This window comes from Micromonospora parva (assembly GCF_040649675.1).
GTDB lineage: Bacteria > Actinomycetota > Actinomycetes > Mycobacteriales > Micromonosporaceae > Micromonospora > Micromonospora parva.
In genome coordinates this window covers 400680-456712 of the sequence record NZ_JBEZFX010000001.1, presented here as the reverse complement: position 1 = coordinate 456712, position 56033 = coordinate 400680, and the positions used below count along the sequence as shown (strand labels likewise).

Sequence of the window (56033 nt, the reverse complement as noted above, 5' to 3'; positions counted from 1 at the left end):
CCCGTGCTCGTTCTCGCTCGTGCTCGTGCCCGTGCCGTGCTCGTTCGGCGAGCGTTCGGCGGGCCGGCCCGCTGAGGCCGATCGGCTACACCTCGGCCTCGACAGCAGCCGGCGGGCCGTCCTCGGACTCGGCGGCCAGTCGGGCCGCCCGCATGGTCAGGTAGAGCTGTTCGGGGCGGCTGCTCGTGCGGGCGGCGGCGGTCCGGTAGTCGGCGATCGCCCGGGCCCGGTCACCGGCCATCTCGTGCAGGTGGGCGCGGGCGGCGGCCAGCCGGTGGTGTCCGGCCAACTGCGGGTCGTGGGTCAGCGCGTCGAGGGCGACCAGGCCGGCGGCGGGACCGTGCACCATGGCCGTCGCCACGGCCCGGTTGAGCGCCACCACGGGGCTGCCGGCGAGGCGTTCCAGCACCTCGTAGAGCGCCAGGATCTGCGGCCAGTCGGTCTGCTCCGTGCTCGGCGCCTCGTCGTGCACGGCGGCGATGGCGGCCTGCACCTGGTACGGGCCGACCGGCCCACGTGGCAGGGCCCGGGTGACCAGTGTGATGCCCTCGGCGATCGCCGCGGCGTCCCAGCGGCTGCGGTCCTGATCGGCCAGTGAGATCAGCTCACCCGAGGGGCCGGTCCGTGCCGGCCCGCGAGCCTCGGTGAGCAGCATCAACGCCAGCAGCCCGGCCGATTCGCTGTCGTTGGGCAGCAGCGTGTGCAGTGCGCGGGTCAGCCGGATCGCCTCCGCCGCGAGGTCGATCCGGCGCAGGTGCGGGCCGCTGGTGCTGGTGTGGCCCTCGGTGAAGATCAGGTAGAGCACCTGCCGGACGGCCACCAACCGGTCCGCCCGTTCCGCCGGCTCGGGCATCCGGAACGGCAGCCCGGATGCCCGGATGCGCTGCTTGGCCCGGCTGATCCGCTGCGCCATCGTCGCCTCGGGCACCAGGAACGCGCGGGCGATCTCGGCGGTGCTCAACCCACCGACAGCGCGCAGGGTCAGCGCCACCGCCGACGTCGGCGCGAGCGCCGGGTGGCAGCAGAGGAAGAGCAGGACCAACGTGTCGTCCCGCTCGGCGGCCAACTCCTCGTCCGGTGCCGGCGCGTACTGCCGGTCGTCCGGGGCCTGCCGGGCGACCAGGTCCTCCCGGCGGCGTCGGGCCTGCTCACCGCGGACCAGCTCGATCATCCGGCGGTAACCGACCTGGATCAGCCAGCCACGGGGGTTCACCGGTAGGCCCTCGGACGGCCACTGGGTGGCGGCGGCCAGCAGCGCCTCCTGCACCGCGTCCTCGGCGGTGGCGAAGTCACCGAAGCGGCGGCTGAGCACGCCGAGGACCTGCGGCGCCAACTCGCGCAGCAGGTCCTCGACGCGGGGCTCGGTGTTCAGCCCTCACAGCTCCGCTGGCGGAGCGGACATCACCGGGTGCACCTCGATCGGCATGTTCAGCGGCCGACCGCCGGGGCCGGGTGCGGTGGAGATGTACGCGGCCACCTCCACGGCCCGCTGCGGGCTCTCGCAGTCGACGATCCAGAAGCCGGCCAGGAACTCCTTCGTCTCGGCGAACGGCCCCTCGGTGACGACCGGCGTCCCGCCCTGACCAGCCCGGACGATCCGGGCCTGCTGCGGGCCACCGAGGCCCTGGCCGTCGACCCACTCCCCGGCGGCGGTGAGCTTGTCGTTGACCTCGCCCATGAAGGCGATGTGCGCCCGCACCTCGTCCTGGGTCCAGGTGTCGATGCTCGGGAAGTCGGCCCCGGCGGCGCTGAACTGCATCAGCAGCATGTACTTCATGGTTGGCTCCTCACGCCCGCGCACCCTCGTCGGTGCTCTCACCCTGAGGTAGAAGCAGGCTCTGCCGTTCTCGACACCCCGGCCACAACTTTTTCCAGAGAATCCTGTCAGCCGATCGCGTCGACCTCCAGCACCAGGCTCTGCTCCGGGTGCAGGGCGGGCAGCTGCACACCCACCCGGGTCAGCGCCGCCCCGCTGAGGGTCACACCCGCCGCCAACCACGCGGGCGCGGACAGGTCGAAGGTCGCCGGGGCTGGTACGTCCGACACCTGCCGCACCCGGTACCGCCGGCCAGGGTCGAGGCCGGGTAGCCGTACCGCGCCGGGAACCTGCGCCACCGAGGTGGTCAGCCGGGCCACCGCGTACACCGCTCGGGTCTGCTCGTGATCGACCACGCCGTGCGCCCAGACGGCCGGGTCCTGGTGGTCGACCCGGACCACCCGGCCGGAGTGCAGCAGCGGGCGCAGCCGCTTGTGCAGTGCCACCCAGGCGGCCAGCTCGGCCTGCTCGGCGATGCTGATCGACGCGATGTCCCACTCGATGCCGTGGTGGCCGAAGAGCGCGGTCGCTGCCCGGAAGCCCAGGTCGTGGACGCGGCGGGTGGTGTGCGAGCGTTCCGGGCCGATGTGGGTGCCGATCAGCTCCGGTGGCAGCAGCAACCCCGTCCAGCGCTGGATGCTGAGCCGCTCCAGGGCGTCGTTGCAGTCGCTGGCCCAGACCCGGTCGGTGCGCGCGAGGATGGCCAGGTCCACCCGGGCCCCACCGGACGAGCAGCTTTCGATCTCCACGCCCGGGTGGCGACCACGCAACTCGTCGAGGAGCCGGTAGACCGCCAGGGTCTGCCCGTGCACCCCGGGGCGGCCGTGGTGCCCGGCCTCGGTGAGGTCCCGGTTCTGATCCCACTTGAGGTACCGGATGCCGGGGTGGTCGGTGAGCAGCGCGTCGAGGCGCTCCCGCACGTAGTCGTACGCCTCGGGGCGGCCCAGGTCGAGCACCTGCTGGTGACGCCAGGCCGGCGGCAGCCGCCCCGGCACGGCGAGCAACCAGTCGGGGTGCGCGCGGAACAGGTCCGAGTCGGGGTTGACCATCTCGGGCTCGACCCAGAGGCCGAACTGGAGACCCTGGCCGGTGACGTGGTCGATCAGCGGTTGCAGGCCGTCCGGCCAGACACCCTCGTCGACGTACCAGTCGCCGAGCCCGGCGGTGTCGTCGCGCCGGCCCCGGAACCAGCCGTCGTCGAGCACGAACCGCTCCACGCCGATCTGCGCGGCCCGGTCGGCGAGTGCCCGCAGGCGGTCCAGGTCGTGGTCGAAGTAGACCGCCTCCCAGACGTTGAGGGTCACCGGGCGGGGGGAACGCGGGTGCCCGGGGCGGGCCCGCAGGTGGGTGTGCAGCACGTCGCTGAGCCCGTCCAGCCCGGCGTCGGACCAGACCGCGTAGAGCAGGGGAGTCTCGTACGACTCGCCGGGGCCGAGCCGGATCTCCCCGGGAGCCAGCAGCTCACCGCCGCCGATCGTCGACTCGCCGGTGGGCCGACGCTCGGCGAACGTGACGTGGTCGCCGCTCCATGCGGTGTGCACCGCCCAGACCTCGCCGTGGCCGAAGTCGAAGCCGCTGGTGCCGGCCACCAGCAGCAGTGTGGCGTCATGCCCGGTACGACCACGCCGGCTCTCGCGGACCCAGGCGCCGTGCTGCCACGGGTGCCGCTGGGGGGACCGTTCCCGGCACCACCGGCCGGTCAGGTCGAGCAGTTCGGTGGCGACCGCCGGCACCGGCAGCACCGGTGTCAGCTCCCGCAGTTCGTACCCGCTGTCGCCGTCGTTGCGCAGCCGGTGCCGGACGGTCAGCAGGCCGTACGGGTCGAGCGTGATCTCGATGGTCACGGTCAGCCCGGCGGCCGGGTCCGAGGCCCGCACTGTCACCCGCGCCGCGCCGGGCCCGCCGTCGCGCACGTCCAACCCGTCGAGGCGGAAGCAGGTGGACCAGTCCCGCCCGTCGCGGTGCCCGGCCAGCCCCGGGCGGCCACTCCAACCCGCGCTGGCCTCCGGCAGCACTGACAGCACCGTCGGTTCGTCGAAGCTGCTCGGCACCACCGGCGGTGCTGTCGCGTCGGTGAGCTGGCGCAGGCCGTCGTCGTCGAGGTCGCCGACGTCGCCGCCCCAGTGCACGACCCGGGGCAGTCCCGGGCCGCGCGCGTCGAGCACCAGGCTGGTCCGCGCGCGGCGCAGGTGCAGGATCGTCATCCTTTGGAGGCTCCCAAGGTCAGGCCCCGGACGAAGTGCCGCTGGAGCATAAAGAAGATCACCAGGGTGGGGATCGCGACGAGCACGCTGCCCGCCGAGACCAGGTTGTTGTCGGTGAAGAACTCGCCGCGCAGGTTGTTCAGCGAGCTGGTCACCGGGAACTTGTCGCCGGTGCGCATGAGGACGGTGGCCCAGAAGAACTCGTTGTAGATCCAGGTCACCTCCAGCGTCGCCAGCGCGGCCAGGGCCGGCCGACACAGCGGCATGGTGACCTGCCAGTACTGCCGCCAGATGCTCGCCCCATCGACCATCGCGGCCTCGTACAGGTCACGGGGCAGCGCCTTCATGTAGTTGCTGAGCACGAAGACGCAGAAACCGCACTGGAAGGCCACGTTGATCAGGATGAGGCCCCAGTAGCTGTCGTAGAGCAGCTCGGAGTCGCTCATGAACTCCGGCAGCGGCACCTCGGTGAACAGCCGGAACAGTGGGATGAGCAGCGCCTGCTGGGGCAGCAGGTTGGCCGCGGTGAAGACCCCCAGCAGGACGAGGTTGAGCTTCCAACTGAACCGGGCGATGACGAACGCCACGCAGGAGGCGAGGAAGAGGGTCAGCAGCACCGCCGGCACGGTGATGTACACCGAGTTGAGGAAGTGCTGCCCGAACTCCGCCGTCCGCCAGGCGGTGACGTAGTTGTCGAAGGTCCAGCCGCCGAACGAGACGTAGCCGTTGCGGGCGGTGTAGTCGTACGAGCGCAGCGAGGTCAGCACCGCCCAGGCGATCGGGAAGAGCCAGGCCAACGAGACGACGATGAGGAAGCCGTGCAGCAGCATCCGCATCGGGGTCAGCGCGCGGCGGCGCGGCGGTGCGTCGGGCTCACTCTCGGTACGCCGGGTGACGGTCGCGGTGCTCATTCCCGGTTCTCCCTCATCACGGTCGCCAGGTAGATGGTGATGAAGACCAGCGAGACGACCAGCATGATCGTCGCCAGGGCCGAGCCGAAACCGATCCGGCTCGCCTCACCCACCACGTTCTGGGTGACCAGCGCGGAGATCAGCTCCAGTCCGTTGCGGCCCTTGTTGACCACCCAGACCAGGTCGAACGCGCGCAGCGACTCGATCACGGTCACCACCAGCACGATGATGTTGATCGGCCGCAGCACCGGGAACACGACCCGGAAGAACGTCCGGCTCTCCGAGGCGCCGTCGACGGCTGCGGCCTCCCGCAGCGACGGATCGACACCCTTCAGGCCGGCCAGGTAGAGCAGCATGATGTACCCGACGTGCCGCCACCCGGAGGCGACCATGACCGCCCAGATGTTGACGTTCGAGTCGCCGTACCAGTCGATGCTGCTACCGAAGGCGGCGTTGATCAGGCCCTGGTCCCGGGAGTAGAGCAGCTGCCAGACGAAGCCGATGAGCGCCAGTGAGAGCACCACCGGCAGGTAGAGCGCGGTCTGGTAGAAGCGGCTGCCGCGCAGTTCCTTGTCCAACAGCACGGCCAGGAACATGCCGAACGGGGTGGCGACCACGAACAGCGTCGCCAGCCAGAGCAGGTTGTTCTGGATCGCCGGCACGAACGGCGGGTAGATGTTCACCACGTCGCTGTAGTTGCGCGCGCCGACGAACTCGATCTCGTTGAGCGGGCCGATGCCGTCCCAGTTGGTGCCGGAGAGCAGCACGGTGGCCGCCGCCGGCAGCCAGACGAACCCGGTGACGAGCAGCAGCGGGACGAGCACCATCAGCGTGATGACCACGCGGTCGGTGCGGGACAGGAGCCGTAGCCGCCGGCGACGGCCACCCGTGGAGGTGGTCGTGGCCGGCGGCGGCACGGCGCGATCCGCTTGGATCAGGGGCAGGTCGGACACGATGTCCTTCCCCTTCCGCCGTCAGTCAGTGAAGATCGACTTTTTCTGGTTCTCGATGGACGAGGTGAGCCCGTCGATGTCCTTGGGGTTCTTGATGAACTGCTGGATCGCCGGGATCATCACCGTGGAGGCGAAGTCCGGCCGGGTGTCCCGGTCGAGGAACTGGGCGATCTCGGTGGCCGACCCGACCAGTTCGGCGGCCTTCTTCTGCAACGCCGTGTAGCCGCCGACGTCCGCGCCACTGTTGGCGACCAGGACGGCGGGGTCGTTCTTGAGGTTGATGTCCGCGGCGGCCTTGCCACCGAAGTACTCCAGCAGCTTGCGCGCGTTGTCCTCGTTCTTGGGCTTGCGGGCCATCATGTAGCCGTCGATCGGGGCGTCCAGCGCCTTGGCGCCGATGGCCGGGTCGATCTCGGGGAAGGTGAAGAAGTCGAGGTCGTCCTGCTCGTCGTTGCTGAACTGCTGACCGACGAAGAGGCCGAGCAGGTACATGCCGCTCTTCTTCTGCTGCAACGACTGCGCGGCCTCCTGCCAGGTGCGGCCGAGGCTGTCGGGCTGGTGCAGGGGGAGCAGGCCGGCCCAGGTGTCGAAGACCTTCTTGACCTTGTCGGAGGTCCAGGCCTCCTTGCCGGCCATCAGGTCGATGTGGAACTGGTAACCGTTGATGCGCAGGTTGAGGATGTCGAAGGTGCCCATCGCCGGCCAGCCGTCCTTGTCGGCGAAGGCGATGGGGATGAGGCCGTCCCGCTTCATCTGCGCGCCGAGCGCGGTGAACTGGTCCAGCGTGGTGGGCACCTGGTAGCCGTGCTGCTGCCACACGGACTTGCGGTAGAACACCGCCCACGGGTAATACGTCGCCGGTACGAAGTACTGTTTGCCGTCGTCGCCGGTCGATGCCTTCTTGAAGGCGTCGGAGAAGCCGGAAAGCTTGCCCCACACGTCGCTGATGTCGCTGGCCAGGCCCTTCTGGGCGAAGAAGCGCATCCGGTAGCCGGCGAACCAGGTGAAGACGTCGTCCGGTTTGCCCTGCAGGTAATTGTTGATGTTTTCCTGGAACGTGTTGTGGTCGACGGTGTTCACCGCGACCTGCACCCCGGACGAGGTCTTGAAGCCGTCGGTGACCTTGACGAGGACCTCTTTCGGCTTCGGATCCGACTGGTTCGAGCCGAGCGACACATCAGTGCTGGACCCGCCGGAGCCGGAGTCGTCGCCGCAGCCGGCGAGCAGTCCGGTGCCGAGCAGCGCGCCCGTGCCGGCCGCCGCGGCCAGCAACGACCGCCGGTTGATGCCGGCGACTGAGGGCGGTACGAGCCGAGCCAGGTACTCGGCTTGGGTTTGGGGACGGGACATCTGTGCCTCCTGCGGATGAAGAGGTGCTACGCCCAAGGGTCATCAGGGTGGTGAAGGCAGGTCCGGCGTCGTGATCACACATTGAGATCCACCGAGAATCCACATTGGCGAACACGAACGGCCATTGGGGCCTCAAGCTACCCTGCGGTCGTGTGCTGTCAAGAGGGCTGTTCGCCTCTGATAACCCAGTCGTGACACGGCCGTTACCTGGTAAACGTTGGAAAGAATCTCGATGTTGGAACCTGTTGACTTCCGTGGACCGGCGGGTGCACCCTCAGCTGTCATGCGGCGATGGCAGGGTGACAGCATCTATTTCGGTGGCGACTACAACCCCGAGCAGTGGCCCGAGGAAACGTGGTCGGAGGACATCGACCTGATGCGCCGGGCCGGGGTCAACCTGGTCTCCGTCGGCATCTTCTCCTGGGCCCTGCTGGAGCCCAGCGCGGGGCGCTTCGAGTTCGGCTGGCTGGACCGGGTGCTGGACCTGCTGCACGACGGCGGCATTCAGGTCGACCTGGCCACCGCCACGGCCAGCCCACCGCCGTGGTTGGCGCGCGCGCACCCGGAGACGCTGCCCCGCCGGGCCGACGGCGCGATCCTCTGGCCCGGTGGACGACAGGCGTACTGCCCCAGCTCCCCGGTGTTCCGTGAGCGCTCCCTGGAGCTGGTGCGCGCTGTCGCCGGCCGGTACGCCGAGCATCCCGCGGTGGTGATGTGGCACGTCTCCAACGAACTGGGCTGCCACAACGTGCACTGCTACTGCGACGTCAGCGCCGAGGCGTTCCGCGGCTGGCTGCGCGAACGCTACGGCGACCTGGACCGGCTCAACGACGCCTGGGGCACCGCGTTCTGGAGCCAGCGCTACGGCGACTGGGCCGAGATCAACCCACCGCGCACCGCGCCGACCTTCGCCAACCCCACCCAGCAGTTGGACTTCCTGCGGTTCTCGTCCGACGAGCAGCGCGCCCAACTCCGCGCCGAGCGCGAGGTGCTGCAGGCGTTGGTCCGGCAGCCGATCACCACCAACTTCATGATCGGCCTGGGCGACAGGCACATGGACTACCACTCCTGGGCGTCCGACGTGGACCTCGTCTCCAACGACCACTACCTGACCGCCGCCGACCCGCAGGCGCACCTCGGGCTGGCGTTCGCCGCCGACCACACCCGGGGTGTTGCCGGCGGCGACCCGTGGTTGTTGATGGAGCACTCCACCAGCGCTGTCAACTGGCAGCCGCGCAACGTCGCCAAGCTGCCCGGGCAGCTGCGCCGCAACAGCCTCGCGCACGTCGCCCGCGGCGCCGACGGGGTGCTCTTCTTCCAGTGGCGCGCCTCCCGGGCCGGCGCGGAGAAGTTTCACTCCGCGCTGGTGCCGCACGCCGGGCCGGACACGAAGGTGTTCCGCGAGGTCTGCCGGCTCGGCGCGGACCTCAAGGCCCTCGCGGAGGTACGCGGCAGTCGGGTGGACGCGGACGTGGCGATCCTGTTCGACTGGGAGGCGTGGTGGGGAGTCGAGTTGGACTCACACCCCAGCGTCGACGTCACCTACACCGACCGGCTGAACGCCCTGTACGGCTCGCTCTGGCGTGCCGGCGTGACCGCCGACGTCGTCCACCCGTCGGCCGACCTCAGTGGCTACCGGCTGGTCCTGGTGCCGACCCTCTACCTGGTCAGCGACGCCGACGCCGACGCGCTGCACCGGTACGTCGAGGCCGGCGGCACCGCCGCGGTCACCTACTTCAGCGGCATCGTGGACGCCAACGACCACATCCGGCTGGGCGGCTACCCGGGCGCGTTCCGCGAGCTGCTCGGCATCCGGACCGAGGAGTTCTTCCCGCTGCGCGAGGGTGAGCGGGTCCGACTCGACGACGGCAGCACCGCCGACGTGTGGACCGAGTGGCTGCACGTCGAGGGCGCGGAGGTGCTCGCCTCGTACACCGATGGGCCGTTGCCCGGCGTGCCGGCGCTGACCCGGCACCAGGTGGGCGACGGCGCCGCCTGGTACGTCGGCACCCGGCTGGACGAGCCGGCCACGGACCGCCTGGTGGCCCGGCTGCTCACCGAGGCCGGCGTCCGCCCGGCGGTGTCGGCGCCGCCCGGGGTGGAGGTGGTCCGCCGCCGCGACGGCGACCGGAGCTGGCTCTTCGCGATCAACCACACCGACACGGAGGTGCGCCTGCCGGCGCACGGCGTCGAGCTGCTCAGTGGCACACCGTGTGCCGGTGAGCTGACGGTGCCGGCCGGTGAGGTGGCTGTCATCCGTGAGGATCGGCAGTGATCCGTACGACCGGCACGGCGCGAAGGAGGTTCCCCACATGCTCGCCCAGCAGCGGCAGACCGCCATCCTCGATCTGATCCGCCAACGTGGCGGGGTGCGGGTGAGTCAGCTGGTCAGCCGGTTCGGTGTGTCCGACATGACGATCCGCCGTGACCTGGAGGTGTTGGCCGAGCGCGGCCTGGTCGACAAGGTGCACGGCGGGGCGACCCTGGCCGGGCCGGGCTCCGCCGAGGAACCCGGCTTCGCCGCGAAGTCGATCCGCCAGCAGGCGGAGAAGCGGGCCATCGCCGAGCGGGCCGCGACAATGGTGGAGCCGGGGATGGCCATCGCGCTCTCCGCCGGCACCACCACCGCCGCGCTGGCCACGCTCCTGTCCGACGTACGCGGGCTGACCGTGGTGACCAACTCGATCCCGGTGGCCGACGCGCTGTACCAGAACCCGCGCGCCGACCAGACCGTCGTGTTGACCGGCGGCATCCGTACCCCGTCGGACGCGTTGACCGGGCCGGTGGCCGAGGCGGCGATCAGCGCGCTCAACGTCGACCTGCTGTTCCTCGGGGTGCACGGCCTGAGCCCACGCACCGGCTTCACCACGCCCAACCTGCTGGAGGCCGGGGTCAACCGGTGCCTCATCGGCGCGGCCCGCCGGCTCGTGGTGCTCGCCGACCACACCAAGTGGGAGACGATCGGCATCGCCACCATCGCTCCCCTGGAAGCCGCCGACGTACTGATCACCGACGCCGGGCTGCCCGCCGAGGCCCGCACCACGATCGGCGAACAGGTCGGCGAGCTGGTCATCGTCAACGCGGCCTGAAGCCCTCGCGCCGCTCTCGCCCCACGCCGTCGATCTTGCGCTTTCGGACGTCGATATGCCTGTATTGCCCTTTAAGTCGCCACAGAAAACGCAAGATCGCGGAAAGCGGGGTGGGGCCCGAGCGCCTCGCTGGCTGTCGTTGGGCAGGCAGGCTCCAGCGTGGTCGGCCTGCCGCGCGCAGCGGCGGCGATCGGGCATGAGCCGGTCGCAGAAGACCCAATGTCGTACGTGCTGCGCGTCCTCGGCCGACACCGTGATGCCGCCGACGTCGACCTGCGGCGTGGAGGCCAGCGACCGGGCGATGGTCCGCGCCAGGTCCGCTGCCTCGGCCAGGTCGGTGACCGCCACCGGCAGGTGGATCACATGCCGAGGCTCCTCCGTGTACGCCTCGAGAGCGAACCGCGGCAACGGCGTGAAGAGCCCGCTGTACTGATGCTCCCATCCCGGGCTCACGGCTGACGCCGCTCGGACCAGGTGCTCTGCCAGTCGCGCAGCGCTCGCTTCACCCGGGCGTTCTCCTCGCTGAGTCGAGCCACATCATGGTGCAGCGTCGCCAGGTCGAGCGCGACGCGGTGCAGGAACCGTCGTACCTCTGCGGGGTCCACGCCTCGTCGGCCGAAACCGACGACGGTGAACTGCCGGTCGCGGACCTGGCTCGGGTGCAGCCGAGCCAGCCGAGCGCCGCCGTGGGGCGTGCCGTCGTAGAGCGTCCCTCGGGTCATTCATCACCTCGCGCGTCGTCGACCGATGGGCGGGTCAGGGTCGCGAAGGCGCCCTGGGCCGTGGTAGTTATTCGTTCAAGTCGGTTCGGAGCCGGGATTCGCACATCCCGACGCTCTAGTTGAGACCCGACGAGAGCCGGTATGCGCCTGCCACTCGCGAAGCCGTCTCTCGTCACCTTCTCGGCTGTTGGCACAGCCGCGGTTGCCGTGTTTGCACCGGGCGTCCCCGGGGGCCGGCGATCACCCTCACCCGAAGGCCACGTTTCCCGTGGCGCCGGAATTGGTGCAACGACACCAACAAAATTCGTCTTGAGGGTCCGCGAGGAGAGGTGCACCATGCCCGCCAGGCGTGAATCGTTCGTGCAGACGCTGCGTGCTCAGTGGCTCGGTCAGCAGATGCGGCAGCTGAGGGAGCAGCGCGGCATCACGCTCAAGCAGGCCGCGGAGTTCCTGGAGCGCGACTTTTCGTCCATTGCCCGCTGGGAGCGCGCCGAGTGGCCGTTCCGGCGTGGAGTCGTCGTGTCGCTGCTCGACCTCTACGGCGAGCACGACGGGCGCGAGCGGAATCGCTTCATCCAGCTTGCCGAGGATGCGTGGCGAACGGATCGATGGGACGACGACTATGACGAGCTGGTCGATGCCTCATTCATCGATTTCCCGTGGCTGGAGAGTAGGGCCGAGCGCATCTACTCGTGGGATGCCTTTCTCGTGCCGGGCCTCATGCAGACGCCGGCTTACGCGGAGGCAGTGATCCGCAACGCGGAAGGGGAAGGCGCGACAGAATTCTCGGTCGGCAAGTGGCTACAGCTCCGGATCGACCGTCAACGTGTGCTGACGCGAGACCCGGCTGTCCGGGTGGCGGCGATCATCGATGAAGCCGTACTGCGCCGCCCCGTCGGTGGCACTGCCGTGATGCGCGGCCAACTCCACCACCTGGGCGACCTGATTGGAAAACCGAACATTGACATTCGCGTGCTGCCATCACGGGTGGGGCTGCACGCCGGTCTCGATGGCTCGTTCGTACTCTTCGGGATGCCCAAGCCATACCCGGAGGTCGCCTATGCCGAGACGCTGGGCGGGCGCCGCTTCATGGAATCTCCCACGTCGAAGCGCTACGCGCTTGCGTACGATCGGCTTCGTGGTGTCGCGTTGGGTCGGCGCGAGGCGGCCGAGCTGATCGCGGAGATCAAGGAGGGACTGCCATGAGTGAAGCCTTACCCGCGGTGGCCTGGCACGTCAGCAGCCGGAGCAACAGCAACGGTGGTAGCTGCGTCGAGGCGGGGCCGGTTCTGGACGGTTCCGGTCGAGTGGCGGTGCGGGACAGCAAGGATCGCGCGGCGGCGACCCTCGTCTACCCGGCGGGCGGGTGGATGGCGTTCGTCGACGGGGTGAAGGACGGCGATTTCGCGCCCTGATGCGTGATCGAGGTCGACCGCCTGAATCGTTTGCGGCATCAGCTCCACAGGCTCGCCACCAGTCAATTGGCTCGGCCTGCTCCCGAAACGCCACGCCGGCGGAGCGTCGCGCGGCGCTTCACAGCCATCTCACAGGGGTGCTGGATAGGGTGCCGGTCGAGTCAACGTCCGACTCCAGCGTGGAGCGGTCGGCGTCGCACAGGAGTTCCGATGGTCTTCAAGAAGATGTTGAGCGCGTTCGGTGTGGGCGGTCCCAGCGTGGACACCGTGCTGACCAACCCCAACACCCGGCCCGGCCTGACCCTCGACGGGCAGGTGAACCTCGTCGGTGGCGACGCTGAGGCAGCCATCGAGCAGGTGGTGATCGGCCTGGTCACCCGGGTCGAGGTCGAAGGACACGACACCGAGTACGCGGGCACGATGGAGTTCCACCGCATGGCGGTCAGCGGGTCGTTCGTCCTCGCCCCGAAGCAGCAACTCTCGCTCCCGTTCCAGATGCCGGTGCCGTGGGAGACCCCGATCACCGACGTGTACGGGCAGCGCCTGCGCGGCATGACGATGGGTCTGCGCACCGAGCTGGCCATCGCCCGTGCTGTCGACAAGGGCGACCTGGACCACGTGGCGGTGCACCCGCTGCCGGTGCACGAGCGGATCCTGGAGGCGTTCCAGCGCCTCGGTTTCCGGTTCAAGAGCGCCGACCTGGAGCGCGGTCACATCCGGGGCGTGCAGCAGACCCTGCCGTTCTACCAGGAGATCGAGTTCTTCGCCTCCCCGCAGTACGCGAGCACGATCAACGAGGTCGAGCTGACCTTCGTGACCAGCCAGCGCGGTGTGGAGGTCATCCTGGAGTGCGACAAGCGCGGCGGGTTCCTCAGCGCCGGGCACGACGCGTTCGGCCGCTACCAGGTGTCGCACACCGACGTCGACCGGGTGGACTGGGCGCAGGTCGTCGACGGTTGGCTGCGCGAGACCACGTCCCGCTACGGCAGCCTGCGCTCGCAGTACGGCCCGAGTCACGGGCACGGTCACAGCCGCGGGCACGGCATGGGCGGCATGGTCGCCGGTGCGGCGCTCGGTGTCGCCGGCGGCATGATCGCCGGCGAGATGATCGAGGACGCGTTCGAGGGGGACTTCGGCGACTTCGGTGGCGACGAGTAGCCGTTCGACACGCGACGACGGTGGCCTCCGGGAGATCCTCCCGGAGGCCACCGTGCACTGTGAACCGGTCAGTGCCGGGCCTTGCGCTCCTCGCTGCTGCGCCAGTTGCTGCCGGCCTTGGCCAGACCACGGCTACCGAGGTAGCCCAGCGTCAGCAGGGTGATCAGGAACCAGGCATTGTCGGCCCGGAAGATGTCCACTCCCGCGGAGTTCTGACCGACGACCTGCGACGCGCCCAGTACGGCGGCCACCGCGATCAGGTAGATCCAGAACTCGGTGGTCTTGAACGCCTGCTTGGTCTCCGTACCAGGTGCCTGCATGTCGTTCCGACGCCCGTCGTGCATGACCGGCATCTGCTGCGTCTCTCGCATCGCAGCGGGATTCTGCGGGTCGTTCATGGGCCGGTTCATCGGCCGGGTGGAAGCAGCCTGCGTGCTCATCTGGTCCTCCTCAGGATGCGATGAGTCGTACCTGCATTCCCTCGCCCCGCTACCGCGTGTCGGCCACGGCACGGTTCGCTTTCGTGGCGGGGACAACCCCCGACTACCCGAGGCCCCGGAGCAGGTAACACCGATCGCCGGCCGGAAAAATCCGGCCGGCGATCGGGTGGTTCGGCGGGTCAGCGCAGGCCGTTGCGAATGGCCACGCGTACCAGAAGGTCCGGGTCGTCGGTGATGATGCCGTCGACGCCGAGGTCGATGACCCGCTGCATCACCGTCGCGTCATCGACGGTGTACGGGATCACCTTCAGGCCGTCGCGCGTCTGCAGCGTACGAACGTCCGGTCCGTGGAAGTATGCCGGGTTCTCCCGCAGGTACCAGTCGGCGGACGCGACGGTGCCCTGCTTCGGGTCGTGCACCTGCCAGTTGGCGGACACCGTGCCAGCGCCGGCGGCCCGGGTCAGCTTGCCGAGGTCCTGGTACTTCCACCAGTCCAGCCCACCGGTCCACGGGCTCTTCACCGCCGGGTTGCCGTAGACCGCCTGCAGCGAGCACTCGTCGGCGAGGGTCGTGCACTCCTCCGGGCCGTACTGCCAGACCAGGGCGACGGTGCCGATCCGCCGGTCGAGCTGCCGTGCGTAGGTGATGGTGCGCCAGTCGAACGACTGGATGGTGGCCCGCTTGGTGAAGCCGGCCCGCTGGATCGCGTCGACGAGCTTGCGGGTGAAGCTGCGGTACGGCTCGGTGTCGTTCACCACCGGGCTGATCTTCGTTTCGATGTTCATGCCGATGTCGGTGCGGCCACTGGCCTTCACCAGGGCGAAGACCTCGTCCAGGGTCGGGATCCGGGCACCGGGCGCGGGCACCTGGGCGGGCAGCTCGGGCAGCGTCTTCGTGCCGCAGTCGACGGTCTTGAGCTGCGCCAGGGTCAGCTCGTGCACCGGCTTGCCCACGTACGGGAACATCCGGTCACCGGGGCGCACCGGCTTGGTGTCGACGCAGTGCGACCCGTTGACGGTGCGATCGTGCAGCACCACGAGCTTGCCGTCGGCGGTCACGCCGGTGTCCAGCTCCAGCGTGGAGATGGCCCGGTTGGAGAGCGCGTTCGAGAACGCCGGCAGGGTGTTCTCCGGCCGGGTGGCCCGACCGCCCCGGTGCGCCTGGATGTCGAACGGCGCGGCGTACGCCTTCGGCAGCCGGTAACCGCGCTGCGCCAGCACGCCGCGCAGCCGGTCCGGGTAGTCGGTGATGATGCCGTCCACGCCGTCGTCGATCAGCTTGGTCATGGTCGGCACGTCGTCGACCGTCCACGGGATCACCTTGATCCCGTACCGGTGCGCCCGGTCGACCATCTCCTTCGTGACGTACGGCTGGTAGCCCGGGTCGGTGACGGTGCCGTTCTGCGGCATGCCGTGCACCGGCGAGAAGGCACTGGCGCCGAAGCTGCGGATCGCCGTGATCGGGTCGCCACCGAAGTCGTCGATGTCCAGCCCACCCAGCCAGGGCGAGGCACCCGGCTGGCCGGTCTGCAGGAAGTCGTAGTTGGTCAGGGCCACCAGCGGCAGCTTCGGCTCGACCTGACGCATGCGCATCAGCGCACCCCAGTCGAAGCTCTGGATGGTCACCTGCTTGAGCAGCCCGGCGGCGCGGACCTCGGCAGCGGTGACCCGGACGAACTGCTCGCGGGGGGCGGTCTCGGTCGGCGCGCCCGCCTCGACCTTGGTTTCGACGTTGAGCTTCACGTCCTTCGCGCGGTACCGGTTGACCAGCGCGAAGACCTCACGCAGCAGCGGCATCCGGGCACCCGGGACGGCGAGCTGGCCGGGCTTGTCCGACAGCGTCTTCGAGCCGCAGTCGAGCGAGCGTACCTGGGCCACGGTGAGCGTGTTGATGTACTTCCCGACGTACGGAAACTCCGGGTCGCCGGGCGTCACCGGGCTGGTGTCCACGCACTTGGCGCCACTGATCTTCCGGTCGTGGGTGACGACGGCCTGGCCGTCCTCCGTGATCTGCACGTCCAGTTCGAGGGTGCTCACCCCGAGTTGGAGGGCGTTGCCGAAGGAGGCGAGGGTGTTCTCCACCCGCAGCCCGAGGCCGCCCCGGTGGGCCTGCACGTCGAATGTCCGGTCCGGTCGCGGCTTCGCCTGGGCGGGCACCGCGAGCCCGGTCGTCACCGTCGCGGCCACCAGGGCCGCGACGGCGGTACGGCGTACTGTGCGCACGCTGTCATCCCCTCCTGCCGGCGGGCACCTCCCACCGGTCGCGGGACAGCATGGACATCTCGGGCTGCGGGCAGGCGGCCAGCGGGCGGCGCGACGGTGAACCGCCGTGGACGACCTCCCGGTCACACCGGGTTTGGTCGGCCGGCCCTCGGGCACGCAGTCAGTTCCACAGCTTCTGCGAGGTGATGGACGTGCGTGAGGACGACATGCGGCAGGACGCCGCCCGCGAGGCCGAGGACCGGATCGCCGGCGGCGTGTACGGCAAGGGCGCCCTCGACGAGGTGACGGTGCCCCGCACCGATGTGGAGAGTCAGATCCAACGCGATGACCCGTTCGACCCCGCGAAGGAACGGATCGACCCACAGGTGCTGCGCGACGGTGGCCCGGTCGGCGGGCAGGGCGCGGTGACCACCACCGGTGGCACCGCCGGGCCGGCGAGCGTACGCCGGGTGGCGCGACAGCCGGAACGACACCCGGGCACTGTCGCCCCGACGACGACCGGCGACGCCACCACCGGCGGCCTCAGCACGCCGAGCGGCGGTGGCACCAGCGACCAGTCCACGTCCGCAACGGGCCCGGCAAAGTCCATCAGGGACAAATCCAACGACTAACCCCACCCACCCGCCCCCTTGGCGGCGTGATCATGAGGTTGACGTGGCTGACAGAGATCACAGTCCACGTCAACCTCATGATCGACTCAGAGAGTGGGTGTGGGGGTGGGCGTGGGGGTTGGGCGGAGGACTCCTAGGCGTTGGGTGGCGCGGGTCAGGGCCACGTACAGGTCGCTGCGCCCGCGGGGGGACTCGGCCACCATCCGGTCCGGGTCGACCACCAGCACCGAGTCGAACTCCAACCCCTTGGCCTGTGCGACGGTCAGCACCACCACCCGGCTCTCCAGCTCCGGGTGCTCGCCGACGGCGGCCTCCGGCAGGGCCGCGGTGACCGCCGCGCCCAACTCGCCCACCCGGCCGGCCGGCACCAGCACCCCGAGCCGACCCTCGGTCAGCCCGGCGGCCTCCCGGGTCACCTCGGCCACCAACTCCGCAGCCAACCGCCCGTCGGGCACCGCCCGGTCCCACGGGGGTACGCCGCTCTCCCGCACCGAGCGCGGCGGCCGCAGCGCCGGGTCGATCTCGGCCAGTACGTCGGCGGCCACCGCCATGATCTCGGCGGGGGTGCGGTAGCTGACCGTCAACTCGGTGAGCCGCCACCGCTGCTCGACGTACGGGGCGAGAGCGTCCGCCCAGGACGGTGTGCCGCTGAGCGCGCCGGTCTGGGCGACGTCCCCGACGATCGTCATCGACCGGCTCGGGCAGCGGCGCATCAGCAGTCGCCAGGCCATCGGCGACAACTCCTGCGCCTCGTCCACGATCACGTGGCCGAACGCCCAGGTGCGGTCGGCGGCGGCCCGTTGCGCGGTGGTCAGCCGGTCGCTCTCCTCCTGCCGCTCCAGCAGCCGGTCCGCGTCGATCAGGTCGGTGACGCCGAGGATCTCACCGCCCTCGGCCTCGTCCTCGACGTCGATCGAGCGGGAACCCCTGGCGATCTCGAGCACGCCCTCGGCGTACTCCCGTTCCATCATCCGGATGCGGTCCCGCCGGGCGGCGGCGGCACGTTCGTCCTCGCCGAGCAGTTCGGCCGCCTCGTCGAGCAGCGGAACGTCGGCGGGGGTCCAGCCACCGCGCTCGCGCCGCAGCAGCGCCCGTTCGTCAGCGGTGAGCATCGGCGCGGCGGCGGCGATCCGGTCCGGGTCGGCGTACAGGTCGGCGAGCAGCCGCTGCGGTGTGAGCACCGGCCACAGCTGGTCGAGGGCGGCCCGGATCTCCGGTTCCTCGCGCAGTTCCCGCCGGATCTCGGCCCGGTCCGCCTCGTCGAGGAGGTTGTCCCCGCCGAGCGGGTCGGCGCCGATCCGTTCGGCCACCTGCTCGGCGAGCGCGTGCACGATCTCCACGTCGAACAGCGCGCGGGCCAGGTTGTGCGGTCGGTCGGTGCGGCGGACCCGGTCGCGGGCGGCGCGCACGATCTCCGGGTCGAGGGTCAGCGTCTCCCGCTCGACCTCGATCTCCAGTGGCTCGTCCGGCACCCACTGCCGGTCCCGCACGGCCAGCGCCAACACCTCGGCCAGCACCGCCCGGCCCTTGAGCGCCGCGGTCTCGGCCGGCTCGGACCGTTGGGCGCTCACCCCGGGAAAGAGATCACCCTGGGTACGCAGCAACACACCAGTCTCGGCCAGTGTCGGCAGCACCTGGGAGATGTACCGCAGGAAGGTCGCGTTCGGGCCGACCAGCAGCACGCCCCGGCTGGAGAGTTCGCGGCGGTGCGTGTAGAGCAGGTACGCCGCCCGGTGCAACGCGACAGCGGTCTTGCCGGTGCCGGGGCCGCCCTGGACCACCATGACGCCCGGGAGTTCCGCGCGGATGATCTCGTCCTGTTCGGCCTGGATGGTCTCGACGATGTCGCGCATCCGGCCGGTGCGGCCGGCGTTGAGCGCGGCGAGCAGCGACGCCTCACCGGTCAACTCCTCGTGGGCGCCGGGGGAGGCGCTGTCGATGTCGAGCACCTCGTCGTTGAGCCCGGTCACCTTGCGCTGGCGGGTACGCAGGTGCCGGCGACGGCGTACGCCCTGCGGGTTGGCGGCGGTGGCGAGGTAGAACGGTCGAGCGGCGGGGGCGCGCCAGTCCATCAGCAGCGGGTCGTAGTCACCGGTGGTGTCGAAGATGCCGATCCGGCCGATGTAGCGGCGGGAGTCGTCGTCGCCGTCGAGACGGCCGAAGCAGAGCCCGTTCTCCACGGCGGAGAACTGTTCGACCTGATCGGCGTACATCGCTACCGAGCTGTCGCGCTGCGAGCGGTCCTGGAGGGTTCCGCCGGTGTGGTGCAGCTCGGCGGTGAGTCGGTGGGCGGCCTGCTCACGCAGCTCGTCCAGCCGGTGGTAGAGCATCGAGACGTACTCCTGCTCGCGACCGATCTCGTCGTCGAGCGGCAATTCGCCGGAACCGCCGGAGTGCCTTGACAAGCCGTCTCCCTAAAGATTAGAATCCTTTGCAGGAACGGCTTTTAGCCGTTCTTTTTTGTGCCCTTCGAACTGTTGAAGATAGCGCGTTCCGCCGGTTCTCACCAAGCCGGGCGGTCCGGCGCGCCGGTGATCGCGAGGTGGCGGCGGATGATCCTGCGGACCGGCCAACGGGTGGTCTTCATCGGGGACAGCATCACCGATTGTGGTCGACGCGACACCGCAGCGCCGTACGGCAGCGGATACGTGAGCCTGGTGCGCGCCCTGGTCGACGCCCGGCACCCCGAGCTGGAGGTGGAGTGGATCAACCGGGGTGTGAGCGGCGACACCGTGCGCGACCTGGCCGCCCGCTGGGACGCCGACGCCATCGCCGAGCGCCCCGACTGGCTCGCGGTGCTGATCGGGATCAACGACATCTGGCGGCGCTACGGTGACCGCCCGGATGAGGCGGTTGGCATCGACGAGTACGAGCGCACCCTGCGTGACCTGCTGCGTCGGGCGGTCACCGGCACCGGCTGCCGACTGATCCTCGGCGACCCGTTCCTCATCGAGGCGGACCGCACCGATCCGCAACGCGCCGACACCGACCGGTACGCGGCGGTCGTGGCCGCGCTCGCCGCCGAGTTCGACGCGGTGCACGTGCCCAACCAGGCGGCGTTCGACCGGGTGCTGGCGGTGAGTCCCGCGACGCGCTGGGCCGACGACCGGGTCCACCCGTACCTGCCCGGCCACGCGGTCCTCGCCGACGCTTACCTCAGCGCCCTCGGCGTCTGCTGACCCGCCCGCGCGCACGGTGAAGCGCCGGGCCGACCGTCAGGTCGACCCGGCGCGAACACGCGGAGATCAGCCGCGGGCGGCCTGGTAGAGCCGCTCCGGCGTCACCGCTCCGGCGAGTACCCGGCCGTCGTCGGTGAGCAGCACGGTGAACAGTCTGGTGCTGAAGAGTCGACCGCTGCCCCAGTCACCACTGACGGCGGGCAGCCCGCCGAGCAGCTTCGACACGTCCACGTCGGGTGCGGCGCCGGCCGGGGGAGTGGCGGGTTTCCCAGCGGCGGGCCCGCCGTCGAGCGCACCGTCCAGGCGGGCGACCAGCACGGTGGTCCAGCCGTCGCCGACCGCACGGACCTGCGGGTCCGCCGCTGGCTTCACGTGACCGGGCTTGCCCGCCGGCCGTTCGGCCTTCTCCTCGGTGACCGTCACCCCGGGCGGCGGGTTGAAGGTGAACTGGTCGGCGTCAGGGCGGCGGTAGTCGACCTGGGTGAAGGCCACCTCGAACGCCGGTTGGTCACTGCCCTTCGCGAGCACCTCGAAGCGCAGCGGCACGTGCTGCTTGGCGTCGATGGCGATCCGCAGCTGGTGCACCAGCGAGTCCTGGTCACGCGGCTGGAGCACCAGCTCGTACGAGTCCCGGCCGGCAACGGTGGCCGAGCGGCCGACGCTGACCTCGGTGCTCGGGTCGATCGCGCCCAACGCCAGGTCGGCGGCCTGCTGCGGGGTGGCCGGCAGGCTCGCTGCCGGTTCCGGAGCGGGCTTGAACGCCCCGGCCTTGTCGCCCAACGCGCGGTGCGTGGCGGTGTTGGTGCGGCTCTGCCAGGTCCACAGATCCCGGCCGTTGCGGATCACGTCCTGCTCGCCGAGGGTGTCCAGCAGCGCGACCCGCTGCTTGTCCGGCCCGGAGTACCAGACCCGCAGGGTGTGTGTGCCGGTCAGCATGGTGGTCAGCTCGTTGCCGGGGAGCAGCCCGACCAGTGGTGGCAGGCCGAGGTCGGCGCGCTGCACGACGGTCCCGGACAACCCCTCCAACCGGGATGTCTGCAGGTCGACGAGGAGCTGGGCGGCGGTGCGGGGCGGCAGACTCGGCTCGGCCTCGGCGGCGAACGTGCCGATCGCCGCGCCACCGCCGATGACGGCGACGGCCGCGGTGGCCGGGACCAGCCAGCGCAGGACGGGACGGCTTCTCAGGACGGACATGGTGGCACCTCCTGCGCCCATCCTGCCCCCTCACTGCTGTGAACGCGCTGAGGACACCGAACGGGGTTGATTGACCCGGGTGGCACCCTTGAGTGGTGCGCGTGCTGGTGGTGGAGGACGAGGCCCGGTTGGCGGCTGCCCTGCAACGCGGCCTGCAGGCCGAGGGGTTCGCGGTGGATGTGGCGGGGACCGGCCCGGCCGGCCTGGACGCGGCCCGGCACGGCGGGTACGACGCGATGATCCTCGACGTGATGCTGCCCGGCCTCTCCGGGTACGAGCTGGTCCGGCGGCTGCGTGCGGAGGAGCACTGGTTGCCGGTGCTGATGCTCTCCGCCAAGGACGGCGAGTACGACCAGGCCGACGGCCTCGACTGCGGCGCCGACGACTATCTGACCAAGCCCTTCTCGTACGTGGTGCTGCTGGCCCGGCTGCGGGCGTTGCTGCGTCGGGGCGCACCGGAGCGTCCGACCGTGCTGGCGGTCGGCGACCTGCGGCTGGACCCGGCCCGGCGGCGGGTGACCCGGGCGGACGCCGAGGTGACGCTGACCGCGCGGGAGTTCGCGCTGCTGGACTACCTGATGCGCCGGCCGGGTCAGGTGATCTCCAAGATCGAGTTGTTGGACCACGTCTGGGACGCGAGCCTGGAGACCGCGCCGAACGCCGTCGAGGTGTACGTCGGCTATCTGCGCCGCAAGCTCGGCCGGGACCGGCTGGAGACGGTCCGGGGTGCCGGCTACCGGTTGGCCACGTGACGTCGGACGGCCCGGCACCCACCGGTCGGGCCCGGCCCGGCTGGATGCCGATCCTCGGGCTGCGGGGGCGGCTCATGGCGATCGGCGTGTTCGGCCTCACCATCGGGTTGGCGGTGGGCGGGGTGGTGCTGCTCGGCGCGCTCGGCTTCGTGCTCCAGCGCACCGTCGACACCGAGGCATTCCGCACCGCCGATGCCGTTGCCCTGCTCGCCGCCGAGGACGCGCTGCCCGACCCACTGCCGGTGGCCGGCGGGCAGGTCCGTGTGCAGGTCGTCGACGCGCAGGGGCGGATCAGGGCGGCCTCGATCGACGCCGACCGGCTGGTGCCGATGGTCCGCCCGGAGCGACTGGACCGGACGGGTCGGCAGCGGCTGGAGGTGCCGGCCGAGCGGGTCGGGCTGGTCGGCCCGGTCCGCGTGGTCGCCGTACCAGCCGGCACCGCGGCCGACCCGCTCACCGTGCTGGTCGCCCGCTCGATGGCCGACGTGCGGCACAGCATCCACGTGGTCCGGACCATCCTGCTGGTGGCGTTTCCGCTGCTGGTGGCCGTGCTGGCCGGGGTGGCGTGGCGGGTGGTGGGCGCGACCCTGCGGCCGGTCGAGCAGTTGCGTCGAGGCGCCGAGGAGATCACCGGGAGGGCCGGTGCGGGCCGGCTGCCGGTGCCGGCGTCGGCCGACGAGATCCACCGCCTGGCGGTCACCCTCAACGGCATGCTGGACCGGTTGGAATCCGCCCGCGTCCGGCAGCGGGCCTTCGTCTCCGACGCCGCACACGAGCTGCGCAGCCCGTTGACCAACATCCGGACGGAACTGGAGGTGGCCCAGCGCCTCGCCGACCGGACGGACTGGACGGCGGTGACCGCCAATCTGCTCGCCGACACCGACCGGCTGAGCCGCCTGGTCGACGATCTCCTGCTGCTGGCCCGCCTGGACGAGACGCCGCCGACGCGGGGGACCGGCCCGGTGGAGCTGGGCGCGTTGCTGACGGACGTCGCCGCCCGCTACCCGTCGCCGCCGGTGCGGGTGACGCCGCCGGCGGGCCCGCTCTGGACGATCGGCGCGGTCGAGGAGTTGCGTCGGGTGCTGGCCAACCTGGTGGACAACGCGGTACGCCACGCGTCCGGCAGTGTCGTGCTCGCCGCCGAGGCAACGTCGACGGAGGGCTCCGCGGTCCGGCCTGGCGTCGGGGCGTACCACCTGGTGACGGTGACCGACGACGGCCTGGGGATCGCGTTGGCGGACCGGGAGCGGGTCTTCGACCGGTTCACCCGGCTGGATGACGGACGGGCCCGCGACGACGGGGGCGCCGGCCTGGGGCTGGCCATCGTCCGGGAGCTGGTGCGACGCGCGGGCGGCAGCATCATCCTGACCGACGCGCCGGAGCAGCGAGGCCTGCGGGTGTGCCTGCTCCTGCCAGCGCTGCCAGCCGAGGACGGTCAAAAGTAGACGGTCCGTGACGGCGGCCTCCCCCAACCGCCCACTGATGCCCCTTTGCTCTGCACCCGCGGACGCGACAGCCACGCAACGTGATGGTCGCCGACGCGTGTTGTAGCGGCGGTCGCGACGTTTCAGCTGCTCGTCCGAGATGGTGCGTATAGGTAAGCAGAGCAAAGCCTGGGCCGGAGTTGTGGGCGGGGCGTCGGGTGTGACGGGGTGTCACGGCGGGTTCGTCAACGGGTAGCTCACGCTGAGTGAGGTCTGCGGGGCGTAGCCGGCGGTGCAGTGGCGGGCAGGGTCGGGGCGTGGCGGGCAGGGTAGTGGCTTGCGGGTCAGCGGCGGCTGGTGCAGACCTGCTTGGACTGGGCCACGGTGTCGGTGGACCAGGCGACCGCGACAGTGAAGCAGAAGTCGTTGGTGCGGTTGAGCGCGTAGATGACGAAGCTGGTGGTGCCCGCCGGCAACGTGGCGAAGATGTTGTGGGTCTGGCCGGTGCGCCCGCCCGCGATGACCACCGGGCCCTCGCTGCCGGCCGGGTACGTCCAGTTCAGCGCGATGCTGTCCCGGTTGTCGCGCAGGGTCACCGCGGTGGGTGGGGTGCCGGGCGGCGCCGCGGCGGCAGCCGACGTGGGTGCCGAGCCGCCCGGGGCGGGCGCGGTGCTGGCCGGCGCGCCGGCGGTGGGGGAGGCGCTGGCCGGCGGCGGGGTCGGCTCGTCGTCGCCGTCGACCCGGGCCACCCCGGCGATCACCGCCGCCGCGCCGAGGAGCACCACTACCACGCCGGCCACCAGCACCGGCACGAGTCGGTTGCGCTGTTCCGGCGGCGCGCGGTGCACGGGCACCGGCAGCAGCCGCGACGGCGTGTACGGCTCAACCGGTGCGTACGGTTCCGACCGCGATGACGAGTCGGGCGGCGCGTGCTGGTCGGGCGGCGGGTACGAGTCGGGCGATGGGAACGAGTCGGCGGGACGGTGCAGCCGGTACACCCCGGGCTGCTCCTGCGCGCCGCCGGCCAGCCCGACCACCGACGGGGGCACCGGAGGGTCGGCGGGGTGGGGCGGGGGGCCGTCCACCGGTTCGGTCGGCCACCTGCCGCCCGTCGACCCGACCGCCTCGTCGGAGGGCAGCCGGGGGTTCGGAACCGCCCCGGCGTGGTGGGGTGCGGCTGCCGACGGGTGGTGGCCCGAGTCGGTCGGCCCGTCGTCGTGCGGTGCAACGCGGGCGGCCGGTACGACGGGCGTGTCGCGGGCCGTGGGTGGGTTGTCGGCGCAGACGTGATCGGGATTCGCCGCCGCCCGGGCCAGCGCCGCCACCTGGGTGGCCAGCGGGTCGTCGGCGGGCAGGTGCTGCCGGCACAACTCACGGGCGAGCGCCAGGTTGTCGTGCGCCTCGGCGAACTGCCCACAGTCGCGCTGCATCGCCCCGAGCCGCGCCAGCATCTTGATGCCGCTGGGGTGCCCGTCGCCGTACACCTCGCGGTGCAGCTCCCAGGCGTCCTGGAGGCGGTCGCGGGCCACCGTGCACTGGCCTCGCGCGTACTCCACGGTGGCCAGGTCGGCGTGCGCGGCGAGCACCCGCAGCGACTCCGGGCCGTCCTGCGCGGTCAGCTCGATGATGACTTCCTGGTAGAGCCGCGCCGCCCGGGAGTGACTGCCGACCCGGTGCAGCACCGCGGCCAGGGTGGCGGCCGCGGCCACCGTGCGTGGGTCGGCGCGACCGTGCAGGCGGGTGGTGGCCGCGTACGCGAAGGCGGCCCACCCCCGGGCCGAGTGTGGCTCACCGAGGGCGATCAGCACCCGCGCCTGGAGGCTGGCCGCCTCGGCCAGCTCGGGGGTGGCGTTGGCCGGGCGGGGGTCGGCGTCGGTGAGCGCGTCGGACAGCAGCTGCTGTGCGCCGGCAAGATCGCCGGAGGACACGAGGTGGTGCGCCTGATCAGTCAGTTCACCGAAGCCGGAAGACACGCCCCATCGTGCTCATCCGACGACGGTAAGTACAAGACCCGCGCCGGTGTCGATTGGTCAGGATCCGGTCAGGTGCTCGGCCAGGGTCTCGCTGATCCGGCGCAGCTGGTCGACCTGGGCGGGGCTCAACGCGTCGAACAGGTGTCGGCGTACCCCTTCGACGTGGCCGGGCGCGGCGGCCGCGAGGGTGGCGAAACCCTCGTCGGTGAGCAGCGCGATCTGCCCGCGCCGGTCGGTGGGGCAGTCCTCGCGGCGCACCCAGCCGGCGGCCTCCAGCCGGGCCACGGCGTGCGAGAGCCGGCTGCGTGAGGACCCCGCGGCCTGGGCCAGCTGACTCATCCGCAGTTGGCGACCGGGGGCCTCGGAGAGCTGGACCAGGATCTCGTAGTACGCGTGCGGCATGCCCGCGTCGCGTTGCAGCTCGCGGTCGAGAGTGTCCATCAGCACCCGGGAAGCGGTCAGGTACGCGCGCCAGGTGCGTTGCTCGTCGGGGTCCAGCCAGCGGGTCATGACCGCCATCATACCCCCGATGGTTGAATGTTCAACTAAATCGCGCTAGCCTCGGGTCATGGGTATTCATCGGCTCAACCACGCGGTCCTCTACGTCAGTGACCTTGCCCGCAGCGTCGCGTTCTACAGCGACGTGCTGGGCTTCCGCCCGGTGGCGATGACCCCGGACGGCTTCCGGGGCGCCACCTTCCTCCAGGCCCCCGACTCCACCAACGACCACGACCTCGGCCTCTTCGAGATCGGCGCGGGCGCCGGGCGGTCGACCGCTGGTCGGTCCACCGTCGGCCTCTACCACCTCGCCTGGGAGGTGGACACGCTCGACGAGCTGGCCGCCACCGCCGAGCGGCTCGTCGCGGCCGGCGCACTGGTCGGCACCTCCGACCACGGCACGACCAAGAGCCTCTACGGCAGGGACCCCGACGGTCTGGAGTTCGAGGTGGTCTGGCTGATCCCGGCCAACCTGCTCGACGACACCGCGCTGGCCGCCCGCAAGCAGATCGGTCGGCTCGACCTGGACGCCGAGCGGCAGCGCTACGGCGGGCAGACCCGGGGCGGGGTGGGGATCTCCGTCCCGGCCTGACCGCCCGTACGGTAGAACGGACCGATGCCGACCGACCGGACCACTGATTTCCTCCGCGAGCTGCTGGTCCGCCAGTTGACGACCTGGCTGGCCGCGGCCCTGCACCGCTCCCGGCGGGCCACCGTCGCCCTCGCGGGCGTCGACGCGGGCAGCGCGGAGGCGGCACTGCGCCTGGTCGCCGCACACGGCGACCAGGTGCGCGGCCGGCAGGTGACGGTGCTGGTGCTGGCCGACGCGGCCGACGCCGACCTGCCGGCCCGGCTCGGCCCCATCGAGGCGGAGCTGCCCGCCGAGGTCACCGTGCACCTGCTGCCCGGCGACGCGTACCGGCTGCCGGTCGCCGTGAAGGCCGCCGGGGCTGCCGGCGCGCCACTGTTCTCCTTCGTGGACCTGGCCGGCGCGGTGACGCCGAAGGTGCTCGCCGCCGCGACCAACGGCCGGACCGGGGAGCTACTGCTGCACACCACCGACAGCGCCCGAGACGTGCTCGTCTCCGCAGGGTTTCCCCTGGTCGCCGAGGTGGCACCGGTGCTGCCCGGCGGCGAGGCCGCCGGTGTGATCGCGTTTGGCAGCCGCTCCGACCGGAGTCTGGAGGCGATCCGCGACGCGCTCTGGGCGGTCGGCGCGGACCACGGCGTGCGCTACCGCGACCCCCTCGACCCGACCGGCACCACTGTCGACGTGCTCGGCGATCCGGACCTCGAACCGCTGGCTCAGCAGTTGCTGGCCGAGCTGCGCGCGGGCGGGCCACGGCCGGTCACCGAGCTGCGCCGGCACACCCTCACCGCGACCCTCTATCGGGCCGCCGACGCCAACCAGGCGCTCGCCGACCTGCTCGACGCCGGTGACGTGCGCCGCGACCGCGAGTCCGGCCGCCTGGCCGGCGACGAGATCATCAGCCTGACCCGCTGACCCCCAGATCCCCAGATCCCCACCCCCACGCGATCTTGCACTTTCTGTCTCGGCATAACGGGTATTCCACGCGAAACGCCAACAGTAACTGCAAGATCGGCGGGGGAGGAGGGCGGGGGCGGGGCGGGGCTTGGGGGTTGTGGACGCCGAGCGGGGTGCCGGTGAATCACCGGCACCCCGCTCGACTCCCGGGAGGTTTACGACCGGGACTTGTCCTGCTTCCAGGACAGCGGACCCGGCAGGTCGACGCGGTGCGCACGCGCCTTGGAGTTCCAGGACCAGCGACCGATCTTGATGCTCCACGAGGAGAAGCCGTTCTCGGTGAAGTTCAGGATGATCGGACCGTACTTCTTGCGCTTGCGAAACATGAGGCCCATCGGAGGTCTCCCCTCGTCACCGTTCCCTGCCGTGTCGAGATCGAACATGCCCGAACCGACAACTTTTGAAACCCTCTCGGTGTCCGTCCTGGACGGTGCCCGTCCGACACCGGTATCCCTATCAAACAGATAGGTGTTGCGGAACGGTAAACGCTGCCAGAAGGGCTCCGTAACATCGGCGGCGATAGAAGTCTCATCTTCTGGAAGGCCGTTGACCGCTCGATCCGACGCCCGGCAGCATGGGGTCATGTCGCAGCGGGATGAGCTTCTCCTCACCGCTCGTGTGCACATCGACCTGGTCCGGCACGCGAGCGCGCTCTGTTGAGCTGACCGGTTCAGCCGGCTCGGCTCCAGCGCCGCACTCCCACCGCCCGCCCGCTCAACGCGGAGCAGCGTGCGTGCCCGTACGCCCCCATCCGGGCGTCCCCACTCCCATCGTGGACAGATCAGGAGACTCCTCATGTCCCCACCCCGTCATGCCGTTCGGCGTACCCTCGCCACCGCTGCCGCGCTGGTCGTGCTCGCCGCCACCGCCGGATGCGGCGGTGCCGCCACCGCCAGCGGCGACCAGGTCAGCGAGCTGCGCTACCAGGGCTCCGTCGGCCAGGTCACCCTCCCCGAACTCGCCGCCGACCTCGGCTACCTCGGCGACGTCACACTCACCTGGATCGGTAACGTCACCGGTGGTCCGCAGGACATCCAGGCCACCGCCACCGGGCAGAGCGACTTCGGCGGCGCGTTCAACGGCGCCATCGTCAAGCTCGCCGCCGCCAACGCCCCGATCACCGCGGTGGTCAGCTACTACGGTTCGGACGCGCAGACCTTCCAGGGCTACTACGTGCTCGACGACAGCCCGATCCGCGGGCCCCGCGACCTGATCGGCAAGAAGGTCGGCATGAACACCCTCGGCGCGCACGCCGAGGCCGTGCTCAAGACCTGGCTCGCTCGCGGCGGTCTCACCCCCGCCGAGATCAGGCAGGTCGAGCTGGTCGCGCTGCCACCGGTCAACACCGAGCAGTCGCTGCGACAGCAACAGATCGACGTCGCGGTGCTCGGTGGGGTGATCCGGGACAAGGCGGTCGCCAGTGGCGGCATCCGCACCATCGTCACCGACTACGAACTGCTCGGCGCGTTCAGCGGCGGCACCTACGTCTTCCGCGACGACTTCATCAAGCGCAACCCGGAGACCGTCAGGGCGTTCGTCACCGGGGTCGGCAAGGCCATCGAGTGGGCGCGCACCCAACCCCGGGAGACCGTTGTCGCCCGGATGCGGGACATCATCGGCAAGCGGGGTCGCAACGAGGACCCGTCGCTGGTCGCGTACTGGAAGAGCAGCGGCGTCGCCGGCCGGGGCGGGGTGATCGACGAGCAGGAGTTCGGCACCTGGATCGACTGGCTCGCCGCCGAGGGCGAGCTCAGGGGCGACCGTCCGAAGCCCGCCGACCTCTACACCAACCGGTTCAACCCCTTCGTGGACGGTGGCAGCGCGTGAACACCGACAAGATCCTCTTTGACCGGGTGAGCAAGACCTTCGGCGTCCGCGGCGGCCGGCGTGGCGCGGCCGGCGCGGTCACCGCACTCGACGAGGTCACCCTCGGGGTACGCCCGGGCGAGTTCCTGGTCGTCGTCGGCCCCAGCGGCTGCGGCAAGTCCACCCTGCTCGACCTGCTCGGCGGGCTCACCGAACCGACCGGTGGGCGGGTGCTCGTCGACGGCCGGCCGGTCACCGGCCCCGGCCTGGACCGGGGCATCGTCTTCCAGCAGTACGCGCTGCTGCCCTGGCGCACCGCCGCCGGCAACGTCGCGTTCGGTCTCGAAGCCAAGGGGGTGCCCCGGGGCGAACGGGCCGCCCTGATCGAGCACCACCTCGACCTGGTGGGCCTGCGCGGGTTCGCCGACCGCTACCCGCACGAGCTGTCCGGCGGGATGAAGCAGCGGGTGGCCATCGCCCGCAGCCTCGCGTACGACCCGGACGTGCTGCTGATGGACGAGCCGTTCGCCGCCCTGGACGCGCAGACCCGCGACTCGTTGCAGGACGAGCTGGTGCGGATCTGGGCCCGCACCGGCAAGACCGTCGTGTTCATCACCCACGGCATCGACGAGGCCGTCTACCTGGGACAGCGGGTGGCGGTGCTGACGTCCCGGCCCGGTCGGCTCAAACAGGTCATCGACATCGACCTCGGCGACCGGGACGCGGCCGAGGACGTCCGCTCCACCGACGCGTTCCGCCACCACCGGCACCAGATCTGGACCCTGCTGCGCGACGAGGTGCGCGCCGCCCAGGCCGCCGAAGGCGCCACCGGCAGCCGCACCGCCCACCCCGGAGCAGGTGGTGGTCGTACTTCCGTCGTCGCCGGAGCCGACGCGCGGCGCGCGGCGCCGGCGGCGGCCCACACCGAGGAGGCCCGCGTTGGTTGACATCGCCGAACGTCCCACCCGGCTGGCGGCCCCGACGACCGCGCCCGACGCGGCGGCCGCCCCCGGATCCGGTGCCCGCGGCCCCGCCGGCCGGCTGCTCGGCCTCGGCGGCAGGGTGCTGCACCGCGGTGTCGCGATCGTCGCGCTGGCCGCGATCTGGGAGAGCGCGCCGCGGCTCGGGCTGGTGGACCGGGTCTTCCTGCCCCCGCTGTCGGAGGTGCTGGTGGCCTGGTGGGAGTTGCTGCGCAGCGGGCAGCTCGCCGAGCACGTGGGCGCGAGCCTGACCCGGTCGCTGGCCGGGCTCGGCCTGGCGGTGCTCACCGCCATCCCGCTCGGGTTGCTGATCGGCTGGTACCGGCCGCTCGCCGAGCTGCTCAGCCCGCTGCTGGAGGTGTTCCGCAACACCGCGGCGCTGGCCCTGCTGCCGGTGTTCGTGCTCATCCTCGGCCTGGGGGAGACCTCCAAGATCGCCCTGGTGCTGTACGCGTGCTCCTGGCCGATCCTGCTCAACACCATCGCCGGGGTGAAGGGCGTCGACCCGCTGCTGATCCGGTCGGCCCGCTCGATGGGGCTCAACCACCTGCGGCTGTTCCAGAAGGTGATCCTGCCGGCCGCGGTGCCGACCATCTTCACCGGCGTCCGGCTGGCCGGGGCGTACTCGATCCTGGTGCTGGTCGCGGCCGAGATGGTCGGCGCGAAGGCGGGGCTCGGCTACCTCATCAACTACGCGCAGTACAACTTCGCGATCGCCGACATGTACTCGGGGATCATCACGATCTCCGCCATCGGTCTGGTCGTCAACCAACTCCTCGTCGCCCTCGAACGTCGCTTCTCCACCTGGCGCGTCGACGTCACTGCCGGATAGGACGGACACCAATGACCCGCACCCTGCACCTCAACGCGTTCCTGATGGGCGTCGGCCACCACGAGGCGGCCTGGCGGCACCCCCGCACCGACCCGCGTCGGGTCACCGACGTGCGGCACTTCCAGGAGCTGGCCCGGATCGCCGAACGCGGCACCCTCGACTCACTCTTCCTCGCCGACGGTCTCTCGGTGGGGCCGAACCCCCGCCACAACATCCAGGCCGTCTTCGAACCGCTGACCCTGCTCGCGTCGCTCGCCGCGGTGACCGAACACATCGGCCTCATCGCCACGGTCTCCACCACCTACAACGAGCCGTTCCACACCGCCCGCAAGTTCGCCTCGCTGGATCACCTCAGCGGCGGCCGGGCCGGCTGGAACATCGTCACCTCCGCCCAGGAGCGGGAGGCGGTCAACTTCAACCGGGACAGCCACCCCGCGCACGCCGACCGGTACCGGCGGGCCGCCGAGTTCGTCGACGTGGCGATCAAGCTCTGGGACAGCTGGGAGGACGACGCGCTGGTCTTCGACACCACGGCCGGGGTGTTCGCCGACACCGACCGGGTGCACGAGGTGGCGCACCGGGGGCCGGAGTTCCAGGTCCGTGGCCCGCTCAACATTCCCCGCCCGCCGCAGGGCCGGCCGCTGCTGGTGCAGGCCGGGTCGTCGCCGGACGGCATCGCCTTCGCCGCCCGCTACGCCGAGGCGGTCTTCACCGCCCAGCAGACCCTCGCCGACGGGCAGCGCTTCTACGCCGAGCTGCGCCGGCAGGTCACCGCCGCCGGCCGGGACCCGGACCTGGTGAAGATCCTGCCCGGCATCGCGCCGGTGATCGGCGGCACCGAGGCCGAGGCGCGGGCGCTCGCCGCCGAGCTGGAGGAGCTGATCGTCCCCGAGTACGCCCTCGCGCAGCTCTCCGGGATGCTCGGCATCGACCTGACCGGCCTGCCGCTGGACGGGCCGCTGCCGGAGCTGCCGGACTCCGGCACCGTGCAGGCCCACCAGAGCCGCTACCAACTCGTCACCGACCTGGCCCGCCGGGAGAAGCTCACCGTCCGGCAGCTGATCGGCCGGCTCGGTGGCGGTCGGGGTCACCGGGTCGTTGCCGGCACACCGGAGCAGATCGCCGACCAGATCGAGCTGTGGTTCACCCGGGGCGCCGCCGACGGGTTCAACATCATGCCGCCGCACCTGCCCGGCGGGCTCGCCGACTTCGTCGACCACGTGGTGCCGGTGCTGCGCTCCCGAGGGCTGTTCCGCACCGAGTACACCGGTCGGACGCTGCGCGAGCACTACGGGCTGCCCCGACCGGCCAGCGCGTACGCCGCGTCCGCCCTGGTGTCGGCGTGACCACCGTGGAGCGACCCTCGGCGGGCGCCGTCGAGCTGCGACCGGTCAACGGGGACCTGTTCCGCGCGCTGCTGCGCCGGCAGGCCACCAGCGTCACGGTGGTCACCGCCGTCGCCCGCGGCACCGACCCGGCCTGCCTGGGTGGGATCGGCGCGCCGATCCGGGCGGGGTTCACCGCCACCTCGTTCACGTCGGTGTCGCTGGACCCGCCGCTCGTCTCGTTCTGCCTCGGGACGGCGTCGTCGAGTTGGCCGGTGGTGGCCCGCGCCGAGCACGTCGCCGTGCACCTGCTCGCGGCCGGGCAGCGGGAGGCCGCCACGGTCTTCGCCACCAGCGGCATCGACCGGTTCGCCGCGTACCCGCACTGGACGTCGGGACCGTTCGGGGTTCCGCTGCTCGGCGGCGTGCTGGCCCGGCTGCTCTGCCGCGTGGTGCACCGGGTTCCGGCCGGCGACCACTCGCTGGTGATCGCCGAGCCGCTGGCGCTCGGCGACGGCGGCGACGGTGCGCCGCTGGTGCACCACCGGGGTGGCTACACCACCGCCGGTTCGCCGACGTGACGGCACCGACCGCACCGGACCTGCTCGCGCTGGACCGGGCCGCCCAGGACCTGCTGTTCCGGGCGGCCCGCACGGCGAACACGTTCACCGACGAGCCGGTCACCGACGCCCAGGTCGCGGCGATCCACGACCTGATCCGGTACGGGCCGACCGCGTACAACGGCCAGCCGCTGCGGGTGCTGCTGCTGCGCTCGCCGGATTCCCGGGCCCGGCTGCTGCCGCACCTGTCCAGTGGCAACCGGGTCGCGACGGCCCGTGCCCCGCTGACCGCGATCCTCGCCGCCGACGTGGAGTTCCACCGGCGGCTGCCCGAGCTGTACCCGCACCGCCCGCAGGCCCGGGACTGGCTGGCGGACCGGGCGGCCCGGGTGGAGCAGGCCCGGTTCAACGCCACCCTGCAGATCGGCTACCTGATCGTCGGTGTCCGCGCGGCGGGGCTCGCCGCCGGCCCGATGGCGGGCTTCGACGTCGCGGGCGTGCAGCGGGAGTTCTTCCCCGACGGTCGGCACGAGGTGTTGCTGCTGCTCAACCTCGGGCACCCCGGCCCGGCGACCCCACGGGAACGCCTGCCCCGGCTGGACACCGGGGAGGTGATCCGCACCCTCGACGACTGAGCGGAAGAACGGCGCCGCCCCCGGTGCCGGCGTGGCGCCGGCACCGGGGGCGGGTGGTTCGTGGGTCAGGCTCCCTTGACCCAGTCCACGGTGAAGCGGGCGAAGAAGATCCCGCCGGTGTTGCCCACCTCGTACAGGTTGCCGACCGTGCCGTCGTTCAGCACCGCCATCGTGGAGTAGCCCGCCCCGCCCGGCTTGACCAGCGCTCGGGCGGGCCAGCTGGCGCCGTCGTCGGTGGAGAGCCGGACGGTGAGGTCGTTGCGCGCGGCCGGGGCCGCGTTGTTGCTGAACAGGGCGGTGCGGGTACGCACCGGTGCGCCGTTCGCGCCCACCTCCGACGGGCGCAGGTAGGAGATCTCGTCGGCGTTGCAGAGCGGGTCGGTCAGCAGGGCGCTGGCGGTGGCCGGGCCGAACGTCACAGCGCCGTCGGTGGACGTGGAGTAGAACCGGCTACGGGTGCTGTTGTGCCGCATGTTCTGCACGATCGCCCCGGTGCCGCGCTCGACCGCCTTGCTCTCGTTGATGTTCCCGCCGGCGGGTCCGCCGCGTCGCCACGTCACGCCGTTGTCGTCGCTGTAGACGTTGGCGGTCTGGGTGAGACCCGCCCCGTCCCGGTAGACGAACGGCTGGATCAGGCGGCCCGTGCTGGTCTGGATGCCGTGCCCGGAGGAGAAGAACGCCTGCTGCCAGCTCGCGACCTTGATCGTCGGGTTCAGCTCGACCGGGGCGCTCCAGGTGGCGCCGTTGTCCCGGCTGGTGATGTATTGCAGGTGCAGGCTGTTCGGGTCGTTGGCCGTGTTGAGGCCGGACGAGCCGGACCAGAAGCTGATGCCCGGCCGGGGGGAGTACGTGAAGAAGCAGTAGACGGTGCCGGTCCGGCGGTCCACCAGCAGGCTCGGGTCGCCCGCTCCCTCGCTGGTGGTGGCGGGCGCGTGGATGACGCGCGGCTGGTCGAACGTCCGGCCGCCGTCGGTGCTGCGGGTCATCGCGATCTGGATGTTGTTGGTGCCGCCGCCGAGGTCGTACGAGCCGTTGATCCGGGCGTCGGCGACGGCGATGACGGTGCCGTTGTTGGTGACGGCCATGCCCGGGATGCGGACCGAGGCCGAGGTGCCGTCGTAGCGGCCGTTCGGGCCGTTGAGGTTGCGGATGACGCTCTGGGTGGTCAGCACCGCAGTGGTGTTCATCTGCGGGGTGCCGGCGCTCAGGCCGCACCCGGCGGTGCCCCGCAGTGTGGTGTCGAAACCGGGGGCGGTGACCCGCAGGGTGTACGCGGTGCCGGCGCCGACGGTCCAGTAGTGCAGGTAGTTGCCGCCGGCGGCGATGGTGCGGGTCCACGGGGACCCGGTGCGACCGGGCCAGGTGACGGTGAAGTCCCGGGCCGTCGTGGTGCGGTTCTCCAGCGCGAGCTGGAGTCGCCCGGCGGTGCAGTCGTAGCTGGTGAGCGCGGACATGCCGGTGCCGCAGTGGAAGATGCCGGCGGAGGTGTCGTCCAGGCCGGTCGGGGTGGTGGTCCGCAGGGTGTACGCGGTGCCGGCCGGGAGGGTCCAGTACAGCTCGCTGCTGCTGCTGCCGGCGGCGACTGTCCGGGTCCAGGGGGAGTTGGTGCGGCCCGGCCAGGTGACGGTGAAGGTCTGCGCGGTGGTGCTGCCGTTGGTGAGCCGGAGGTTGAGCCGGCCGGTCGTGCAGTCGGCGCTGGCGGTCGCGCTCACGCCCGCGGGGGCGGCGTGGGCTGGCGTGGCGGGCAGGATCGCGGCCACGCCGAGGACGGCGGCCACGACCGCGATCACTCGGCGCGGTAGTGCTCGGACAGGAGACACAGGACTCCTTCGGGGGACGGGGGTGTGGGCGGGGGGAAACAAGGCATAAGACGTCGGATATCTGATGTCGGGACGCTAGCCGGACGCCGCACCGGTCGTCAATAGATCGACGTGGGGCGGCGGGCGCCGACCTGTTCGTCCGTCGTGGACGGTGCGGTCAGGACGTTCCGCTGATCGAAGATGCCGGATAGGGCTCAGATATTTACATCATGTTGCGTCGTCTGGCAGGCTCGACTGCATCGACCACCTTCGTCATCTCGGCGATCGGGCCCGTCCCCGGCCCGCGACCGCCGCCGGCGACGCCTGTCCGAAGGAGACCCCATGGAACGGCGCCAACTCCTCACCATCGGCGTGCTCAGTCCGTTCGCGGCGATGCTGGCGTCGGGCGGCCCGGCCAGCGCCGCGGCGGCGCAGACCTTCGGGTTCTCCGCCGACGGCAGCAACTTCCTGCTCGACGGCCAGCCGTTTCAGATCCGCAGCGGCGAGATGCACCCGGCCCGCATCCCGGTGCAGTACTGGCGGCACCGGATCCAGATGGCCAAGGCGATGGGCATGAACACGATCGCCATCTACGTGATGTGGAACCACATCGAGGAGCGGCAGGGCGTCTTCGACTTCAGCACCGATCGGCGGGACATCGCCGGCTTCATCCGGCTGTGTCAGGCCGAGGGCATGTACGTGCTGCTGCGCCCCGGCCCGTACGTCTGCGCCGAGTGGGACCTCGGCGGGCTACCGCCGTACCTGCTGCGCAACCCGACCATCAAACTGCGGGTCCGCACCGCCGCCGACCCGATCTACATGGCCGCCGTCACGCGCTACATCAACGCGCTGGCCGCGCTGGTCAAGCCGCTCATGGTGGCCAACGGCGGGCCGATCCTGATGGTCCAGATCGAGAACGAGTACGGGTCGTACGGCAGCGACACGACGTACCTGGAGGAGCTGCGGCAGCTGTGGCTGCGCGCCGGGATCAACGGGCCGTTCTACACCGAGGACGGCCTGGGTCAGGTGCAGGGCAACCGCACCGTGGTCACCGGCGGCGCGGTCGCGCTCAGCGGGGGTGACGCCGCGGCCATCGCCGCCGCCCGTCAGTCCTTCCCGACAGTTCCGGCGATGTCCGGTGAGCTGTACACCGGCTGGTTGACCCACTGGGCCGACGGTGGCTTCGCCGGATCGAACACCGACATCTCCACCCAGTTGCGGGGTCTGATGGCCGGCCGCCTGTCGTTCAACCTTTACATGATCCACGGTGGGACGAACTTCGGGTACTGGGCCGGCGCGAACGCCGCCAACGACGGCTCCGGCTACCAGGCGGACATCACCACCTACGACTACGGCGCGCCGATCACCGAACAGGGCGGCCCGTCGCGGCTGTACCCGGCCTACCGGGAGATCATCGGCACCGCCCTCGGGGTGACGCTGCCGGCCGTCCCGGCGCCGATCCCCACCATCGTGCGGACCGGCGCCCAGGCGGTGCTGCCGGCCCCGTACGCCTCGCTGTGGGACAACCTGCCGGCCGCGTTGCCGACCCAGACGAACCCGCAACCGATGGAGATGTACGGCCAGAACTCCGGCTTCATGCTCTACCGCCGGGTCCTTCCCGGCTACACCCGGGCCACGCTTGACGTCAGGTCGGTGCGCGACTACGCGACGGTGTTCCTCGACGGCGTCTACCAGGGCGCCATGTCCCGGAGCAACCTGCCGGCGACCTACACGACGCCGCTCGGCGTGACGGTGCGCGACGCGCCGCTGGCGCTGAAGACCTCGGCGAGCGGCAGCCCCACGCTCGACATCCTGGTCGAGGGCATGGGCCGCAACAACTTCGGCCAGGCGCTGGTCGACCGCAAGGGCATCACCGAGCGGGTGTCGCTTGTCGACGCGGGCACCCTGACCGGCACGTTGACCAACTGGCAGACCCACCTGCTGCCCGTCGACGAGACGTTCGTGGCCGGTCTGCGTCCGGTGATCACCAACGCCGCGCGGCCCGGCATCTTCTTCAAGGCCACCGTCAACCTCACCCAGACCGGCGACGCGTACCTGGACATGTCCCGGTGGACCAAGGGCGTGGTCTGGGTCAACGGGCGCAACCTGGGCCGCTACTGGAAGGTGGGGCCGCAGCAGCGGCTCTACTGCCCGGCGCCGTGGCTGCGGGTCGGCGCCAACGAGATTGTGGTCTTCGACCTGCACCAGACGCAGGCCCAGCCGATCCCCTTCGAGGCCACCCTGAGCGGCCAGTCGGGCGCCGTTCGCCACACGGTGGTCAACCGGGCCAGCGGCAAGGCCCTCGACGTGCCGGACCTGTCCGGGGCCACCGGCGTGCAGTTGATCCAGTGGACCCCCAACGGCGGCGCCAACCAGGCGTGGTTGATGGCCGGCGCGGTGGGTGGCGTCACCACGATGACCAGCGTCAGTTCGGGTCTGCTGGCTGACGTCGAGGCCAGCTCCACGGCGGAGGGGGCGCGGGTCATCCAGTGGACCGCGACCGGCGGCGGTAACCAGCAGTGGCGGGTCGTCGCGGCGTCCGGCGACTTCGTGAAGCTGGTCAACGTGCAGACCGGCAAGGTCCTGGCCGTGGCCGGTGGGGCGAGCACCAACGGGGCCGTGATCGTGCAGCTGGCCGACACCGGCAGCGCCTCCCAGCACTGGCGACTCACCCCGGCCTGACGCCCCTCGGCCACGTGCGGTACGGGCTTTGCATCACAGATGCAAAGATGGCCGCATGGGTGGGCGGAGCGACCGGAGTGGAACGTGAACCAGCGCGAGCGGTGGCACCGGCTCCTGGAGATGGTCGCCGTCGAGGGCCAACTCGACATCGAGGCCACCGCCCGCGAGCTGAGCGTGAGCACGGCGACCATCCGTCGTGACTTCGACGAGTTGGCCACCCAGCAGTTGGTGACCCGTACCCGGGGCGGCGTGGTCGTCACCAACGTCTCCTACGACCTGCCGCTGCGCTACAAGGCGGTGCGGCAGGCATCGGAGAAGCAGCGGATCGCCGCGGCCGCCCTCGCGCTGATCCCACCGGGCAGCACCGTCGGGCTCAACGGTGGCACCACGACGACCGAGGTGGCCCGGGCGCTCGCGCTGCGTACCGACGCGAGCGGTCAGCTGTCGGCGGCCACTGTGGTGACCAACGCGCTGAACATCGCCCACGAGCTCATCGTGCGTCCGCACATCCGGGTGGTGCTCACCGGTGGGACGGCCCGCCCCCAGTCCTACGAGCTGGTCGGTCGTATCGCGGAGACGATGCTCGCGTCCGTGGCGCTGGACGTCGTCGTGCTCGGGGTGGACGCGATCGACCACCAGCACGGCGCCAGCGCCCACAACGACGGCGAGGCCGCGGTCAACCACGTCATGGTGACCAGCGCGGCGCGGACGATCGTCGTCGCGGACTCCTCGAAGCTGGGCCGCCGGAGCTTCAACCGGATCTGCCCGTTGGGCGACATCGACACTCTGGTCACCGACCGGGCGGCGGACCCGCAGCAGGTGAGCCTCGTCGAGCAGGCCGGTGTCACGGTGCTCCAGGTCTGACGGGGCTCCTGGCAAAGATGTAACTCGATGCAAAATCGCGGCCTACTTATTGCATCTTGAGTCAAGCAGGTGCAGCATTCCATCTCATCGGTCTTCGTGAATGTTGCCCCTCACCACACCGGGAGAAAACGATGATCTGGTCATCGCTGCCCGCGCACACCCGCCGCGCCGCCATCGTGGTCCTCATCCTGCTCGCCGCGATGCTGCACGCCGTACCCGCCCGCGCGGGCACACCGGGAAGCGCGACCGGCCTCACCCGGGCCGGGAACACGTACACCATCGCCACCAGCACGGCCGCCCGCATCCGGCTCACACTGGCCCGCGCGGACATCTTCCGCGTCTGGGTCGCACCGAACGGCACCTTCACCGAACCGGCGGCGAACGAGATCACCGTGCGGACCGACTTCGGTGCGGTCGCCAGCACCGCGACCGACGAGGGCACCGCCTTCCGCATCGCCACCTCGGCGGTGGTCATCCGGATCACCAAGAGCCCTCTGACGATGCAGGTCCAGCGCCCCGACGGGCGGCTCATCTGGCGGGAGGCGCAACCGCTCGACTGGACCGCCGGTCGCACCACCCAACGGCTGGCCCGCGCCACCGACGAGCAGTTCTACGGCACCGGCCTGCGCCTGGGGGAGTGGGCGTTGCGCGACAAGACGGTGCCGATCGCCGTGGACAACCAGTGGCGGGAGAACACCAACGCCAGTCCGGCCCCCTTCTACCTGTCCACCAACGGCTACGGCGTCCTGCGCAACACGTGGGCACCCGGCTCGTACGGCTTCACCGCACCGGTGACCACCACCCACAACGAGGAACGGTTCGACGCCTACTACTTCGTGGGCGACTCGCTCAAGGGTGTGCTCGGCGCGTACACCGACGTGACCGGCAAGCCGTTCCTGAGCCCGATGTGGGGCCTCGAACTCGGCAACGCCGACTGCTTCAACGCGTCCAACCCCGCCTACCAGGGCGACCACAACCGGGCCGGGCACCAGCGGACTCCCGACGTGCTCTCGTACGCGCGGGAGGCCCGCGCCAAGGACATGCCGTCCGGCTGGTTCCTGCCCAACGACGGGTACGGCTGCGGCTACACCGACCTGCCCGCCACCGTCGCCGGCGCCAAGGCGCTCGGTTTCCAGACCGGCCTGTGGACCTCGGCCGGCCTGTCGTCGATCGACTACGAGGTCGGCGCCGCCGGCACCCGTGGCGTGAAGACCGACGTCGCCTGGGTCGGCGGCGGCTACCAGAACGCCTTCCGTGGCGTCCAGCAGGCGGTGGACGGCATCGAGCGCAACTCCGACGCGCGTCGCTACGTCTGGACCGTCGACGGGTGGGCCGGCACCCAGCGCAACGCCGTGGTCTGGACCGGTGACACGTACGGCCGGTGGGACGACATGCGGTGGACGGTGCCGGCCGTCGCGGGCGCCGGGTTGTCCGGCTTCAACTACGCCACCGGTGACGTCGACGGGATCTTCGGTGGCAGCCCGAACACCTACGTGCGGGACCTGCAGTGGAAGTCGTTCACGCCGGCGTTCATGACGATGTCCGGTTGGGGGGTGACCAACCCGGCGGCCGGCTACCAGGACAAGCAGCCCTGGCGGTACGCCGAGCCGTACCTGTCGATCAACCGCCGGTACCTCCAGCTCAAGATGCGGCTGATGCCGTACCACTACACGATGAGCCGGGTGGCCAGCGTGACCGGCGTACCGGCGACCCGGGCCCTGGTGCTCGAATATCCCAACGACCCGGTCGCCCGGGGCAACGCCACGTCGGGGCAGTTCATGGCGGGCGACGCGTTCCTGGTGGCGCCGGTGGTCTCCGACACCGAGCTGCGCGACGGCATCTACCTGCCGGCCGGCACCTGGACCGACTACTGGACCGGCCGGGTCTACCAGGGCCCGCTCACACTGAACGGGTACGCCGCGCCGCTCGACCGGCTGCCCCTGTTCGTCAAGGGCGGTTCCATCGTGCCGATGTGGCCGCAGATGAACCACACGGGTGAGAAGCCGGTCTCCACGCTCACCTACGACCTGTATCCGCGCGGCTCGTCGAGCTTCACCCTCTACGAGGACGACGGCATCACCCGCGCCTACCAGAGCGGCGCCTACGCCACCCAGCAGGTCAGCATGACGGCACCGACGTCCGGCACCGGGACGGTCACCGTGGACGTGGGCGCCTCCGTCGGCACGTACGCCGGCAAGCCGTCGTCGCGCTCCTACGAGTTCACCGCCCACCTGGCGGCCGCTCCCCGCGCGGTCACCGTCGCCGGCCAGACCCTGCCGTCGCTCGCCACCCGCGCCGCGTACGACTCGGCGAGCAGCGGCTGGTTCTACGCCGACGGCGTGCTGCGGATCAAGGCCGGGTCGCGGGGCGCCGCGTTCCAGACCCGGATCGACGGCGCGGTGCTCCCGGTCGCCGGCACCAGCACGACGCCGCCGCCGATCCCGCGCGACAACTGGCGACTCGTGTACGCCGACAGCGAGGAGACCAGCGCGGAGAACGGCGCGGCCACGAACGCCTTCGACGGCAGCACGTCCACGTTCTGGCACAGCGCCTGGTCGACAACTGCCGCGCCCCTGCCGCACGAGATCCAGCTCGACCTGGGCGCCACGTACCAGGTCGACGGGCTGCGGTACCTGCCCCGGCAGGACGGGGGAGTCAACGGCCGGATCGGCCGCTACGAGGTGTACGTGTCGGACAGCCCGAGCAACTGGGGCACGCCGGTGGCCTCGGGAACCCTCGCCGACACGGCGACGCAGAAGGTGGTGCCGTTCACCGCCGCGCGCAGCGGCCGGTACCTGCGCCTGCGGGCACTGAGCGAGGCCGGTGACCGGGGGCCGTGGACCACGGTGGCCGACCTGACCGTCACCGGCAGAGCTGTGGCGTCGGCGTCGGGGAGTTGACGCGTACACCTGTGGAAGCGAGACGCCGCGGGCTGCTGGAGCAGCCCGCGGCGTCCTGCGACGACGGTCCTAGGAGAGGGACCACTGTTGGCGGGTCGCGCCGGTGGCGGTGCGCTGGACGACGTCCGCCCCGTTGTCGGTGATCGTCCCGTCGAGGTCGAGCACCCGGCCGCTGTTGCGGTTCGTGATGGTGACGTGGGTGCCGACCCGGGTGATGCGCCACTGCTGGTTGGCCGCACCGGTGTACGTCCACTGGATCACGTCGGCGCCGTCCGCCGTCGAGCTGCCGGCCACGTCCAGGGCGCGGCCACTGCGGCGGTTGACGATGCGGTGGTACCCGTTGCCGAGCGGAACGATCGACCACTTCTGATGCACACCACCGTTGTCGGCCCACTGCACGGCGTCGCCGCCGTCACCCGGTGCGGCGACCGCGACCTCGATGACCTTCCCGCTGGCCCGGTTCGTGAGCGTGTAGCTCGCGGTCGGGTCGAACGAGCCGTTCAGGGCGTCGAGTTCCTTCAGGCTGAACCGGACGGTCATGATGTACGGGTAGCTGGTGTCGGCCGGGTCGAAGTATCCGTAGGACGTGAGCACGAACGTCCCGTCGGGCAGCACCACGTTGCCGGCGTAACCGGTGTCGCCGCTCTTGACCGAGGGCGTGAAGTCCTCCAGCAACCGCACCCGGTACTGCCCCTCCCGGGAGTTGACCAGGTCGTCGTACGTGCCGACCCAGGCCACCCAGTCGCCGGCCACCCACGCGCCGGTGTTGCTCACGCTGTTGCGGATGATGTCGCGGAAGGTGATGACGAGCCGACCGGACGCCGGGTCGTACGTGGCGGCGTGCCGTTCGCCCATCAGGGCGCCCTGCATCTCGCGCGGTTCGGTCCAGGTGTTCCCCTCGTCGTTGGAGAACGCGACCATGGCGTTGGTGCGCTTGTGCTGTGCCCGGGCGAGCATCGCGAGCTGGCGACCGTCCGGCGAGCGGATGATCTCGATCTCGCAGAGGCCGGCGTACTTCTCGATGGTGTTGTGCGCGGCGAGCAGCCGGGTCGGCGTGCTCCAGACGGCGTTGCCGGCGGCGTCGAAGGTCAGGTACGTCTTCCAGTTGTTGTAGCCACCGTCGTGGAAGACGCCCAGGTACCGGAAGTCCCACGACCCGTCGGCCTTCTTCAGCCGGACCAGCGTGGCGTGTGCGACGTACCCGGCGAAGCCGGCGTCGGCGAAGTGGTGGGTGAACTCCGACCAGGACCGGCCGCTGTCGTCGGAGTACGCGGTCTTGAACCCGCCCGGACTCGCCGGAAGGCCGCTGACCAGCAGGAGTCGGGTCGCCCCGTTCGGCTTGACCACCTTGTAGAGGGTGGGTGTCTCCTTGCTGGTGGCCCAGCTCGCCGGGGTGGGGAGCCGACCGCTCCAGGTGCGGCCACCGTCGTCGCTGCGCTTCAGGATGATCTGGCCGGTGCCGTGGCCCATGGGGTAGACGGCGAACATCGTGCGGCCGTCGTCGAGCAGGACGGTGTCGGGGTGCCCGAGGTACTGCCCGGCCTGGCGGTCGGTGAGCACCTGACGGCGCGCGTCGTCCTTGAGGTCCAGGAACGGGATCGTGTAGTCGATGCGCATGCTCAGGTCGCTGATCTCGCCCGCCGTCAGCGGGGTTCCGTACACCCGCACGTAGTCCAGGTCACCGCTGTAGTGCCACTGAGCTCCCTGGGCGTCGACGTTGCGGCCGATCCACATGCCGTTCAGGTCCCGGACGTTCGCGAAGAACCGGGTGGAGGGGTGCGTGGCGCGAAGCACCCCGTCGACGTGCAGGCGGGTGCCCTCGGTGCCGACGGTCAGGATGGCGGTGTGCCAGACGCCGTCGTTGTAGGGACCGCCGGTGGCGGTCATCTGGGTGGCGTACGCCCCGTTCTCGCGGTTCTCGAAGTACACCGAGCCGCCGTTGAGGGAGAACGACAGGTTGCTGGAGTCGTCGGCGGTGTGCGAGGCGCTGAAGAAGCTCTTCGCGACGGCGGTGCTGGTGGACCGGAACCGGACGGCGATCGCCCCCTGGGTCAGGTTCGCCACCCTCGACAGGTCGGCCGACCTGTCGAGGAAGGTGCTGCTGCCGTTGAACGCCTGGTTGACCGGGTAGTTCACCGTCGCCGTGGGCGCGGCGTGCCCGGCGGTCGCCGGCACCAACAGGCTGAGCAGGAGCAGCAGGGCGACGGTCGCGGCGGTGCCCGCCCGGGCCGCCGTCCACCGGCCGTTCATCGGGTGATGGTCCATTGCTGTTCGGTACCTCCGCGGTAGGTGGACTGGACGACGGCGGCGCCGTCGGTGGTGGCGGCGTTGGCGACGGTGAGCGCCTTGCCGGAACTCCGGTTGATGATCTTGTAATTGGTGCCGACCGGAATGACGCTCCACAGCTGGTTCGCACCGCCGTGGTACGTCCACTGCACGACGTTCGCCCCGTCGGCCGTGGAGGAGCCGGGCACGTCCAGCACCTTGCCGCTGCTGCGGTTGACGATGCGGTGGTAGCCGCCGCCGGCCTCGACGAGCGTCCAGCGCTGATGTGCCGCGCCGTTGCCCGACCACTGGATGGCGTTCGCGCCGTCCCCGCTGCCCGCCGGCACCTCCAGCACCTTGGCGCTGTTGCGGTTGACCACGCGGTGTTCGGTTGCCGGGTCGAACACCGCGGCCGGGGTCGCCGCCCGGGACACCTCGACCTTGTCCGCCGTGACCGCCGTACCTGACGAACTGGCGTTCCTGCTGTTCAGCACCCGCACCTTGAGGACGTGGGGGCCCTGCGCGAGCTGCCCGCTGGTGAAGACCATCGCCTGGTCCACCCGGGTCGGGGAGTACAGGTCGACGACAGTCTCCGGGCCGCCGTCGACCGAGACGCCCGCCCGGCCGTGGTTCGCCGCCCTGGCGGCGAAGAGCTTGATCTTGTTGCCGGTGAACCGCACCTGGTACGCGCTGTCGAGGGTGCTGCTGTAGTGGTCGTCGCGCTGGAACTGCCTGCTGCCGTTGGCCCCGTAGGACCACGTCCCCGAGTAGCTGAACTGGTTGTCGCCGGTCCCCGTGGTGTTGTCGTTGACCTGGACCACGCTCGGCACGCCCGGGGCGTCGCCGATCGCGTCCACCCGGGCGAAGTACGCCTCCACGGTGCTCGACCGGGGGCCGCCCCACAGTCGCTCGGCCAGCACCTCGGTCGGCCGCTTCGCGTACTGGTCGAACCACTCGTCGGTCTGGTGCTCCATCGCGTCCGACCAGCGGGCCATCTGGTAGCCGTTGACCTTCGCGTTCTGGTCCGGCGCCCAGCTCTCGTAGACGTTCTTGGTGTTGACGTAGAGGTTGAGCCCGGGAGTCACGTACAGGGTGCTCTCCGGTACGCCGACGACCGTGTAGCCCAGGTTGTAGAAGTAGTTCAGCGACCCGGTGTACGGGGTGAGGACGATGTTGGTGGCCGGCTTGATGCTGGTCTGCTGGCCGTTCGTCTCCCACCAGTTCCACAGCTGCGCCGTCTTGCCGTACGAGCGCACCTTGTCGTTCATCAGGTTCATGAACTCGGTGAAGACGTCACCGGGGTACGGGAAGCCGCGCGCCTGCGCGTAGCTGACCAGCTCGGGGCAGGAGTTCTTGGCGGCGTCGGTCTGGTACTCGTCGCCGCCGATGTGGAAGTAGGGGCCGTCGAACAGTGGGACGAACTCCGACAGCAGGTTCATCACGAACGTCCGGGCGTTCTCCTTGGTGAGGTTCAGCGTCCAGCCGCCCCTCTCACCGCCCGGCCAGGGCGCGTAGTCCATCGACGAGCAGGTGAACCTCATCGTCGGGTCGTAGGTCGTCATCGCCGTGGCGTGCCCCGGCAGGTCGATCTCGGGAACGATGGTGATGTGGTACCGCTTGGCGACGTCCTGCAACCGGCGCAGGTCCGCCTTGCTGTAGGACTGCGCCGAGGCCAGCCCGGGGTACCGGTCGCTGCGCAGCCGGAAGCCGTTCCACTCGGTGAGGTGCAGGCGCAGCGTGTTCAGGCGTAGCCACGCCATCCGGCGGAGCAGGTTCTCGAGGTGGTCCATCTCGTAGAAGTGCCGGCCGACATCGAGCATCACTCCCCGGTCCCGGTACTGCGGGTAGTCCCGGATGGTGCCCGCCGGAACTGTCGTCCTCGTCGCGCTCTGTTTGATCATTTGCAGCAGGGTCTGGGTGCCGTAGTACGCGCCGGCCGCCGCGTTCGCGCGGATCACGACGGTCGAGCCGGCGGTCAGCAGGTAGCCCTGATCGCCGATCCCGGCGTCGGTGCTCGCCAGCGTGAGCAGGATGTCACCGGTCCCGGGCGTCGCCGCCGAGACAACCGGTACGTCGGCGCCGCTGATCGCGCCGAGGTCGACGCGCAGCGCCGTCGCGGCTGGTGACAGCTGGGCGGCGTGTGCCGGGTCGAGCAGGATCCGGGACGACGGGGCCAGCGTCCAGACGCCGGTCCCTCCGGTCCACTCCCGGACGCTCGGCGCGACCTGGGGTGCCGGGTTGGCCGCCCGCGCCGCCGACGGGACAGCGAGCCCGACGCCGACCAGCAGGGAGGCGAGGAGGAGAGGGAGAAGCCGCTTGTGGGAGGAGAACACGGTCACGTACCTCCGGTCGTTCAGAGCGGAAGGAGATCCTTGACGTTGCCCTGCAACAGGGGCGCGGTGCCGCTGTTGGACTGTGTGCCGACCAGGTGCACAGGCGCGGCGCCGGAGCAGGTGACGGCGAGGTTGGAGAGCGTGCACCCGGAGAGCAGCCACCGGGTACCGAGTAGGTTCGTGGCGCGGATGTCGCTGTACCAGAGGGTGTTGCCGGTGAAGGTCGGTGGCAGGACGCCGTCGACGACGACGCCGGTGCCCGGGTTGCGCTCGACCCCGCCGATGGGGAAGGACAGGGCGGTGCTCCAGCGCACCGGGACGCCACCGTTGCAGTGGTTGACGGTGTTGCCGGTCAGGCTGCCGTGCCCCCAGTTGTCGCTGGCGAGCGCCCCGTACGGGCTGGTCTGGGCGAACGAGTAGTAGGCGCCGTAGCAGCCGACGACGACGTTGCCGTTGATCGTCCAGTTCCCCGACGAGTTCCAGATCGCGAGTCGGCACGAGGTGAAGCTGTTCGCGGTCAACTGTGAGTACTCACTGCGGTCGGCCAGCGAGACACCGAAGTAGCAGCGGTGGAAGGCGTTGCCGCTGACCTTGAGCCGGTAGCCGAAGTAGTCGTCGGCGGCCGATCCGGTGATCGCCAGTCCGGCGCCGCGCCAGTTCGTGAAGTCGCAGTCCAGGATCCGTACGCCGGTACTGCGGCTGATCCGGACGGCGACGTGCGCGAACTGTGGCGCGGTGCCGACCGGGCTGGACTGGCGTCCGAGGAAGTGGACGCCGCTGATGGTGACGCCGCTGCGGCCCACGATGGACAGCGCGCCGCTCTGGTCGGTGGGGACGGTGACGGTCGCGCCGTTGCCGACGATGAGGCAGCGGTCGGGCAGGGCGACCGGAGCGGTGAGGGTGTACGTGGCGCCGGGCGCGAGCTGCACCTGAGGCGTACGGGCGAGGACGGTGTTCCAGTCGTCGGCGACGCCGAGCACCGGGAGGGACGTCGAGGCGATGGCGGCGTCGGCGCGGCCGGGCGGGACGACGGCGGCGAGGGCACCGGCGGCGCCCGCCAGCGCGACCGCGCGGCGGGGGAGGCGTGTGGTCATTGATGTCCTTCGGACAGCGGGGGAATGTCCTACGTCAGATGTCGGACGAACTTACGAGTGATATCGACCCTCGTCAAGAGAGCCGTTGCCCCGCCCTCGGCGGCCGCTCGGCCTCCGGCTCGGTGGCAGCCCGTGCAAGTTGATGCAAAATTCCTGCCCGGTTGGAACCCCGCGCGCCGGGGCTGCTCGAACACCGCGACGCTCCCTCGATGCGGTGCCCGCAGGGGCGGTGACGGTGTCGGAGCGCTCAGGACCGACCTTGACGCCGCCGGGGTCAGATCCCTAGGGTCTGCAACATCCTGATTGATTCTGGCATCTGAATGTCACGAAAGATCATGCGTGCTCGTGTGGCTGGCATCTTCTGGAAGAGGCGGACATGAAACGAGATCTGAACGGCGGTCCGCCAGACTCCCGGGCGCGCGGCGACCTGATCATCTCGGTGGCGCTCAATCCGGCCCTCGACGTCACCTACACCGTGCCCGACCTGGTGCCGGACACCTCCCACCGGGTGACGGACGTGGTGTCCCGTGCCGGAGGCAAGGGCCTGAACGTCGCCCGGGTCCTGCGGCAGCTGGGCGTCGAGACGATGGTCCTCGGCCTGGCCGGTGGGGCAGCCGGCGAACGGGTCGAGGCCGAGCTGGCGACGGCCGGCGTACCGGCGCGATTCACCCGCCTCGACACGGAGACCCGCCGGACGGTGACCGTCCTCGGGCGAGGCACGGCGACCGTCCTCAACGAACCGGGCCCGCGCGTCACCGTCGCCCAGTGGGAGTCGTTCCGAGAGCAGTTCGCCGAGCGGGTCCGGGCGGCACGGGTGGTGGTGCTCTCCGGCAGCCGGCCACCGGGTGTCCCCGAGACCGCGTACCGCGATCTCGTCACCATCGCCCGGGCCGGCGGGGTCCAGACCATCGTGGACACCGACGGCGCCGCGCTGCGGCACGCGCTGGCCGCCGCGCCGACGCTGGTGAAACCCAACGTCCACGAGGCGGCGGAACTGCTCGGCCGCCCGGTGCGCACCCGCGACGACGCCGTGCGGGTGGCGCACCGGCTCGTCCGGCTCGGCGCCGTCGCCGGAGTCGTCTCCCGTGGCGCAGACGGCTTCGTGGCGGTCAACGGCGGGGCCGCCTACAGCGCCCACGCGCCCGAACGGATGGCCGGCAACCCGACCGGTGCCGGTGACGCCCTCGCGGCCGTGCTCGCGTACGGACTGCTCACCCGCATGCCCTGGCGGGACGTCCTCGCCCGAGGCGCTGCCGTCTCGGCGGCCGCCGTCGCCTGCCGGTGGGCCGGCGAGTACGACGCCGTCGTGGCTTCCCGGCTGTTGCCCGGAACCACCGTCGAACAACTGGAAGAGCCCCGCACCGACAGAGAGCAGGAATCGTGTCGCACGTCGCCGCCGAGATAACCTCCCAGCCCGAGACGTGGCGTCGCGCCGTGGATCTGGTCGCCCGACCGGGCGTGGCGCAGGCACTGCCCCAGCCGGGCGAACGCGTCGCCGTGGTGGGCTGCGGCACCTCGTACTTCATGGCCCAGAGTTTCGCGGCGCTGCGCGAGTCGGCGGGCCAGGGGGAGACCGACGCCTTCGCCGCCTCGGAATTCCCCGCCGGGCGACGCTATGACCGGGTCGTCGCCATCACCCGTTCCGGCACCACCACCGAGGTGATCCGACTCCTTGAGCAACTGCCGCCCGGCAGCCGCTCGACAGTGCTCACCACCGACGCCGACCGGCCGGTGACCCGGCTGGTGAGCGACTGCGTCGTCCTCGACTTCGCCGACGAGCAGTCGGTGGTGCAGACCCGCTTCGCCACGACCGCGCTCGCCCTCTGGCGTGCCGGCCTCGGTGCGGACCTGACCGAGACGATCGACCAGGCGCGGGCCCAGCTCGGCACCCCACTGGACCCGGCCGTGGTCGGTCGGGACCAGTTCACCTTCCTCGGCACCGGCTGGACGGTGGGCGTGGCGCACGAGGCCGCCCTGAAACTGCGCGAGGCGGCACAGATGTGGGCCGAGTCGTACCCGGCGATGGAGTTCCGGCACGGTCCGATCAGCGTGGTGGACCACCGGTCCGTGGTCTGGATCTTCGGGCCGGTGGCACCGGGCCTCCTCGAGGACCTGGCACCCACCGGCGCGATCGTGGTGCACGAGGACATCGACGCCATGGCTCACCTCACGACCGCGCAGCGGCTCGCGGTCGAGCTGGCGGTGCGTCGCGGTCTGCATCCGGATCAGCCCCGGCTGCTCACCCGGTCCGTCGTCCTCACCGCTCCGGTCGCCTGAGGCCGCTGATGACCCTCGTTCCCACCGCCGACCTGGTGGCGGCGGCCCAGGCTGCCGGTACCGGCGTGCTCGCGTTCAACGTGATCACGATCGAGTACGCCCAGGCCATCGCCACCGCGGCGGAGCGGGCCGGCCGACCGGCGATCCTGCAGATCAGTCAGAACGCCGCGCGCTACCACTCCGGTGTGTCGGCCATCGCCGCGGCGACGGCCGAGGTCGCCTGGCTGTCCAGCGCCACCCTGTCGCTGCACCTGGACCACGTCGACGACACAACCCTGCTGGAGCGGGCGCCCGACACCGGCTTCAGCTCGGTGATGGTCGACGCGTCAGCGCTGCCGTACGCCGCCAACGTGGCGGCCACCCGCAAGGCGACCGAGTGGGCGCACGACCACCGGTTGTGGGTGGAGGCCGAACTCGGCTACGTCGGCGGTAAACCGGACGCCCCGGCCAGCGCGCACACCGCCGGGGTCCGCACCGACCCGGCCGAGGCCGCCCGCTACGTCGCCGAGACCGGCGTCGACGCGCTGGCGGTCGCGGTGGGCAGCTCGCACGCGATGGCCGACCGGACCGCCTCGCTGGATCTCGACCTGGTGGCCGCGATCCGCGAGGCCGTACCGGTGCCGTTGGTCCTGCACGGCTCCTCCGGGGTGCCGCTGGAGCAGATCCGCGCCGCTGTCGGTCAGGGCATGGTGAAGATCAATGTTGGTACCGCCCTCAACGTGGCGTTCACCGACGCGGTCCGTGGCGTCCTGCCGCACTCTCGCGACCCGCGCCGATATCTCGCCGCCGGCCGGGACGCGGTGACCGAGACTGTCCAGCGGCTGCTCACGCTGCTGCCCGAGGCGTCGTAGCCGCTGCCCCTCGGGGGACTACCCGGGGAAGGCCGGCGAGGGCTCGGACAGGTTGAGCCGCAGCGCGGCCGCGACGGCGCCCAGGGCACCGCCCTCGTCGCCGAACTGGGCCGGCACGACGTCCAGGCGGCGGGTGTGCCGGGGCATCGCCAGCTCGGCGATCGCCGCGCGGACCGGCTCGAGCACCACCTCGCCGGCGTGGGCCAGGGTGCCGCCGATGGCCACCTTGCCCGGATCCAACTGCACCACCATCCCGGACAGAACGCGACCGAGCATCGTCGCGGCGTGCCGCACCACGTCCCGCACTGTCGGCTCGCCGGCGAGTGCCCGGGCCACCAGGTCGGCCGGGTCCGCGACTGTCACACCACGGCGGGCGCACTGCTCGATGAGCGCCGACGGACGGATCAGCAGTTCCAGGCAACCGCGACCACCGCACGGACAGGGGTCTCCGTCGGGGTCGACGCTGACGTGGCCGATCTCGCCGGCCGCGCCGTTCGCACCCCGGGCGAGTCGGCCGTCGACGATGAGCCCGCCACCGACGCCGTCACTCCACCGGACGTAGATGGCGTCCCGCACGTCACGGGTCGCTCCCCAGGTGCCCTCGGCCAGCGCGGCCAACCGCGAGTTGTTGTCGGTGACGACGGCGACGCCGTAGCGGTCCTGGATGCGCGTGCTGACCTGCTTCGCGGCCACCGACGGGCTGCGGCCGCCCGCGGGGCGCTCCCGGCCGGCCACCAGGCCGGGCAGCCCGAGGCCGATCGCCTCCAGCGCGCGCAGGTCGATGTCGTGTTCCTGCACGAGGTCGTCGATCAGCTTGATCGCGGCGTTGGCGCGCCGGGCCGGCCCCGCCGCCAGGGTGATGGGGCGGCTGCCCCGGGCCAGGATGTCGTGCCCCAGGGTGGCGACGATGACCGTGATCGTCACCCGGCCGAGATCGATGCCGATGATCCGGCCGGCGGACGGGTTGAGGCTGACGGTCGTGGAGGGTCGTCCCCGACCCCGCTGGCCGGACAGCGCTGGTTCCCGCTCGACGACCACACCGCGGGCGATGAGGTCGCCGATGATGTCGAACAGGGTGGTGCGGGACAGCCCGGTCAGCCGGATGAGGTCGGCCCGACTGAGCGGGCCGGCGCTGCGGAGCTGGGCCAGCAGCGCCTCCGTGTGCGCCAGCCGCACACGTTGCATGGCATCCGGACGTTCGATCACGGCACCATCATGACCGACGCCTGCTCCCGGGTGTCGTCGCGGCAACCTACGGCGCGGTGGCCGGCGCCGCCACCCTGGCGGCGCCGGCCCGCGGTCAGCTGGCGCGGACGGTGACGGTCAGCGCCGCCTGGACCGGGGCCAGCCCGGCCGAGCGCACCGACAACGTCCCGGTGTACGTCCCCGCCGAACCGAACGTGCGCCGGGACACGACGGTGAACGCGCTGTTGATCTGCATCGCCGGGATGCTCGGCTCGCGCGTCGCGGTCGGCGTCAACGCCTCCACCCGTCCGTCACTCCAGGTCACGGTGGCCACCAGGTCGGTGCTGCGCAGCCCGGGGGCGGTGACCGTCCAGGTGGCGCCGACCGGTGCGCCGACGACGACGGCGGCGGACCGGCCGATCGCCTGTTTGCGCCATGCCACGTCGGCGGTGGGGAAGAAGTTGACGCCCTCGACCGTCAACCGCCCGCCGGCCACCGACAGCCGGGTGGTGAAGTCGGCGTAGTCGCGCTGCGTCTGCGGCGTCCACCCCACCTCGGCGGTGGCGATCAGGCGCGGGAAGCTGTAGTACTGCGCCTGGCCGATCCGGCGGATGAACTCGCCCCACAGGGCCGACTCGACCCCGAGCACGCTGGTCTCGGCGATGTTCGGGATGAAGGTGCCCGGGTCCCAGTTGTAGTGCCGGTCCAGTCCGCACGGTCCGCCGCAGGCCCACGAGCCGCCGAGCGGTTGGCGGGCATCCTGCTTCTGCGGCACGTACGTGTGGGCGGCGGGGGAGAGGACGACCCGGGCGCCACGGCCGGTCACCGCGTTGCTCACCGCCGTGCGGTCACCGTTCCAGAACTGCACCACGGCGTTGTCGCGGGGCAGCGCCGTGCCGGCGTACTCGTTCCAGCCGACCACCGTCTTGCCGAGCGACGCGACGGTAGCGGTGAAGGCGTCGACCATCGCGGTGTAGTTCGCGTGGCTGGTCACGTGCGCCTCGTCGCCGCCGATGTGCAGGTACGGCCCCGGCGTCATGGCGGCGATCTGGGTCAGCACCTGCGTGACGAACTCGTACGTCGTCGCGCTGGCCGAGTCGAGCGTCGAGTAGCCGACGTTGCCGGTGCCGTTGGCCGGTGCGGTCTGCTGGCCGGGTGCCGGCTTGGGCTGGGCGCCGGCCGTGTTGAGCTGGGGGATGGCGTGCAGTGCCGCGTTGGTGTGCCCCGGCATGTCGATCTCCGGGATGACCGTCATGCCGTTCAGGCCGGCGTAGCGCACGATCTCGGCGTAGTCGGCCCTGGTGTAGAAGCCGGTGACGCCCAGTTCGGTGCCCATCAGTTGACCGCTGTCGTTGTAGGTCATGGCGGTGCGCCCGCTGACCGAGGTGAGCCGGCCGTAGTCGATGCCCGCCGGGTTGCTGGTCGGGTTGTCGATGGCGATCCGCCAGCCCTGGTCGTCGGTCAGGTGCAGGTGCAGACGATTGATCTTGTATTGCGCCGCGCTGTCGATGTACGCCTTGACCTCGTTCATCGGGTAGAAGCTGCGGGCGACGTCGAGCATCATCGCGCGGTGGGCGAAGCGCGGGTAGTCGGAGATCGTCACCGCCGGCACCGTCCACGCGGTGTTCACGACGGTGTCGGACTCCACCCACTGCGGCAGGAGTTGGCGCAGCGTCTGCACCCCGTTGAGCGCGCCGTTGGCCGTGTCGGCGCTGATCCGGACCGTGCCGGTGGTGACGACGAGCCGGTATCCCTCGGCGGCGTGCCCGACCGGACCCTTGCCGGCCCCCACCTCGACGACGATGGGCGCGGGCGCGGTGCTCTGGGTGACCACCGGCAGGGCGTACCCGGTGGCGGGGCGGAGCAGCCCGGCGAGGTAGATGGCGGGCGCGGTGGCCTGCGATCCGACCGCGATGACCGGCGTGTTCGGGTTCAATGTGTACGGCGTGCCGCCGTTCTCGGTGAGCGACACCGGTTTGGGCAGCAGGCCCAGTGAGGGTGCCGGCGGGGGCGCGGTGCTGTCCCAGATCTCGAGCTCGGAGATCGAGTAGCCGTAGGCCGCCCACCGTTGGTAGCCCTGCATCCGTACGTAGGACACCGGCTGGGCCGAGTTCACGGCGATGACGTCCGTCCGGGGACAGGTGTCGCGCTGCAGGCGGGTGACGGTGGTCCATGTGACACCGTCGATCGAGGTCTGCAGGGAGAAGTCACGGGCGCACGCGTTGGGCCAGGTCAGCACCACGTGATCGACCCGGGCGGCGGACGCCAGCCGGACCTGGACCCAGTTGTCGTCCTGGTACTTCGACGACCAGCGGGTGGTGCGGTCGCCGTCGTTGACGCGCGTGGCGACGAAGTCGGCGCGGTCGAGTTCGACGCTCGACGCGGTGGCGGTGCCGGTGCGGGCCAGGTTCACCGGCGCGGCCAGGGCCGGGGTGCCGGACGTGAGCGGCGCGAGCAGCGACGCGGCGATCACCAGGGCGAGCTTCGCCGCAATCAGGCGGCGTCTGGATCCGGTGGTGCGGGGGGAGCGCGGAATCGACATGGGACTCCTCTGTCCGTCGCCCGGCTCGCCGGGAGACTGGTTGCTCGGGTACGCCGCAGTCTGCTGACGCCGTCCAATTTAGTCAATGCCCCGGACATAAATCGCCGGCCGGTCCGGTTGTGGCCGGGCGTTGTCAGACGGTCCGGCCACCCCTAGGCTGCCGCCCAGACATCGGACATCTTATGAACTGCCGCACCGCTCCCAGCTCGGGCTTTTTAGTCCGAAGGGTTGACATGAATAGTGCCGTCGCCAAGGATTCGCTTACCTTCAGCGCCGCCGACCGGAGAGGAGCCCCATGTCCGAGCTGGGCTACGGAGCACCACCGTGGCGATAGACGTGCACCAGTCCCCACCCCGAGGTCCGGAAACCACCAGTGCGACGTCGCCGCCGCGGCGTGCCGTGCCGCTGCTGGTGTGGAACGTGCTCGCCGTCGTACTGGGCGTCGGCATCTGGACCGTGCTGGCCCGGATCGGGGTCTCGGGCCTTCCCGGGCCGCAGGAGGTCGCCGTCCGCGCCGGTGAGCTGACCATGGACGGCACCCTGCTCGACGACAGCCTGGCCAGCCTGCGCCGGGTGCTCATCGGCTTCGCGCTCGGCAGCGCACTCGCCATCCCGGTCGGCTTCCTCATGGGCTGGTACCGGACAGCGCGCGGGCTGATCGAGCCCTACGTGCAGTTCTTCCGCACCATCCCGCCGCTGGCCGTCATCCCGCTGGCCATCCTGCTCATGGGCATCGGGGAAACCCCGAAGATCTTCGTCATCTTCCTCGCCGCGTTCCTGTCCTGCGTCGTGTCGACGTTCCAGGGAGTGGTGAGCGTCGACAGCACCATGATCAACGCCGCGCGGGTGCTCGGCGCCAACGACGCCGTGGTGTTCCGCCGGGTCGTCGTCCCCGCGTCCACCCCGTTCATCCTGGTCGGCATGCGCGTCGGCCTCGGCGCGGCCTGGGCGACACTGGTCGCCGCCGAGTTGATCGCCGCCCAGGAGGGCCTCGGCTACCGGATGCAGCAGGCGCAGATCTACTACGACCTGCCGAGCATCTTCGTCGGCCTCATCACCATCGGCGTGCTCGGCCTGCTCATGGATCGGCTCCTGCTCGCCGCCGAGAAGCGCCTCACCGGATGGCAGGAACGCCGATGACCGAGAAGATCTCCTTCCGCTCCACCAGCCGCACGTTCGAGGTGGGCGGCAAACCGTTCCACGCGCTGCGCGAGGTCGACCTGGACATCGCCGACCGCGAGTTCGTCACAGTGGTCGGCCCGTCCGGCTGCGGCAAGTCGACACTGATGAACATCGCCGCCGGCCTGGTCGAGCCCACCAGCGGTGAGGTGCTCGTCGACTCACGACCGGTGCGAGGGCCCAGCCCGGAACGCGGCGTCATCTTCCAGCAGTACGCGCTGTTCCCCTGGCTGACGGTCCGCGAGAATGTCGAGTTCGGTCTCCGGATCGCCAAGGTCGGGCGGGCGCAACGGCGAGCACGGGCGCAGCACTTCATCGACCTGGTGGGTCTCAGCGACTTCGCCGACGCGCTGCCCCGGATGCTCTCCGGTGGCATGCGGCAGCGGTGCGCCATCGCCCGCGCGTACGCCGTCGACCCCGGCGTCCTGCTCATGGACGAACCCTTCGGCGCCCTCGACGCCCTCACC

The 56033-nt window shown here is 71.0% G+C and carries 46 protein-coding genes and 1 pseudogene (1 of these 47 only partly in view); 26 read left to right on the top strand and 21 right to left on the bottom strand.

Annotated elements, in window-relative coordinates:
* Positions 1-85: 85 nt before the first annotated feature.
* From AB0C03_RS01995 to AB0C03_RS01970, 6 genes are all read right to left on the bottom strand, one after another.
* The gene (locus tag AB0C03_RS01995; RefSeq protein ID WP_357634463.1) at positions 86-1372 is read right to left on the bottom strand and encodes an RNA polymerase sigma factor; all 1287 of its coding nucleotides are present in this window, start codon (positions 1370-1372) and stop codon (positions 86-88) included.
* Between the two features lie 3 nt (positions 1373-1375).
* Positions 1376-1777, bottom strand: coding sequence for a YciI family protein (locus AB0C03_RS01990; protein WP_030333559.1), 402 nt, complete (start codon positions 1775-1777; stop codon positions 1376-1378).
* 107 nt (positions 1778-1884) lie between these two features.
* Positions 1885-4020 (bottom strand): alpha-galactosidase, encoded by a 2136-nt coding sequence (locus tag AB0C03_RS01985; protein WP_357633615.1) that lies wholly within the window; start codon positions 4018-4020, stop codon positions 1885-1887.
* Positions 4017-4931 (bottom strand): carbohydrate ABC transporter permease, encoded by a 915-nt coding sequence (locus tag AB0C03_RS01980; protein ID WP_357633612.1) that lies wholly within the window; start codon positions 4929-4931, stop codon positions 4017-4019. Before AB0C03_RS01980 ends, AB0C03_RS01985 begins: the two co-directional genes overlap by 4 nt.
* The gene (locus AB0C03_RS01975; protein WP_030333565.1) at positions 4928-5884 is read right to left on the bottom strand and encodes a carbohydrate ABC transporter permease; all 957 of its coding nucleotides are present in this window, start codon (positions 5882-5884) and stop codon (positions 4928-4930) included. Before AB0C03_RS01975 ends, AB0C03_RS01980 begins: the two co-directional genes overlap by 4 nt.
* Before the next feature lie 21 nt (positions 5885-5905).
* Positions 5906-7234: an ABC transporter substrate-binding protein gene (locus AB0C03_RS01970; protein WP_030333567.1), complete on the bottom strand. Its 1329-nt coding sequence runs from the start codon at positions 7232-7234 to the stop codon at positions 5906-5908.
* Positions 7235-7517: 283 nt separating this feature from the next.
* Here AB0C03_RS01970 and AB0C03_RS01965 point away from each other — a divergent pair, with 283 nt between their 5' ends.
* Positions 7518-9509, top strand: coding sequence for a beta-galactosidase (locus AB0C03_RS01965; protein ID WP_210866980.1), 1992 nt, complete (start codon positions 7518-7520; stop codon positions 9507-9509).
* Between the two features lie 37 nt (positions 9510-9546).
* Positions 9547-10323, top strand: a complete 777-nt coding sequence (locus AB0C03_RS01960; protein ID WP_210866995.1) for a DeoR/GlpR family DNA-binding transcription regulator — start codon at positions 9547-9549, stop codon at positions 10321-10323.
* Positions 10324-10464: 141 nt separating this feature from the next.
* Here AB0C03_RS01960 and AB0C03_RS01955 read toward each other — a convergent pair.
* Positions 10465-10686: pseudogene (locus AB0C03_RS01955) on the bottom strand (hypothetical protein); the annotation flags it as partial.
* A gap of 86 nt (positions 10687-10772) precedes the next feature.
* Positions 10773-11045, bottom strand: a complete 273-nt coding sequence (locus tag AB0C03_RS01950; protein WP_030333573.1) for a DivIVA domain-containing protein — start codon at positions 11043-11045, stop codon at positions 10773-10775.
* A 336-nt stretch (positions 11046-11381) separates the two neighbouring features.
* Between AB0C03_RS01950 and AB0C03_RS01945 the strand changes: the two genes are divergently transcribed.
* The 3 genes from AB0C03_RS01945 (at position 11382) to AB0C03_RS01935 (ending at position 13618) form a co-directional block, all read left to right on the top strand.
* Complete coding sequence (locus AB0C03_RS01945) at positions 11382-12251, top strand: helix-turn-helix domain-containing protein (protein ID WP_030333575.1); 870 nt, start codon at positions 11382-11384, stop codon at positions 12249-12251.
* A complete protein-coding gene (locus AB0C03_RS01940; protein WP_210858247.1) occupies positions 12248-12460 on the top strand; it encodes a DUF397 domain-containing protein in 213 nt (70 codons plus the stop codon). The genes AB0C03_RS01945 and AB0C03_RS01940 overlap by 4 nt, the downstream gene beginning before the upstream one ends.
* A 210-nt stretch (positions 12461-12670) precedes the next feature.
* Positions 12671-13618 carry a sporulation protein gene (locus tag AB0C03_RS01935; RefSeq protein WP_030333579.1) on the top strand — a complete coding sequence of 316 codons (948 nt, stop codon included), beginning with the start codon at positions 12671-12673 and terminating at the stop codon, positions 13616-13618.
* 68 nt (positions 13619-13686) lie between these two features.
* Here AB0C03_RS01935 and AB0C03_RS01930 read toward each other — a convergent pair whose 3' ends face one another.
* Together AB0C03_RS01930 and AB0C03_RS01925 are read right to left on the bottom strand one after the other, a co-directional pair.
* Positions 13687-14058 (bottom strand): hypothetical protein, encoded by a 372-nt coding sequence (locus AB0C03_RS01930; protein ID WP_030333580.1) that lies wholly within the window; start codon positions 14056-14058, stop codon positions 13687-13689.
* A 179-nt stretch (positions 14059-14237) separates the two neighbouring features.
* Positions 14238-16280 (bottom strand): glycerophosphodiester phosphodiesterase family protein, encoded by a 2043-nt coding sequence (locus AB0C03_RS01925; RefSeq protein WP_357633605.1) that lies wholly within the window; start codon positions 16278-16280, stop codon positions 14238-14240.
* Positions 16281-16471: 191 nt separating this feature from the next.
* Between AB0C03_RS01925 and AB0C03_RS01920 the strand changes: the two genes are divergently transcribed.
* On the top strand, positions 16472-16891 hold the full coding sequence (locus AB0C03_RS01920; RefSeq protein ID WP_030333582.1) for a hypothetical protein: 420 nt from the start codon (positions 16472-16474) through the stop codon (positions 16889-16891).
* A gap of 86 nt (positions 16892-16977) precedes the next feature.
* Here the strand turns inward: AB0C03_RS01920 and AB0C03_RS01915 are convergent, their stop codons facing one another.
* Positions 16978-19296, bottom strand: a complete 2319-nt coding sequence (locus AB0C03_RS01915) for a HelD family protein (protein ID WP_357633601.1) — start codon at positions 19294-19296, stop codon at positions 16978-16980.
* A 147-nt stretch (positions 19297-19443) separates the two neighbouring features.
* On the opposite strand from AB0C03_RS01915, the gene AB0C03_RS01910 reads away from it, so the two are divergent.
* On the top strand, positions 19444-20070 hold the full coding sequence (locus AB0C03_RS01910; RefSeq protein ID WP_210867107.1) for an SGNH/GDSL hydrolase family protein: 627 nt from the start codon (positions 19444-19446) through the stop codon (positions 20068-20070).
* A gap of 66 nt (positions 20071-20136) precedes the next feature.
* On the opposite strand, the gene AB0C03_RS01905 is transcribed toward AB0C03_RS01910, so the two are convergent.
* Positions 20137-21264, bottom strand: coding sequence for a LolA family protein (locus tag AB0C03_RS01905; RefSeq protein WP_030333587.1), 1128 nt, complete (start codon positions 21262-21264; stop codon positions 20137-20139).
* Positions 21265-21359: 95 nt separating this feature from the next.
* Here AB0C03_RS01905 and AB0C03_RS01900 point away from each other — a divergent pair, with 95 nt between their 5' ends.
* Together AB0C03_RS01900 and AB0C03_RS01895 are read left to right on the top strand one after the other, a co-directional pair.
* The gene (locus tag AB0C03_RS01900; RefSeq protein ID WP_030333589.1) at positions 21360-22016 is read left to right on the top strand and encodes a response regulator transcription factor; all 657 of its coding nucleotides are present in this window, start codon (positions 21360-21362) and stop codon (positions 22014-22016) included.
* A 74-nt stretch (positions 22017-22090) separates the two neighbouring features.
* Positions 22091-23461 carry a sensor histidine kinase gene (locus AB0C03_RS01895; protein ID WP_030333591.1) on the top strand — a complete coding sequence of 457 codons (1371 nt, stop codon included), beginning with the start codon at positions 22091-22093 and terminating at the stop codon, positions 23459-23461.
* A gap of 323 nt (positions 23462-23784) precedes the next feature.
* Here AB0C03_RS01895 and AB0C03_RS01890 read toward each other — a convergent pair whose 3' ends face one another.
* Both AB0C03_RS01890 and AB0C03_RS01885 read right to left on the bottom strand, forming a co-directional pair.
* Positions 23785-25413 carry a tetratricopeptide repeat protein gene (locus AB0C03_RS01890; protein ID WP_357633598.1) on the bottom strand — a complete coding sequence of 543 codons (1629 nt, stop codon included), beginning with the start codon at positions 25411-25413 and terminating at the stop codon, positions 23785-23787.
* Between the two features lie 57 nt (positions 25414-25470).
* Complete coding sequence (locus tag AB0C03_RS01885; RefSeq protein WP_030333595.1) at positions 25471-25932, bottom strand: MarR family winged helix-turn-helix transcriptional regulator; 462 nt, start codon at positions 25930-25932, stop codon at positions 25471-25473.
* 49 nt (positions 25933-25981) lie between these two features.
* Between AB0C03_RS01885 and AB0C03_RS01880 the strand changes: the two genes are divergently transcribed.
* Entirely contained in the window at positions 25982-26503 is a 522-nt protein-coding gene (locus AB0C03_RS01880; protein WP_030333597.1) for a VOC family protein, read from the top strand.
* A 24-nt stretch (positions 26504-26527) separates the two neighbouring features.
* Positions 26528-27415: a hypothetical protein gene (locus AB0C03_RS01875; RefSeq protein ID WP_030333599.1), complete on the top strand. Its 888-nt coding sequence runs from the start codon at positions 26528-26530 to the stop codon at positions 27413-27415.
* A 197-nt stretch (positions 27416-27612) separates the two neighbouring features.
* Here the strand turns inward: AB0C03_RS01875 and AB0C03_RS01870 are convergent, their stop codons facing one another.
* Complete coding sequence (locus AB0C03_RS01870; RefSeq protein ID WP_030333600.1) at positions 27613-27792, bottom strand: DUF4236 domain-containing protein; 180 nt, start codon at positions 27790-27792, stop codon at positions 27613-27615.
* A gap of 247 nt (positions 27793-28039) precedes the next feature.
* Here AB0C03_RS01870 and AB0C03_RS01865 point away from each other — a divergent pair, with 247 nt between their 5' ends.
* The 7 genes from AB0C03_RS01865 to AB0C03_RS01835 all read left to right on the top strand — a co-directional run bounded on the left by AB0C03_RS01865 (position 28040) and on the right by AB0C03_RS01835 (position 33595).
* Positions 28040-28117 carry a putative leader peptide gene (locus tag AB0C03_RS01865; protein WP_357592331.1) on the top strand — a complete coding sequence of 26 codons (78 nt, stop codon included), beginning with the start codon at positions 28040-28042 and terminating at the stop codon, positions 28115-28117.
* A gap of 135 nt (positions 28118-28252) precedes the next feature.
* The gene (locus tag AB0C03_RS01860; RefSeq protein WP_357633593.1) at positions 28253-29284 is read left to right on the top strand and encodes an ABC transporter substrate-binding protein; all 1032 of its coding nucleotides are present in this window, start codon (positions 28253-28255) and stop codon (positions 29282-29284) included.
* Complete coding sequence (locus AB0C03_RS01855) at positions 29281-30210, top strand: ABC transporter ATP-binding protein (RefSeq protein ID WP_036411787.1); 930 nt, start codon at positions 29281-29283, stop codon at positions 30208-30210. The genes AB0C03_RS01860 and AB0C03_RS01855 overlap by 4 nt, the downstream gene beginning before the upstream one ends.
* Positions 30203-31075 (top strand): ABC transporter permease, encoded by an 873-nt coding sequence (locus AB0C03_RS01850; protein ID WP_357633588.1) that lies wholly within the window; start codon positions 30203-30205, stop codon positions 31073-31075. The genes AB0C03_RS01855 and AB0C03_RS01850 overlap by 8 nt, the downstream gene beginning before the upstream one ends.
* Positions 31076-31086: 11 nt before the next feature.
* Positions 31087-32421 (top strand): LLM class flavin-dependent oxidoreductase, encoded by a 1335-nt coding sequence (locus tag AB0C03_RS01845; RefSeq protein ID WP_210865740.1) that lies wholly within the window; start codon positions 31087-31089, stop codon positions 32419-32421.
* Positions 32418-32981 carry a flavin reductase family protein gene (locus AB0C03_RS01840; protein WP_357633584.1) on the top strand — a complete coding sequence of 188 codons (564 nt, stop codon included), beginning with the start codon at positions 32418-32420 and terminating at the stop codon, positions 32979-32981. Before AB0C03_RS01845 ends, AB0C03_RS01840 begins: the two co-directional genes overlap by 4 nt.
* Positions 32978-33595: a malonic semialdehyde reductase gene (locus tag AB0C03_RS01835; RefSeq protein WP_357633581.1), complete on the top strand. Its 618-nt coding sequence runs from the start codon at positions 32978-32980 to the stop codon at positions 33593-33595. The genes AB0C03_RS01840 and AB0C03_RS01835 overlap by 4 nt, the downstream gene beginning before the upstream one ends.
* A 65-nt stretch (positions 33596-33660) precedes the next feature.
* Here the strand turns inward: AB0C03_RS01835 and AB0C03_RS01830 are convergent, their stop codons facing one another.
* Positions 33661-35415 carry an exo-alpha-sialidase gene (locus AB0C03_RS01830; RefSeq protein WP_357633579.1) on the bottom strand — a complete coding sequence of 585 codons (1755 nt, stop codon included), beginning with the start codon at positions 35413-35415 and terminating at the stop codon, positions 33661-33663.
* Between the two features lie 321 nt (positions 35416-35736).
* On the opposite strand from AB0C03_RS01830, the gene AB0C03_RS01825 reads away from it, so the two are divergent.
* From AB0C03_RS01825 to AB0C03_RS01815, 3 genes are all read left to right on the top strand, one after another.
* Complete coding sequence (locus AB0C03_RS01825) at positions 35737-38076, top strand: beta-galactosidase (protein ID WP_357633576.1); 2340 nt, start codon at positions 35737-35739, stop codon at positions 38074-38076.
* 84 nt (positions 38077-38160) lie between these two features.
* The gene (locus tag AB0C03_RS01820) at positions 38161-38940 is read left to right on the top strand and encodes a DeoR/GlpR family DNA-binding transcription regulator (protein ID WP_210865739.1); all 780 of its coding nucleotides are present in this window, start codon (positions 38161-38163) and stop codon (positions 38938-38940) included.
* Positions 38941-39071: 131 nt separating this feature from the next.
* The gene (locus AB0C03_RS01815) at positions 39072-41840 is read left to right on the top strand and encodes a TIM-barrel domain-containing protein (RefSeq protein WP_357633573.1); all 2769 of its coding nucleotides are present in this window, start codon (positions 39072-39074) and stop codon (positions 41838-41840) included.
* A 69-nt stretch (positions 41841-41909) separates the two neighbouring features.
* Here AB0C03_RS01815 and AB0C03_RS01810 read toward each other — a convergent pair whose 3' ends face one another.
* The 3 genes from AB0C03_RS01810 to AB0C03_RS01800 are packed head-to-tail and all read right to left on the bottom strand — an operon-like array spanning position 41910 to position 47532.
* Positions 41910-44105, bottom strand: coding sequence for an RICIN domain-containing protein (locus AB0C03_RS01810; RefSeq protein WP_357633569.1), 2196 nt, complete (start codon positions 44103-44105; stop codon positions 41910-41912).
* A complete protein-coding gene (locus AB0C03_RS01805; RefSeq protein ID WP_357633566.1) occupies positions 44087-46438 on the bottom strand; it encodes a family 20 glycosylhydrolase in 2352 nt (783 codons plus the stop codon). The genes AB0C03_RS01810 and AB0C03_RS01805 overlap by 19 nt, the downstream gene beginning before the upstream one ends.
* A 20-nt stretch (positions 46439-46458) precedes the next feature.
* A complete protein-coding gene (locus tag AB0C03_RS01800; RefSeq protein ID WP_030333625.1) occupies positions 46459-47532 on the bottom strand; it encodes a right-handed parallel beta-helix repeat-containing protein in 1074 nt (357 codons plus the stop codon).
* A gap of 376 nt (positions 47533-47908) precedes the next feature.
* Here AB0C03_RS01800 and AB0C03_RS01795 point away from each other — a divergent pair, with 376 nt between their 5' ends.
* The 3 genes from AB0C03_RS01795 to AB0C03_RS01785 are packed head-to-tail and all read left to right on the top strand — an operon-like array spanning position 47909 to position 50660.
* Positions 47909-48937 (top strand): 1-phosphofructokinase family hexose kinase, encoded by a 1029-nt coding sequence (locus AB0C03_RS01795; RefSeq protein ID WP_357633563.1) that lies wholly within the window; start codon positions 47909-47911, stop codon positions 48935-48937.
* A complete protein-coding gene (locus tag AB0C03_RS01790) occupies positions 48913-49809 on the top strand; it encodes an SIS domain-containing protein (protein ID WP_030333630.1) in 897 nt (298 codons plus the stop codon). Before AB0C03_RS01795 ends, AB0C03_RS01790 begins: the two co-directional genes overlap by 25 nt.
* A gap of 8 nt (positions 49810-49817) precedes the next feature.
* On the top strand, positions 49818-50660 hold the full coding sequence (locus AB0C03_RS01785) for a class II fructose-bisphosphate aldolase (protein ID WP_030333632.1): 843 nt from the start codon (positions 49818-49820) through the stop codon (positions 50658-50660).
* Between the two features lie 18 nt (positions 50661-50678).
* On the opposite strand, the gene AB0C03_RS01780 is transcribed toward AB0C03_RS01785, so the two are convergent.
* Both AB0C03_RS01780 and AB0C03_RS01775 read right to left on the bottom strand, forming a co-directional pair.
* The gene (locus AB0C03_RS01780; protein WP_357633559.1) at positions 50679-51866 is read right to left on the bottom strand and encodes an ROK family transcriptional regulator; all 1188 of its coding nucleotides are present in this window, start codon (positions 51864-51866) and stop codon (positions 50679-50681) included.
* A 94-nt stretch (positions 51867-51960) separates the two neighbouring features.
* Positions 51961-54387, bottom strand: coding sequence for a family 20 glycosylhydrolase (locus AB0C03_RS01775; RefSeq protein WP_357633556.1), 2427 nt, complete (start codon positions 54385-54387; stop codon positions 51961-51963).
* Between the two features lie 324 nt (positions 54388-54711).
* Between AB0C03_RS01775 and AB0C03_RS01770 the strand changes: the two genes are divergently transcribed.
* Entirely contained in the window at positions 54712-55527 is an 816-nt protein-coding gene (locus AB0C03_RS01770; protein ID WP_357633553.1) for an ABC transporter permease, read from the top strand.
* A protein-coding gene (locus tag AB0C03_RS01765; protein ID WP_357633549.1) for an ABC transporter ATP-binding protein crosses the window boundary here: on the top strand, positions 55524-56033 show its 5' portion. The gene runs 273 nt beyond the window's last position; 510 of the gene's 783 nt are visible here — the first part of the coding sequence; it begins with the start codon at positions 55524-55526; its stop codon lies beyond the right edge, outside the window. Before AB0C03_RS01770 ends, AB0C03_RS01765 begins: the two co-directional genes overlap by 4 nt.

Coding starts and splice junctions, on each gene's coding strand:
- AB0C03_RS01990 (WP_030333559.1), bottom strand. CDS start 1,777: ATGAAGTACATGCTGCTGATGCAGTTCAGCGCCGCCGGGGCCGACTTC.
- AB0C03_RS01985 (WP_357633615.1), bottom strand. CDS start 4,020: ATGACGATCCTGCACCTGCGCCGCGCGCGGACCAGCCTGGTGCTCGAC.
- AB0C03_RS01980 (WP_357633612.1), bottom strand. CDS start 4,931: ATGAGCACCGCGACCGTCACCCGGCGTACCGAGAGTGAGCCCGACGCA.
- AB0C03_RS01970 (WP_030333567.1), bottom strand. CDS start 7,234: ATGTCCCGTCCCCAAACCCAAGCCGAGTACCTGGCTCGGCTCGTACCG.
- AB0C03_RS01965 (WP_210866980.1), top strand. CDS start 7,518: ATGCGGCGATGGCAGGGTGACAGCATCTATTTCGGTGGCGACTACAAC.
- AB0C03_RS01960 (WP_210866995.1), top strand. CDS start 9,547: ATGCTCGCCCAGCAGCGGCAGACCGCCATCCTCGATCTGATCCGCCAA.
- AB0C03_RS01950 (WP_030333573.1), bottom strand. CDS start 11,045: ATGACCCGAGGGACGCTCTACGACGGCACGCCCCACGGCGGCGCTCGG.
- AB0C03_RS01945 (WP_030333575.1), top strand. CDS start 11,382: ATGCCCGCCAGGCGTGAATCGTTCGTGCAGACGCTGCGTGCTCAGTGG.
- AB0C03_RS01940 (WP_210858247.1), top strand. CDS start 12,248: ATGAGTGAAGCCTTACCCGCGGTGGCCTGGCACGTCAGCAGCCGGAGC.
- AB0C03_RS01935 (WP_030333579.1), top strand. CDS start 12,671: ATGGTCTTCAAGAAGATGTTGAGCGCGTTCGGTGTGGGCGGTCCCAGC.
- AB0C03_RS01930 (WP_030333580.1), bottom strand. CDS start 14,058: ATGAGCACGCAGGCTGCTTCCACCCGGCCGATGAACCGGCCCATGAAC.
- AB0C03_RS01910 (WP_210867107.1), top strand. CDS start 19,444: ATGATCCTGCGGACCGGCCAACGGGTGGTCTTCATCGGGGACAGCATC.
- AB0C03_RS01905 (WP_030333587.1), bottom strand. CDS start 21,264: ATGTCCGTCCTGAGAAGCCGTCCCGTCCTGCGCTGGCTGGTCCCGGCC.
- AB0C03_RS01895 (WP_030333591.1), top strand. CDS start 22,091: ATGGCGATCGGCGTGTTCGGCCTCACCATCGGGTTGGCGGTGGGCGGG.
- AB0C03_RS01885 (WP_030333595.1), bottom strand. CDS start 25,932: ATGGCGGTCATGACCCGCTGGCTGGACCCCGACGAGCAACGCACCTGG.
- AB0C03_RS01880 (WP_030333597.1), top strand. CDS start 25,982: ATGGGTATTCATCGGCTCAACCACGCGGTCCTCTACGTCAGTGACCTT.
- AB0C03_RS01875 (WP_030333599.1), top strand. CDS start 26,528: ATGCCGACCGACCGGACCACTGATTTCCTCCGCGAGCTGCTGGTCCGC.
- AB0C03_RS01870 (WP_030333600.1), bottom strand. CDS start 27,792: ATGGGCCTCATGTTTCGCAAGCGCAAGAAGTACGGTCCGATCATCCTG.
- AB0C03_RS01865 (WP_357592331.1), top strand. CDS start 28,040: ATGTCGCAGCGGGATGAGCTTCTCCTCACCGCTCGTGTGCACATCGAC.
- AB0C03_RS01860 (WP_357633593.1), top strand. CDS start 28,253: ATGTCCCCACCCCGTCATGCCGTTCGGCGTACCCTCGCCACCGCTGCC.
- AB0C03_RS01845 (WP_210865740.1), top strand. CDS start 31,087: ATGACCCGCACCCTGCACCTCAACGCGTTCCTGATGGGCGTCGGCCAC.
- AB0C03_RS01825 (WP_357633576.1), top strand. CDS start 35,737: ATGGAACGGCGCCAACTCCTCACCATCGGCGTGCTCAGTCCGTTCGCG.
- AB0C03_RS01815 (WP_357633573.1), top strand. CDS start 39,072: ATGATCTGGTCATCGCTGCCCGCGCACACCCGCCGCGCCGCCATCGTG.
- AB0C03_RS01810 (WP_357633569.1), bottom strand. CDS start 44,105: ATGGACCATCACCCGATGAACGGCCGGTGGACGGCGGCCCGGGCGGGC.
- AB0C03_RS01800 (WP_030333625.1), bottom strand. CDS start 47,532: ATGACCACACGCCTCCCCCGCCGCGCGGTCGCGCTGGCGGGCGCCGCC.
- AB0C03_RS01795 (WP_357633563.1), top strand. CDS start 47,909: ATGAAACGAGATCTGAACGGCGGTCCGCCAGACTCCCGGGCGCGCGGC.
- AB0C03_RS01785 (WP_030333632.1), top strand. CDS start 49,818: ATGACCCTCGTTCCCACCGCCGACCTGGTGGCGGCGGCCCAGGCTGCC.
- AB0C03_RS01775 (WP_357633556.1), bottom strand. CDS start 54,387: ATGTCGATTCCGCGCTCCCCCCGCACCACCGGATCCAGACGCCGCCTG.